Genomic DNA, 57,671 nt, shown 5'->3' with positions numbered 1-57,671 from the left:
CTCTAAAAATAGCAATGTTTTTTTTATCTTCAAAAACATATTTATCCTTTAAAAAAACAAAATGTCTATTTTTATCTAACTTCATAATTATATTATTATAGTTATTATTGCAAATAGGTCTATCTTTGCAAATTGAAGCTTCTTTTAAAATATAAGAAATATCACCAAAAGCTTTAATCCATAAAAAATCATCATTAAAATATTTACTAATTGTATAAGCATCATAAGCCAATGAGGTTTTCTTAAAAGGGAATTTTCCTATTTTTTCAGCAGCTTGTGATAATGTAATATGCTTTGCTCTATCAAAATTTAGTTTATTGTAATAATTTATTCTCTTTTTTACACACTCCTTTTTTTCTGTGTTCAGTAATAAGATATCAGAAAAAATATTTTTTAACTTACTCTGAAATAAAATTCTTGGAATAAAAGCTCCGCCTATGCCTTTTACATTCATCATAAATCTAGAATCTGCCATCTTTTTCTTTCTTTATATGCAAAAATAATGTAAATTTTAACACAAGATTTCATTTACAAGACTTAAAATTTATCTTATTTAAAAACAAAAATGCTAAAATCACAAAAATCACATACTTACTAGGTAAAACAATGAAAATACAAGAATTTATTTTAAACTTTATTTTTAAAGTTTCAAATCAACCTGTTAATTTAAAAGATTTATTAGAAGCAAATGCCTTGTTAAATGAAGGTATGATGATAGATCCTGCGAAATTAAATTTTAAATTTAAGGTATTTAATTCTTATCTTATATATACCCTTTTTTGTATAGCCATTTTAGTTCCTATGCTTATCATCAGCCATTATTTTTTAACAATTATTGATTTTCATATTAGCATCTTGAGTGCTATTTTTGTTACCGCTTGTGTTTTTGTTGGCTATGATATTTTTAAAATTTATACTAGAAAAGTAATAAGCAAAAGATTATTGAAAAAAGCCTGGACTTTACATTTTCCATATTTTGCTTATGAAAAATATTCAAAAATAGCAGAAAATATTTATAACCAAGCCATTAAAGAAGAAATTCCAAAAAATCAACTTGAACAATATGTTTTGGAGAAAATCATTCAAACACAAGATTAATCTAAAAAGTCTAAAACTTGATTTTGAAAATACAATGCTTCAAGCTGTCTTTGAAGTTCTTTGTTTTCTTCATCTAAAACTAATTCTTGCGATCTTAAATCTGCTATTTCTCTACTTACATAATAAATTTGATTTCTAATATAAATTTGTGGGAAAAATATCAATAAAGCAAATGCTATCATCAAACCTGCGTATAATAAATTTTTAGGGGTTAAATTTTTATTTTCCTCACTTACTATGCTATCTAAAAGTTCGTATTTATCTTCTTGATTATATTCTTGGTTTTCTTCAAGCCTTACTTTTTCTTCTAAAATTTTTTGCTCTTGCTTAGCTAATTTTTCTTTTTCTTTTAATTCTTCTTGAGCTTTTTTTATTTTTTCTTGTTCGATTTTTTTTTGCTCTTTTAATTCTTGTTTGAGTTTGACTTTTTCTTTTCTTTTTTCTTTTAAATCTTGAAATTTTGAAGCGACAAAGACATTACTTTGAGTAAGAATTTTAGATATTTGAATAGAATCTTTTTTTTCTTGTTGTATTTTTTCTACTTTTTTTACTTCCTGCAAAGTTTTAACATTTTTAGATGACTTAAGATTTTTATCATTTTTTTTATCAAATTTTTCTTTTTGCTTTTTGAAAAAATTGAGTTGTAATTTAAAAGGCTTTTTTTCTTCTAATTTAACATTTATCAAATCTTCTTTTAAATAAATAGCGGATTGTTTTTTAGGTTTTTCTTTATATTCTTCATCAAAGTCTGTAAATTTAGGTCTTTTTTTACGCTGTATTCTATTTTTTAATATGCGATCGCTTTCATTGAAATTGTGCTCATACTCTTCATAAGGTCTACCTTCTTTAATAGCCCTAGAATATTTCAACATTTTTTCGCGTATATTTTGTTTTTCTTTTAAAAAATCATCTTCAATCATTATTTACCTAAAATAAAAAATTCTCATTTTTGCACAACTTGATCTACTATTATAGCTTATTTCTTCTTTGGAGGCACTTATAGCTTTTTTACTTAAAATTTTACCAAGACTATGTCCTTTACCGCATTCGCATTTTATAGCTCTTTCATCACAAATGCAGTCTTTTTCCCATCTTTTAAAAGTATTTTTTACTATTCTATCCTCTAAAGAATGAAAGCTAATAATAGCTAATTTACAATCTTTTAATTTTGCTTTTTCTATATTTTCAAGTAAGGATTTTAACTCACCAAGTTCATTATTTACTTCTATACGCAAAGCTTGAAATACGAGCAAAACTAAAGATACATTGCGTCCTTTTAACTTAGCATTTCCTATAATTTGACTTAATTCTTTTGCACTTGTAATCTCTTTTTGACTTCTTGCATTGATAATTTTTTGAGCAAGCATTGAAGCAACCGGCGTCAGATCTCCATAGTCTTTAAAAATTCGTTCTAAAGCTTCCTTGTTGTAAGAATTTACTACTTCTTTAGCACTTAAAGGATTATTTTGATCCATTCTCATATCTAAAAAATCAGAATTTAGTGAAAAACCCCTATCATTTTTATCAAGCTGCAAAGAAGATACACCAATATCGGCTAAAATTCCTCTTATGTTTTGCGTTGAAATTTGAGTTAAAATATCTTTAAAACCTATATGATTAAAACTTATTCTATCTTGAAAATTTTTTAAAAACTCTTTGGAAAAACTTAAAGCCTCTAAATCTTTATCGCAAGCAATTAATCTTAATTTTTCATGAGCTTGCAATAATGCTTTAGAATGCCCTCCATAACCCAAAGTACAATCTAAAAAATCTCCGCTATCAAAATCATCAAAAGTATTTAAAACTTCTTGTAATAAAACAGGAATATGTGGACTTTGCAAAATATACCTTTTAATATTTTTTAGTATAATACCTTAGCTAAGTTTAAAACAAGGTTTTTAATGAATAAAGAAAATATTATTTCCCAAATTCAAATTCTATCCTCATCAATGTTTAAAAAAAATTTTTTTGGAATTTGCCATGGTTCTGTTTCAGCAAAACTTTCACAAGGCTCATTTATTATCAACAAAAGCAATGCTTTTTTGAATCAATTAGATGAAAAAAATTTAAGTATCTTAAAATTTGCAAAAGATTATAGCTGGGATGAAGCAAGCAGCGATAGTGAAATACATAAAAGCATATATGAAAATATACCTGAAGCTAAATTCGTATGTTTTGCTTATCCAGCTTATACCTTATCCATGAGTTTAAATCATGATTTCATAACACCTCAAGATTATTTTGGAGAAATTTTTTTAGAAGAAATTCGAGTTTACAATCCTAAAAGTTATGAGGATTGGGATGATAGATCACAAACTGAAATTTATCGTTATATGTTAGAACAAAAACAAAATTTTGTCGTTGTGAAAGGATATGGAATATTTGCTTATGGAAGAACAAGCTATGAACTTGGAAAAATAATAGATTTAATCGAAAATTCTTGTAAAATTATCCATTTAGCAGAGACAAATTTATCATAAAATCATAAAATTAATTTTTTATTAATCACAAATTACCTATAATTTATGGTTTAATTTAATTAATTATGGATTGGGGTAAAAATGCTCACTTGGATGCAGCATCATAAAAAATATTTAGTTATTACTATTTGGATTAGTGTTATTGCTTTTGTTGGAGCAGGTTTTGTTGGCTGGGGAAGTTATGATTTTAACACCGATAGATCAAATTCTGTTGCAAAAGTAGGCGATGAAAAAATAAGCTATGATGAATTTAATCTAAAATATTCTCAATTATTTAACTACTACTCACAATTAAACAATGGCAATTATACACAAGAACAAGCACAAAAAGATGGCTTAGATACTCAAGCTATCAATGAACTTATACAAGAAAAACTTCTGCTTTCTTATGCCAAAACTTTAGGTTTAAATGTAAGCGAAGAAGAAATTGCTTATGATTTAGCGCATCAAAAAATCTTTCATAATGCTTCAGGTGTTTTTGATAAAGATTTATATTATAATTTACTTGCAAGAAACAACTATACACCAAAAGCTTATGAAAAAATTATCCATGATGAATTATTGCTTAAAAAAATCAATGCTATTTTAAATTTACAAATCAAACAAAATGAGCTTGATATGTTTGGTGCAAGTTTTTTAATGCAAGATAATTTAAAAATTCAAATAATAAAACTTGATAATAAAAATATTCCTATTGATGAAAAAGAACTAAAACAAACTTGGGAAAAAAACAAAAACCTATATAAAACACAAAAAAGCTATGAGCTTGCAACTTATTTTTTAGATCCTAATACAATCACAGTTGTTGATAAAGAAATTCAAGCTTACTATGAAGAAAATAAAAACGACTATAAAGATTTTGCAGGAAAAATTCTAAGCTTAGAACAAAGCAAAGATAAAGTTATAAAAGATTTAAAACTTTCCAAACTTAAACTTAAAGCTAATGAAAGCTATGTTGCTTTGAGAAAAAACGAGCTTAGTTTTGACAAAAACATCACAATAAGCGATGCTGATATTTATTACCCTTTAGAAAACATACAAAAAGCTAAAGAAAATGATTTTATTAAGCCTTTTAAATTTGAAAATGGCTATATGGTCGCAAAACTTATAAAAATAAATCCTATACAGACTATGACTTTTGAGCAAGCCAAAAATGAAGTGAGCAAACTTTACATCAGAGAAAAAACTAAAACTTTATTAGAAGAAAAAGCAAAGCTTGCCCTAAATAATTTCCAAGGCATAGATATAGGAACTTATAGTCGCGACTCAAGTAAAGGAGCAAAAGTAGGTGAAATGATAAATGATGCCGAATTTAGTGAGTTTTTAATGCATGTATTTGACTCAAATAAAGCTAAATCTTATGTTTTATTTGATGATAAAGCAATAGTTTATGAAATTACAAAGCAAACTCTAGAAAACAAAGATAAAGAAGAAATTTATAAATTTATCATAGAACAAAGCGCCAAACAAACTAAACAAGCTTTACTTAAGGAAGAATTATTAAAAAAACTTATAGAATTATATCCAATCCAACGCTATTATAAAGGAAATACAAATTGAATATTTTAGGAATTGATTTAGGCTCAATACAAACTTGTGCTATTTTGGCACAAAAAAGCGAAGAAGGACTTAAAATCATTGGTTTTGGAAAATCAAAATCAAATGGTATAAAAAAAGGAGCAATTACCAATATAGAGCTTGCTTCAAAATCTATAGAAGAGGCAGTAGCCGATGCACAAATGATGTCAGGTGTGCATTATGATAAAGTAATTGTATCTATTTCAGGTGCTTATGCAAAAAGTGTAGACAGTATAGGTGTAGTTAATATACCAAATCATGAAATAGGTATTAAAGAAATTCACAGAGCAGTAAGCACAGCAAAACATACCGCAAATATACCTAGTGGATATGAAATCATTCATGTATTGCCTTATAATTTTAAAGTAAATGATCTTGAGCATGTAGAAGATCCTTTGGGAATGAGTGGAAATCGTCTTGAAGTTTCTACACATATTGTAATCTCGCAAGAAGTGCATATTAAAAATCTAAAAAAAGCAGTTGAGCTTGCTGATCTTAGAGTAGATAATATCGTTCTTTCAGGATATGCTTCTTCTATCGCATGCTTTGATGATAGTGAAAAAGAATTAGGTGCTATTTTAATCGATATGGGTGGAGCAGTTTGCGATATGGTCATTCATGCGGGTAATTCTATACGATATAATGAATGCTTACAAATTGGTTCAGTAAATATCACTAATGATTTATCCATAGCTTTGCATACCCCACCAAAAGAAGCAGAAAAACTAAAATTAAATTATGCATCTTTAGCACAAAATGAAAACTCAATTATACAAATTCCATATATGGGTGATGAAAAAAGAAAAAATGAAGTTTCAGTAGAAGTTATATCTAATGTTATTTATGCAAGAATTGAAGAAACTATTATTATTTTGGCTAAAATGCTAAGTGATAATGCTTGTGCAAATCAAGCAGGAGCAGGCATAGTATTAACAGGTGGAATGACAAAATTTGCAGGACTTGACAAACTTGCTTCAGCTTATTTTGATAATAAAGCTGTTAGAATAGCGACCGCAAAAAAAGATACTATGGATGGCTTTAAAGAAATTTTTGAAGATGCAGAAAATAGCTGCGCTATAGGTCTTTGTTTATATGGTGGTGGACATTTTACTCCTTATGAATTAGATTCTAATGAAAAACTAAGATACAAAGGAGAGCCTGAATTTATCAACAAACAGATAAAACAAAATCTCACCATAGAAGAACATGAAGAAGAAAATAAAAATTTTGAAGAAATTTTTCAAGAACAGAGAGATTTTGAAGATGAAAAAACAGAATTAACAAAAGTTGAAACCAAAAAAGATAAAAAATCAAGTTTTATGCATAATTTTTGGAATAAATTAATAAACCAGTTCTAATAGGAGATACAATGAGCGAATATCTAGTAGAAGAAATGCAACACGCAAAAGGTGCAAAAATAAAAGTCATAGGCTGCGGTGGCGGTGGCGGTAATATGATAGATCATATGGTAAATATGGGCTTACATGATCTTGATCTTATCTCGGCAAATACTGATGCACAAGCTATAGCAAAATCTTTAGCAAAAACTAGAATTCAACTAGGTGAGAAAAAAACTAAAGGTTTAGGTGCTGGAATGCAACCAGAAATTGGAGCAGAAAGTGCAAGAGAAAGCTTTGAAGAAGTAAAAGCAGCTTTAAGTCAAAGTGATATAGTATTCATTTCAGCAGGACTTGGTGGTGGAACTGGTACAGGTGCAGCTCCTGTTGTAGCACAAGCTGCTAAAGAAGTAGGCGCATTAACTGTTTCGGTTGTAACTATGCCTTTTGCTTTTGAAGGAAAACAAAGAAAAAAATTAGCTGAAGCTGGCTTGGCTGAATTAAAAAAAGAAAGTGATTCTATCATTGTAATCCAAAATGAAAAACTTCTTAGCATACTTCCAAAAAAAGCAGGTATAAAAGAAGCATTCAAACTAGTTGATGATATCTTAGCTAGAGCTGTTAGAGGTATGGTGTCTATTCTTTTAGAAGATGGCGATATCAATGTTGACTTTGCAGATGTTAGAACTGTTATGAGCCATAGAGGTTTAGCTTTAATGGGTGTGGGTCATGGAGAAGGTGAAAATGCTATCATGGACGCATTATCAAGCGCTATAGAATCTCCATTGTTAGATGGTATGACTATGAAAGGTGTTAAGGGCGTGATTATCCATTATAAAATTGGACCTGAATGCTCATTGATAGAAATTTCACAAGCTACTCAAAGCATTAGCGATATAGCAGATGAAAATGCAAAAGTAATCTTTGGCGCAACTACTGATGAAAGCATGGGCGATCGTGTTGAAGTAACTATCATTGCTACAGGTTTTGAAGATAAAGCTGAAATAGAAAGTGCTAAAGAACAAGAAGAAAGTAAAAAAAATAGCTATATGAATTTGCGCAAAGCTAGCGGTGGGTTTGATGAGGAAGTGATTTCTCAACTTGATGTTCCTGCTTTCTTGCGTCGTCAAATGGATTAATTAGTAAGTAAAAATCCTTATATGAATTCTTCATTATTATGTGATTTTTACGAACTAAGTATGGCTTATGCTTATTTTAAACAAAATATGCATAAGCAGATTGTTTATTTTGAAGTTTTTTTTAGAAAAGCTCCTGATAGTGCTTCTTATGCTATTTTTTGTGGATTAGAACAAATCATAAATCATATTAATCATTTTTCTTTCTCTAAAGATGACATAGATTTTTTGAAAAATACTAAAAAATTTGATGATGATTTTGTAAACTACCTTTCAACTTTAAAATTTAGTGGAGATATACTAAGTGTTAAAGAAGGTGAATGTATTTTTGCTAATACACCTTTAATGATCATCAAAGCACCTATAATAGAAGCTTTATTATTAGAAACTTTCATACTTTTAACTCTAAATCATCAATGTCTAATTGCCACTAAAGCTAACAGAATTGCTCAAATTGCAAAAGAAAAATTACTCTTAGAATTTGGCTCTCGCAGAGCCCATGGAGAAAGCGCAGCTTTAAATGGTGCTAGAGCTGCTTTTATAGGTGGTTTTCATGCAAGTGCTTGTACTTTAGCTGGGAAAAAATTTAATATTCCTATTAGCGGAACTATGTCTCATGCTTGGGTACAAATGTTTGATGATGAGCTAAGTGCTTTTAGAGCATATTGTCAAATTTATAAAGATAATATAAGTCTTTTGATTGATACATATGATTATAAAAAAGGTATTGAAAATGCTATTTTAGTTTTTAATGAGTTAAATGCGCAAGATTCTATGCAAAATTATTCCATCCGTATTGATTCAGGAGATTTGCTGAAAATCTCTAAATATATTAGAAAAAAACTAGATCTTGCTAACTTAACAAAATGCAAAATCATAGCTAGCAATGCCTTAGATGAGTTCATCATAGAAAAATTACTAAAAAACAAAGCTCCAATCGATGCTTTTGGTATTGGAGAAAAGCTTATTACTTCAGCAAGCTCGCCTATTTTTGGAGCTGTTTATAAGCTTGTTGCATTAGAAAAAAACAATCAAATCATCCCTAAAATAAAAATCAGCGCAAGCTCAAGCAAAACAACCTTGCCACATTTTAAAAAACTCATAAGGTATTATAAAAACAATAAAGCAAGTTTTGATATTTTATATACACATGATGAGAGTATCAAAAATTATCAAGGTTATACATATAAAAATTTACATGAGCTTGTTTTTAAAGATGGAAAATTAATCTATGGGCTTCCTAACTTGAAAAATATTCAAGAGTATCATAAAAAAAGTGTTGATAGTTTGGATTTTAAACTAAAAAAACTTCAAAATCCAAGTATTTATAAAGTAAAAATTTCTAAAAAATTACAAAATATGCAAAAAACTTACTTAGAAAAAAATTAATCTTTTTCTCTAAGTTTTACTTCATCTTCTACTTCAAGTAAAAATCTATCAACAAGCTCATCTTCTTTTAATTTTGCCACCACTTCACCATGTCTTATAACTAAACCTTGATTTTTTCCAAAAGCAATAGCCACATCAGCACCTTTAGCCTCACCCAAGGCATTTACAACACAACCCATAACACTTATATTTAATGGTTCTTTTATATGTTTAGTTTTTTCTTCTACTATCTTAATCGCTTTAATCAAATCACTTTGAATTCTTCCACAAGTTGGGCATGAGATGATATTTACTCCACTCTTTTGCACTCCACTATCTTGTAAAATAGCCCTTGCTACCTTAATCTCTTCTTCAAGTTCCCCTGTCATAGAAACTCTCATTGTATCGCCTATACCTTTTAAAAGCAAATTTCCTAAAGCAATCGAACTTTTAACCGTACTATGAAATTTAGTTCCTGCTTCAGTAACCCCTAAATGAAACGGATAATCACAAAGTGGTCTTAGAGCTTCATAAGCTTTTATGGTATTTTGCACATCTGAAGTTTTCATAGAAATTTTAATGTCAAAAAAGTCTAAATCTTCTAGTAATTTTATATTATATAAAGCGCTCTCAAGCATAGCCTCTATATTATAACCATATTTATCGCTAAATTGCTTTTCTATAGAGCCATGATTTACCCCTATTCTAATAGGAATTTTTCTTTGTTTACAAGCTTGCACCACTTCTTTTATATTTTCTTTTGAGCCTATATTTCCCGGATTAATTCTCACCCCATCGATAAATTCAGCACAAAAAACTGCTAGCTTATGATTAAAATGTATATCCACTATTAAAGGCAAGGGACTTTTTGCTTTGATTTCTTTTAAAGCTCTTGCATCTGCCATGTCCAAACAAGCTAAACGCACTATATTTGCACCGGCAAAATAAAGCCTATTAAGTTGCTCTAAACAACCTTCAATATCTCTTGTTTTAGTAAAAAGCATGGATTGCACAGAAATAGGTGCATCACCACCTATTAAAACATCACCTACTTTTATTTGTCTTGTTTTATATCTTGTCATTAAAATCACTCTAAAAATATTTTTATATAATTTTAATAATTTAATCTAAAAATATCAAGGATTTAATATGAAAAATTTACTTAATTTTTTATCAGCTCATTTAGATAGCAAAAAAGCAAATTTTTTATTAAATTCACTCAAAACCAATCAAGATTATTTTTTTCAAAAATTTATACTAGATAATATAAATCATATTACAGCTTGGCTTAATAGTGACGATTTTAAACAATATGAAAATAAGACTTATCCACCATTAGTAAATCCAAAAAATATCGATATAGAACCTAGTGATTATTGCACAAAACTTGCTTGGAAACTAAACATACCTCTAGAAAATGCTAAATTTATCTATATTTCCCCTCATGGTGTTGGCGCTGCTGCTTTTTTAACACTACTCAATGAAGCATGCAATGTTTATTGCTCTGCTTCTTGGGTATCTCCAAACAACGGATATTACAGATATAATTTAAATTTTAAATCACTTCTTCAATACTCTCAAACAGCTATTAATATATCCGAGACAAATATTTTAAATTTGGATAAATATTTAAATTTAATTAGTTGTGATATACCTATACTAATTCAAACACGAGATCCCATATCTTTATTAAAACATTCATATGGAAGAGATTGGAGTAAAGTTCAAAGAAACTATAATCAAAATTTTAACTTAAATTTTAACTACCAAGAATATATTAATTTTTTAAAACCAAACAAAACTTACATGAAAGATGATTTTGAAAATTTACTAGAAAATACTTTTATAATGCATACTCTACTTAATAAAATTAACACAAACAATATTACTTATATAGATATGTGCGATTTAAACGAAAAGAAAGCTTATAATACTTTTATTAACTTGGCAGATAAATTTGATTTTACCCCCCCCCCATAATGATGAAAATCTTTTTAAAAGAAAAGAATTTAGAGGTTATATAAGATATTTGCTTCCTTTAATTTTTCAAGTAGATTATGAAATAAAATTAATTATTAATAGATATCATATAAGCAACGAACAAATAAATATTTTTTCCTACATTAGCAATAATGATCTTAAAAATAACATTGGCATTTATATCGATAAAAATAAAATATCTAAATTTTTAAATCATAAAAATTATGCAAGAATCAAACAATATTTATCCAATTTTTTAGATGCAATCAAAGAAATTGTTGACTACACAGAAACAAATCTTATGAAAGAAGATGAAGTATTAGACTATCTCAAGAAAAACAAAACAGCAAGGCTAAAACTCAAAGATATATTAGATAAAGAACTGATACATATTAAAAATTTCCGCCCTGATATTGTGAAATCATGGAAATATTACCAAGAATTTGAAAAATTCTTTAACTAAAATCAACCGGATCTATATCACAAGTAATATTTTTAAAATTTAAAGCAAAATGCTCAAACTTTACAAGCTCTTGGTGAGTATTAGCACGCAATAATACATAAAAACGCCATTTTTTATTTAGCATTTCAATACCACAAGCACCATGGCCTACTAATTGCACTTGTTTTAATTCTTGAACTTTATTAGCTATAAATTCACATAAATTTAAAGCTTTGTTTTTATCCTCATCTTCAATAATTAGCCTTAAAAGTCTTTTAAATGGAGGGTAAAGCTCACTTCTAGAATTTAATTCATCTTTTAAAAAGCTATCATAATCTTGTATATATTTTTCAAAAAAAGATCTATTCTTAGTTTGTAAAAGCACCCTACCCTCACCCTTACGACCTGCACGACCTGCTACTTGCATAGCAAGAGCCAAAGTCTCTTCTAAAGCTTTAAAATTAGGTCTAAATAAATACTCATCAAGCCCCAAAATCACACTCAAATCCACATTATGATAATCATGCCCTTTAGCAAGCATAGAAGTGCCTACTAAAATATCAATTTTTTCTTGGTTAAAATCTTTTAAAATCATATCAAGCTTTTTTACACTGCTAATCTCATCACTATCAAATCTTTTTATGATAGGATTAAACTCGGCTAATTCTTTTTCTAAAAGCTCACAAAGCTCTGCTGTGCCCATTTTTTTAGCTTCAAGCATAACTCCATTGCAGGTTGGACAAGTTTGATCAATTTCTTTAGTAAAATTGCAATAATGACATTTTAATGCATTTTTATTTTTATGCAAACTCAAAGCAATAGAACAAAAAGGACATTTAATGGTATTAGCGCATTCTTTGCATAAAATTTGTCTAAAATTTGCCCTTGTAGGTAAAAATACCACAGCTTGCTTTTTATTTCTTAAACTAATTTTTAATTCTAAAAGTAATTTTGACGAGACACTAAGCTCGCTCTCATCATATAAAAACTGCTTTTTGCTTTCAAAAAAGGTTCCTTTAAGTCTAAAACAAGGATGTTTATAATAACTTACAACACTTGGAGTAGCCGAACCTAAAAGAACTTTTATATGCATTTTTTTTGCTACAAATAAAGCCAAATCTCTTGCATTGATTTTTGGATTATTAGAAGCTTTATAAGAATTATCATGCTCTTCATCAATAATAATCAAACCCAAATTCTTAAAAGGTAAAAACAAAGCCGATCTAGCTCCCACCACTAAAAGAGCTTTTGAATTTGTTAAATCTTGCAAGTATTCTTGCTTTTTTTTCTTAGTAATTTTAGAATGCCACAAGAAAAAATGCTCGCCAAAATACACTTTTAATCTTTTTTGCATTTGCGGAGTTAGAGCGATTTCTGGCATTAAAAGCAAAACTTGCTTTCCTTGCTCTAGATATTCTTTTATCAAGCTAATATAAATTTCAGTTTTACCACTTCCTGTATCGCCAAATAATAAACTAGTTTGTTTAGTTTTTATAAATTCCAAAGCCTCTTGCTGGTTTTTACTTAAACTAGGTGCTTTTTCTATATGAATTTTTTCATTTTTATACTCTTTAATGCTTTCAAACATACCCAAAACAAAAGCTATTTTACTAGCATAATAATAAGCAATAAATTGAGCAAGTTCGTATTGGTATTGCGTTAGTTTAAAACCTATTTTTTCTTTTATAGCTTGGGTTTTAAAATCAGGCTTTGAACATTTTTGTAAAATTATAGCTTTGAGATTTTTTTTCCTCGCAAGATCAACTATCACTTCATCTAAAATTTCAATTTCTTCTTCACTTTCATAAATTAAGGTATCTAAATAATATCCTTTTATAGCAAGTTGATAAAAATTCAAAACCCATAATCCTTACAATTTAAACTCACACATTCTAAAAAAACTTTTTCACTATTATAAGAAAAATCTATGTAATTTTTAGCATTTATAAAAAATCTATATTGGGTACTTGCTATTTTCATCCATGATTTTTTACTTGAAACAATTGGCTTATCTAATACACTATATGAACAATGATTTGTTTTTTTGTAATTTTGCAAACTATCACAAAAAAATAATTTTTGATTTTCACTATTTATCAAAGCTTCATCTAAAATGGCTGGAAAATCCTTACTTTCTTTAAATAAAAACTGATTTTTGAGTAAAGCCAAAGAAGCATTGATGAGCTCTACCTCACTTTTTGCTTGGATAAGTTTAGCATCATTTTTTCCAAAAGAAAAATACGGATAAGCAATTGTGCTAAGAATAGCAATAATCATCATACAAAAAATAAGCTCTACTAAAGTAAAAGCTTTTTTTACTTGCATTTATTGTATTTCTTCATCGATAGTGTTTATAAGTTTGTTGAGTTCTTTTTTTAAGATATAATTTTCATAGCTAAGTTTTACAAAAGCATTAATGAAATTTGCAAGTTCTATCTTACCTGTGCCTCCAGAAATTAAAGCAATCTCATCTTCAAGATGATTTGCAAATTCATTACTGCATGTTACAACAAAGTCTTTCGCATAGACATTGATTGTAACTTTTCTTTGATTATTGTTTGCCAAGAACTGCCTCTATTTTTTTGATCACATCTTCACTTTCAATATTTTTATTTTTAAGCTCTTCTTCCAAACGCGCAATTTGATTGTTTTTAGCTTCATTTTGTGCTTTTACGCTTACTAATTCATTTCTTAAATTTTCATTTATTTCACATACTTCATTATATTTAGCCAAAAGCTCATTTACTTTATCTGTCATTGTGTTGATTATTCTTTCATCATACATAATTTTTTGCCTTTATTGATTTTATATTTTAGAGTATTTTAAACACATATTGTAACAAAAAAAAATTTAATTTTGCATAGCTTTTTGTTTTAAAATTTAAATTTTTAGAAAAAATTTTGTGTAAAATTAGTAAAAATACAAGTTAGGAAAAATTATGTTTGAACTTACTAGCGAATTTAAGCCAAGTCCTGATCAAAAGCAAGCTATTGATGGTATAGTAAAAAGCATTAAAGCAGGCAATAAATACCAAACCTTGCTAGGTGTTACAGGTAGTGGAAAAACTTTCACTATGGCAAATATCATTAAAAACTTAAACATGCCTACTCTTATCATGAGCCACAATAAAAGCTTATGCGCGCAACTTTATAGTGAATTTAAAGGCTTTTTTGCAAATAATCATGTGGAGTATTTTATAAGCTATTATGATTATTATCAACCCGAGGCTTATATACCAAGAACCGATGTTTTTATAGAAAAAGACAGCTCTACTAATGAAGACTTAGAAAGATTAAGACTAAGCGCAAGTGCTTCGCTTTTAAGTTATGATGATGTTATTTGCATAGCTAGTGTTTCAGCAAATTATGGTTTGGGAAATCCAAGTGAGTATGTGGGTATGGTTTTGATTTTAGAGCTTAATATGCAAATAAATCAAAAAGAACTTTTAAAAAAACTTGTAGATATGGGTTATAAACGCAATGATAATTTCTTTGACAGAGCTGATTTTAGAGTCAATGGAGATATAGTAGATATATATCCAGCTTATTATGAGGATGAAGCTATTAGACTTGAATTTTTTGGCGATGAACTTGAGGCGATGTATTATTATAATATCTTAGAAAATAAAAAAGGTAAAGACTTAAAAAAATTTATACTTTATCCAACTAGTCAATTTAGCGTAGGTGAAGCTAGACTTAAAGAGGCTATAAAAGGTATAAAAGCTGAATTAAATAAACGCCTTGCTTATTTTGAAAATGAAAATAAACTCGTAGAAGCACAAAGACTAAAACAAAGGGTAGAATTTGACCTTGAAATGCTTCAAAGTACTGGCATGTGCAAAGGAGTTGAAAATTATGCCTTGCATTTAACAGGGCTTAAGAGCGGCGATACACCTTATACGCTTTTTGATTATTTTGCCATTAAAAATCAAGATTTTTTAGTCATTGTAGATGAATCTCATGTATCTTTACCACAATTTCGCGGAATGTTTGCAGGGGATAGAAGCAGAAAGCAAACTTTGGTTGATTATGGTTTTCGCTTGCCAAGTGCCTTAGATAATAGACCTTTGATGTTTGATGAATTTATTAATAAAAATTGTAAATTTTTATTTGTTTCAGCCACACCTGCACCTTTAGAACTAGAATTAAGCAAAGAAAATATTTTTTATCAAATCATGCGTCCAACAGGGCTTTTAGATCCTAAAATAGAAATCAAAGATAGTGAAAATCAAGTAGAAATTTTATACGATGAAGCTAAAAAAGTTATAGAGCGTAATGAAAGAGTTTTAATAACCGTTTTAACTAAAAAAATGGCTGAAGAGCTTAGTAAATACTACTTGGAACTTGGCTTAAAAGTAAAATACATGCACTCAGAAATTGATGCAATTGAGCGCAATGAAATCATCCGTGGCTTAAGAAGTGGCGCTTTTGATATTTTAATCGGGATTAATCTTTTAAGAGAAGGACTTGATTTACCTGAAGTTTCGCTTATAGCGATTATGGATGCAGACAAGGAAGGCTTTTTAAGAAGCACCACCGCACTCATTCAAACGATGGGACGCGCGGCTAGAAATGTCAATGGAAAAGTATTACTTTTTGCTAAAAAAATCACAAAATCTATGCAAGAAGCTATCGATACTACCAATGAAAGAAGAACCCTACAAGAAGCTTATAATAAAAAGTACAACATCACACCAACCTCAGTAAAAAGAAACATAGAAGAAAGTTTAAAACATGAGCTTGAACAAGGAGAAATTTATCGTAAAGGCAAAGAACTTGAAAAAATGCCTGCGAAAGAACGCGCTAAAATAGTAAAAGAATTAAGAAAACAAATGCTAGAAGCAGCTAAAAATCTTGAGTTTGAGAAAGCGGCAATGCTTAGAGATGAAATTAATAAATTAAGAACTTTATAATCCCTTAAATAAGGGATTATTTATTTGCTCTTTCTATATACTCTCCACGCACAGTATCAACGCGGATTACTTCCCCTTCTAATACATGGAAAGGAATTTGCACTACTGCGCCTGTTTCTAAAGTAGCTGGTTTTTTGTTTGAGCCTTGAGTATCACCTTTAAAATTTGGTGCTGTTTCAATAATTTTAAGTTCCATTACTTGAGGTACTTCCACACCAATTGCTTTTCCATTGTGAAATAAAACATCTACCATGGTTCCATCAAGCATCCATTTTTTAGCTTCACCCACATCTTCATCGCTAATTGCAACTTGCTCATAAGTTTGGGTATCCATAAATTGACAATTTTCACCATCATCGTATAGATATTGCATTTGTTTTTCTTCTAAATTTGGAGATTCACATTTATCCCCTGCATGGAAAGTTTTTTCCAAAACCTTACCATCGATAAAAGATTTAATTTTAATACGAACAAAAGCAGGACCTTTTCCTGGTTTTACATGTTGATATTCTACGATTTTAAAAGGAATACCATCAATTTCTATTTTTAAACCTTTTTTTAAATCTCCCATTCCATAAGAAGCCATATATTTTCCTTAATTTTAAAATTAAAAAATAATTGTAACAATTAAGGCTTATAAAAAGCCTTAAATTTCTGCATATTCTGCAAAAATACAAGCATCAATAGCTCTTAATTCCTCAAGCAAAGCTTTTGAAATTTTTGTATCAAGCAAAATTACAGCCAAAGCTTTTCCAAAGCCATTTCTACCAAGTCTAAAATCAGCTATATTGACATTATTTTTGGCTAAAATTCCGCTAACATTAGCAATAACTCCTGGTATGTCATTATTGTTTAAAATTATCATTTTCCCTTTTGGTTTAAAATCTACATCAAAACCATTTAACTCTACTATCCTTTGTTCATTTTCACCAAAAATAGTCCCTGAGATAGAAAGGTTAGAATTATCTGTAATTACTTTTATAGTGATTTTATTACTATAACCACTACTTGGTAGAATACAAGAAGAAAGTTCTACGCCCTTATCTTTAGCTACAAAATGTGCGTTAATATAATTAATATTCTCACCTAAAATTCCTCTTAAAACACTCACTGTTGCAAAAGTTAGTAAAGACTCATTATACTCGCTAATTTGTCCTTCGCTCTCAAGTTTAATAGCCTTAATAGGAGTTTTATCAAGCTGAGCAGCCAAAAAGCCCATTTTGGAAATAAGCTCAATATAAGGTGCTACAAAACTTGGTAAATCTTCAGTTTTAATCGGTAAATTTAAAGCATTAGGATAAGAAATTCCTCTTGCAGCATTTAAAGCTTGCTCGCATGCTTGGATAGCGATATTTTCTTGACTTTCTAAAGTGTTTGCACCAAGATGAGAAGTAACAGAAACATTTTCAAAGTCTAAAAATGGATGATTAGTTGCCGGTTCTTTATTAAACACATCAATACCAAGCCAAGCTATTTTACCACTTTTTAAACCTTCACACAATGCATCTTCATTATAAAGACCACCTCTGGCACAATTTATCAATCTTACCCCATCTTTCATTTTAGAAATTTCTTCAAAAGAAATCATATCTGTTGTTTCTTTTGTTTTTGGCGTATGTATGGTAATAAAATCACTTTGAGTTAAGATTACATCTAAAGAATTCACACACTCTATACCCAAATCAGTCATTTTAGAAGCTACCACATAAGGATCATAAGCTATAACTTTCATACCAAAAGCTTTTGCACATACAGCCACTCTTGAACCTATATTACCAAAACCTATAACTCCTAAAGTTTTATTCATAAGTTCAACACCATACCACTTTTCTCTTTCCCATTTTCTTTGTATTTTTAAAAAATTATGAGCATTTACAAAAGATCTTGCAGAGCATAATAAATGATTCATAGTAAGCTCAACTGCTGCTATGGTATTAGCCGTTGGTACATTCATTACTATAATGCCTTTTTTAGAGCATTCATCTATATCAACATTATCAACCCCAACGCCTGCTCTAACTAAAGCTTTTAAATTAGAACATGCATTGATAAATTTCAAATCCACATCCGTTGAACTTCTAGTAATAGCAACATCTACATCATTTAATTTTGTTAAAAGTTTATCTTTAGGCAAATGCGCTGCTTCGATAAGCTCAACATCATCAGCTTTTCTTAAAAGTTCTACGCCTTTGTCTAATATCGCATCACATACAATAATTTTTTTCATAACCAAACCTCCTTTAATTTTGCATTTATGTTGTAAATTTTTAATTTGTCGATCAGTGTATTTAATACTTTTTCATTATTTGTATCTAAATAAATTGCCACTTCATCTTTACTCTGTGTTAAAGTGTATTTGATAAAAAAAGAATGCAGAGTTTGCTTTAAACAAAACATAGAATAAACATCATTTTTATTTACATCGAGCATATAAAATTTTTGTTTTGGCTTTACTACAGAATCATCCATATTAAAACTCATATAAAATTCATTTGCTGCTGGAGAAAAATCATTGATTTTAATATTTGAAAGTTCATCTTGCCAAGTTTGTGGTAACTCTTTTTTTATTTCATCAAAAGAATATTTAACATTTTGTGAGATAGGTAAATTCCCAATATCTACATATCTCACCATAAAAATAAAAGCAATAAATAAAATTAGGCTTAAAAAACCTAAAATACCATAAAGGGTATATTTTTTCATTTTTTATTATAAAAGTTGATCTTTGATAATATCACCTAAAGTTACTTTGTCATTATCATTGATTTCATTTAATGCTTCTCTTTCTTTCATTCTTGCAAGGCTTTTTACGCTTAAACGAATTCTATTTTTCTTTTCATCAATGAAAACAATCAAAGCTTCTATTGTATCACCTACTTTTAAACTTGAAAAATCAATATTTCCCAAATCCTCTTTATGAATAAGCGCATCAACGCCTTCTTCAAGCTCTACAAAAACTCCAAAATCTTTAATATCTCTGATTTTACCAGAAATAACATCATTTACTTGGTGTTTTTGAGCATAAACTTGAACAGGACTTTTTTGTAATTCTTTAGTGCTTAAAGAAATTTTTTGATTTTCTTTATCTAGTTTAATGATTTTAACTTCTACAACATCACCAACTTTATACATATCTTTACATTTATCACTTCTATTCCAAGAAGCATCTTCATTATGCAATAAACCTTCTAAATTAGCAATTTTTATAAAGGCGCCAAAATTAGTCACGGAGGTAACGCTGCCTTTTAGCACATCACCTACTTTATATGATTTTAAAAACTCATCAAAAGGTTTTGCTAATAAATTTTTTAAAGAAACTCTAAGTCTTCTTTCTTTAGCATTAATTTCAATCACTTCCACATCAAGCTCTTGACCTTCGTTAATATAGTCTTTTGGATTTTTAGCATTTTTATCCCAAGAAATTTCACTTATATGTAAAAATCCTTCTATATCATTTCCTAAATCTACAAAAGCACCATATGGTTCTATATTTGAAACCGTAACTTTAATAGTATCACCAACTTCTAAACCATCTTTAATTTCATCCCAAGGATCAGGCATGGCAAGTTTTATAGATAAAGAAAGATGTTTTTTATCTTTATCATATTTAATCACTTTTACAGGAACTTTATCACCTTCATTATACAACGAACTGGGATTTACTGGTCCTTTATAAGAAATTTCGCTATAATGAACTAAACCATCAACACCACCTACATCAACAAACATACCGTAAGTAGTGATTTTTTTAACAACACCTTCTATAATTTCTTCTTGATTTAATACATTTGAAATAATTTCTTTGCGTTTTTTTCTTTCCTCATCTACTATTTTTTTTCTAGAAACTACTATACTCTGAGCTTCTTTATCTATTTTTATAATTTTAACTTTAAAAGTTTTATTGATAATATTATTTGAATCTTTAAAACTGCTTTGTGATTTTGGTAGGAAAAACTCCACTCCATTTTCATCCACAGCTACAAAGCCACCTCTATTTTTACCAATGATTTTTACATCAAATATACTTTCATCATCTTTATAATTGTTAATAAATTCTTTAACTTTTTGTTTTCTTAAAGCTTTTTTATGAGAAAGTAAAGATCTGCCACCGCGAGAACCTACTATAGCAACTTCTAATGTATCACCTTCTTTGAAGATAAATTCGCCTTTTTCGTTTTGAATTTCTTCTGCTACTAAAATACCTTCTGATTTTTGTCCTACATTTACAAATACCTCATCGCCTTTAATCGCGACAATTATACCTTGTGTAGTTGCCTCCTCATCAGACTTAAAAGATTCTTCAAGCATTTGCTCAAAATCTTCTTCTATGATAATATCCTCTAGTCTGTTTTGAACTTTTTTGTTCACCTCGCTCATTGTGGTCCTTTGTTTTAAATTTTAATTGTTGATTATAGTATTGTTTTCTTTAAACTTAGTTAATTTTGGCGTATTCTTTGATTTTTTCCAAAACCAAATCAATCACCCAATCAGGTGTAGAAGCACCCGCACTAATGCCACATTTTTCTTTACCGCTAAACCATTCTTTCTGAATTTCTTTTTCATTTTCGATTAAATAACTATCTTCACAATAGTTTTTTGCTATCAAAAAAAGCTGTTTAGTATTGGCTGAGTTCTTCCCTCCAACTATTATCATTACATCACTTTTTTTAGCAAGTTCATTGATTGCTTCTTGATTTTTAAAAGTCGCATCACATATTGTATTAAAAACACGCACTTCCTTAACCCTAAGCATTAAAAAATTTACAATTTCCATAAATTTTTCTATCTTTTTTGTAGTTTGTGATACTACTGCAATTTTAGAAGGCAATTTAATATCAAGCAATTCTTTTTCATCAAGCACTACATAAGCTTTAGTACTTACATAACTTCTAACCCCTTTTACTTCAGGATGATTTTCATCCCCAAAAATAACAACTTCATAACCTTCATTGCTCATTTGTTCACAAATTTTTTGAGGTTTAGTCACAAAAGGACATGTAGCATCAAAAATTTCTATATCCTTTTGCTTTAATTTTTCTAAATCTTGCTTTGTAATACCATGGGTTCTAATAATGGCTTTTTTTTCTGCGTTTAATTCATTGATATCATTTAATGTTTTAACATTATAATTTTTCCAAAGTCTTGTGATTTCTTCATTATTATGAATTAAAGGTCCTATAGTAACTGCATCTTTAATCTGCTCGGCTTTTTTAATAGCTCTTTTTACTCCAAAACAAAATCCATAACTTTTTGCTAATTCAATCTCCAATCTTAGCTCCTATTTGCTTTAAAATCTCAATAAAATTTGGAAAAGAAGTTTTGATGCATTCACTATCATCTACTTCCATTCCACATCTTAAACCTAAAATTAAAAAACTCATCGCAATTCTATGATCTCCAAAGCTTTCTATTTTAGCATTTTTAACTTCGCCGCCTTCTACTTCAAAGCCATCTTCAAATTCTTTTACTTTTATGCCACATTTTTGCAAATTTAATACAATTGATTTGATTCTATCACTTTCTTTTACGCGCAATTCTTTAGCATTTTTTATAATGCTTTTTCCTTTTGCACAAGCAAAAGCTATAGCCAAAGCTGGAATTTCATCAATCAACCATGCGATATTTTCACTCACATTTACCGCCTTTAAAGGTGTACTTTCAACACAAATTTCTCCAATACTTTCAAAATCTTCATTAGTAATATTATAAGTGATCTTTGCACCCATTTTTTCTAAAATTTTAAAGGCTTCAATGCGTGTTTTATTTAACAAAACATTTTTTAAGACTACTTTTGAATGAGGTAAAATACAAGCAGCTAAGGCAAAGTAAAAGGCTGATGATGGATCATTTGGTACACATACTTCAAATGCTTTTAATTTTTCTTTTAAAGGATTGATTTTGATAAAAGTTTTATCCTCATTTAAATACTCAATGCAAGCTCCCATTTTATTAAGCATAATCTCACTATGATCTCTTGAAAGCTCAACTTCTTTAAAATAACTTTCTTTTTTGGCAAATAAAGCTGCTAAAATTAAAGCTGATTTTACTTGAGCTGAAGCAATATTACTACTAAAGTCAAAACCATCTAACTTAGCCCCTTGTATACAAATAGGCGCTAAATTTGCGTTAGCTCTTCCAAAAATCTTAGCTCCTAAACTCATCAAAGGCCCACTCACTCGCTTCATTGGCCTAGCATTTAAATAACAATCTCCACTAAGAACAAAAAATTCATCTTCAATAGCACTTAAAAAACCTATTAAAAGTCTCATAGCTGTACCTGAATTTCCACAATCTAAAACGCAATTTGGAGATTTTATATATTTTGGAGCTTTAATATAAATTAATCCATCAATTTCTTCAACTTCAGCTCCTAAAGCTTGAATGATTGCTAAAGTATGTAAAGTGTCTTGTGCTTTTAGATAATTTTTAATCTTACAAGTTCCTTGAGTAAGCAAAGAAAAAATAGCAAAGCGATGAGATATAGACTTATCAGAAGCTATATCTTCAAGCTCTACTTTAAAAGAATCAATAGGACTTATCTTCATCGAAGCTTTAAACCATGCTCATCATCTAAAGCTTTGATGATTTTATCAATATATTCAAGGATAATATTATCTTCTAAGGTTTTTTCAAAATCTCTAAATACCAAATTAATAGTCAAGCTATAAAAATCGCCTAAATTTTCATCTGTATATAAATCTACCACTCTAAAGCTTTCTAATCTTTCGATATTTAATTTAGCAATAGTGTGTTTGATTTTTTCATATTCAAAACCCTTAGGTATTACTATACTTAAATCCCTGCTCATAGATGGAAATTTAGAATATGCTTTAGCGGTTTTAAAGTCTTGTTTTAAGCCTTCCAAATCAAGCTCGCAAATATAAGTTTTAACCAAATCCCTTTCATTTTCTATACTTAAATGCGCTCTACCTACAAAACCTATACGCTTGCCATTTTTATATACATTTGCTTGTTCATATGGACTTAAAAATGCATATTCTGATTTTTGTAAACTAAAATCACCTATAATGCTTTTTAATTCTGCTAAAAAGGTATAAAAATCTACCAAAACAGGTTTGGCCTTATTTGTGATTTTAGCTTCTTCTTTATAGCCACTAAAGATCATTGCAAATTTAGCATGCTCGTTTGAAAACTCATCAAAAACACTACCACACTCAAAAAGCTTGATTTTCTTTTTTGAATTTCTTAGATTAAAGCTTACTGCATTTAAAAGATGATTTATCAAAGTACTTCTTAAAGTATTAAGTTCGTTAGTAATAGGATTAATGAGTTTGTTTTTAATACATTTAAATCCTAGCTGACTTAATTCTTCTTCATTATCCAAAACATAATGCACACTTTCAAAATATCCATTGTTGCTTGCTTTTAATCTTAAATTTTTAAGCTCTTGATAATCAAAATATACTTGATTTAAACGATTTTTTTCTCTAAATTCTAAAGCTTTTGATGGGATATTATCAATACCGATAATTCTTACTATTTCTTCACTAATATCAGCTATATTTACTATATCACTACGGTGAAGTGGAATTTTAATATTAAATTGTTCATCATTTACCACACTTATTTCAAAGCCTAGTTTTCTAAGAATTTTGACTAAATTATTTTTATCTATAGGCATACCAATGATTTTATCAACCTCTGCACCAAAAATCCCAATAATATTTGCTTCATTTTCTTTAAAAACTTGTTGGCTTCCTGAAAAAACACTCATTGCACTAATTTTTAAGCACTCATTAAATAAATACTCCATTCCCAAAGAAAGCTTAGGCTCACTGCCTCTTAAAGAACGATATATAGTATCATTTTTCTTTTTATAAAAGGCTATTGCATTTGCTATAGTTTGAGGATGAGTATAGCTTGCTTCTATAATGATGATTTTACTCTCATCATTAATTTTAAATTTATCTTCTTGCTCTATACCTGCTAAAGCAATCAACTCATCTTTATAATAAACCCCATACTCTCCATGCTCTTGAGTTTTAATCTCTAAAACAATCTTTTCATCAATTTGACAATCTTGACAAAGCTTATGAAAATCATAAGCACAAAAAATCACTCCACTTGCATGAGTTGCGTAAGTTAAAAGATTTTCTATGTTGTTATTTTTATATGCTTCAATCAAAGCAAGACGAATTTGTATCGTGATATTTAACTTAAATTCTTCTTTAATCTCTAGTGCCTTATAAGCAAAAAATCCTTCAACATCACTTTGATTTTTAACACTTAGTATTCTTCCTATACCTACGCTATTTTCACCTTCTTTTAAAGGATTTAATTCTTTTAAATTTAAATCAAGTGCTGCACTTAAATCTCTAGCAACACCATATAAACTCAAGCAATCCCCGCGATTTGGAGTAAGTTCTATTTCAATTAATTCATCATTAAACAAATCATATTCATTAAGAGCTTTTCCTAAAACTAACTCTCCCATACTTTCATCTAAAACCATAATGCCTTCATTACTTTTTCCAAAACCAAGCTCACTAGAAGAGCAAATCATACCCATAGATTCAACCCCTCTAAGTTTGGCAGGTTTTATCTCAAGTCCGCTAGGAAGCACTGCACCTACTAAAGATACGGCTACAAATTGATCTTTATCAACATTTTTTGCACCGCAAACAATTTGTAAAATTTCATTCCCAACATCTACTTTACAAATATTCAATTTATCTGAATTTTCATGTTTAACTTTTTCTAAAACCTTACCTATTACAACTTTTTGGGGAGCTTTAACACTTTTGAAACTATCAACCTCTAATCCTATGGAATTTAAAGTATTTACTATAGTTTGTGTTGATATTTCACTTAAATCAATCCATTCATTTAACCAATTTCTACTAATAATCATCTAAATTGCTCCAATAATCTTAAATCACCTTCAAACATAGAACGCAAATCAGGAATTTTATGTAAAAGCATAGCAAAACGCTCCACACCCAAACCAAAAGCATAACCACTTACATTTTTATAACCAACAAATTTATAAACATTAGGGTCAACAACGCCACATCCTAAAACTTCAAGCCATCCTGTTTGCTTACAAACCCTACATCCACAACCTTTACAAAACACACAAGAAATATCTACTTCAGCAGATGGCTCTGTAAAAGGAAAAAAGCTTGGTCTAAAACGCACTTTTACATCGCCAAACATATGTTTTAAAAAATGCTCTAGCATATCTTTTAAATTTGCAAAATTTACCTTATCGCCTTCTTCTACCACAAGTCCTTCTACTTGATGAAACATAGGCGTATGAGTAATATCAAAATCTCTTCTAAAAACTGCACCTGGTGCTATCATTCTAATAGGTGGTTTTTGAGATAGCATAGTTCTAATTTGCACTGGAGAAGTTTGAGATCTAAGCAAGGTTTTATCTTCAAAATAAAAAGTATCTTGCATATCTCTTGCAGGATGATTTTGTGGTAAATTCAATGCTTCAAAATTATGAAAATCATCCTCGATCAAAGGCCCTTTTTCTATACTGAAATTTAAAGCTGTAAAATATTCTATGATTTTATCCATAGTTTGCATGATTGGGTGCAAAGCACCTGCATTTGAAGTTTCATCAAAAAAGCTAAAATCTTGCACATCTTGTTTCATTTTTTCATTTAAAGCTTTTTCTTCTAATTCTTTTAATTTTATTTGATAAGCCTCATTAAATTCATCTCTTGTTTTATTTAAACCATTGGCAAATTCTTTTTTTTCTTCACCTTGCAAATCTTTTAACTTTGCAAATTCTAAAGTCAAAATACCCTTTTTTCCTAAAACACTTACTTTTATATTTTCAAGCTCTGCTAAAGTATTTACAGAAGCAATTTTTTCTATCATATCTTGCAATTTTAGCTCCAACTAAATTTTTTTTAAACATTCTAATGTAAAATTATTTAAAATTAGCAAAAATAATAAAAAAAGGACTACTAAATGAGAGAAAAAACCGTATTTGAACTAATCGTAGAAGGAAAAATCCCTGCTAATAAAGTTTTAGAAAGTGAAAAATTTTTAGCTTTTCATGATATCAATCCTAAAGCACCTATTCATATTTTAATCATTCCAAAAGAACATTTTGAAAACTTTCAAGAATTAAGACCTGAATTAATGAGCGAAATGACACAATTTATCCAAGAACTAGCTACTCTTTTAGGGCTTGATAAAAGTGGGTATAGATTAATCACAAATTGTGGAAAAAATAGCGGACAAGAAGTTTTTCATTTACATTTTCATATGTTAGGTGGATTTGAGCTTCCAAAAAATAAAGAAACCCAAATCAACCCTCAATCTTTATTCTAAAAAGAGCTAACTCTTTTTAGATAGTAGGACCAGCTAGTTTAAATTCTGCTCCTTCTTTTACATCTTCATAGCGTTTGAAATTTTCTATAAACATTTTTGCAAGCTTTAATTTAGTTTCTTCATAAGCTTTTTTATCCTCCCAAGTATTAACAGGGTTTAACAACTTACTTTCTACACCCGCTAATTCTTTTGGAACTGCAAGATTAAATAAATCATAGTTTTCAAACTCACAATTTTGTATGCTACCATCTAAAATCGCATTAATGCAAGCTCTAGTAGCTTTAATGCTCATTCTTTTACCTACACCATAAGCTCCACCGCTCCAACCGGTATTTACCAAATAAACATTTACATTATGCTTGCTGATTTTTTCGCCCAAAAGTTTTGCATAAACAGTTGGGTGTAATGGCAAAAACACTTCTCCAAAACAAGCTGAAAAAGTCGCAACAGGTTCGGTAATGCCTCTTTCAGTACCTGCTACTTTAGCAGTATAACCACTTAGAAAATAATACATTGCTTGTTCTTTACTAAGCTTACTAACCGGAGGTAAAACACCAAAAGCATCCGCTGAAAGGAAAATGATATTACTAGGATGACCTGCACTAAGGCTTGGCTCGTGATTTAAAATATGCTCTATCGGATAAGAAACTCTAGTATTTTCAGTTTTAGAACCATCATTGAAATCAACGCTTAAATCATCTTTTAAAACTACATTTTCTAAAAGTGCATTTTGCTTTATAGCTCCATAAATTTCTGGTTCACTTTGAGGATCAAGGTTAATACATTTTGCATAACAACCTCCTTCAAAATTAAACACACCCTCATCATCCCAACCATGCTCATCATCGCCTATTAATTTTCTTTTTGGATCAGTTGAAAGAGTAGTTTTACCTGTACCACTAAGCCCAAAGAAAAGCACTACATCACCTTTTTCTCCAACATTAGCACTACAATGCATAGAAAGTTTATTTTCTAGTGGAAGCCAATAATTCATCATAGAAAAAATTCCTTTTTTCATCTCTCCACCATACCAAGTTCCACCAATTACTGCTATATTTTTTTCTATGTTAAAAATGACAAAAACCTCTGAATTTAAACCATCTTTTTTATAATCTTCATTAATACATTTGCAAGCATTATACACCACAAAATCAGGTTTAAACTCACTAAGTTCTTCTTCTTTTGGACGAATAAACATATTTTTTACAAAATGTGCTTGCCATGCAATTTGAGTTACAAAACGCACAGCCTTACGACTTTTTAACGAAGCTCCACAATATGCATCTTGGATATAAATATCACTATTACTAAGTTGTTTTTTAGCTTTTGCTAAAAGCTTTTCAAATAATTCCTCACTAATAGGCTGATTAATCTTACCCCAAGCAATGTATTTTTGCGAAGGATCTTGTTTTACAAAATATTTATCTTTAGGACTTCTTCCAGTAAAAATTCCTGTATCTACACTAAAGGTACCATTTTTAGTACATACACCTTCATTATTGTTTTTTTCGTGCTTTAAAAGCTCATCATAACTAAGATTGTGAAAAACTTGTCCGATATTTTCTAAGCCTAAATTTTCTAAACCTTTCATCTTTACCTCCTTATTTATAAGTCATTAAAGCTTGACCTTCACTTACGCTCTCACCAGCATTTACTAAAAGTTCTGCAATTTCTCCATCTTTACTTGCACTAATCTCAATTTCCATTTTCATAGCTTCAAGTACAGCTACAACTTGACCTGCCTTTACACTATCATTTTCTTTAACTAAAATTTTAAATACATTTGCATTCATACTTGCAACAATAGCATTATCACTTACTTGAGTTTTTGCAACTTTTGCATTATCTGCACTTACTTTTACAGCACTTTTAACATTAACATCTCTATCAAAACCTGCACTTACTTCTACATGGTATTTGTTACCATTAACTGAAACGGTAAATTGATTTTCATCAATAAGACTTGATTTTAATTTGCTATTTTTTCTAACATTAACCTTAGCTTCGCCTTTTAAAAAAGCTATGCCTTTTTCTTTGCAAGCTGCAACGATAAAAATATTTTCTTCACTTGTTTCTAAATTTTCTTTTTCTAATAAGTTTTTAATATAAGCTATACTTTTGCTCTCATCAGCATCAGCAATATCTGTGGCTAATTTTGTAGTTGGTTCTAGTTTTAATTGCTCGCTTGCAAGCTTAATTACTTCAGGATCTGGAGCAACGGGAGTTTTTCCAAAATATCCTAAAACCATTTTTCCATATCCATCTGCAATTTTTTTCCAAGGACCAAACATTACATTATTAAAAGCTTGCTGGAAATAAAACTGCGATACAGGAGTAACAGAAGTACCATAACCACCTTTTTCTACTACTTCTTGCATAGCTTTTATAACTTGAGGAAATTTATCTAAAATATTATTATCTCTCATCATTTGTGTATTAGCAGTTAGTGCTCCACCCGGCATAGGTGAAAAAGGTATTAAAGGATTCACCGCTGTTGCTTCAGGTGGTAGAAAATAATCTTTTAAACAATCTTTTAACACTTCTTCGTATTTTAAAATTTTTTCTTCATCTAAACCAAGATCAAAATTGCTTCCTTTTAGAGCATGAAGCATTGTTAAAATATCAGGTTGAGAAGTACCGCCACTAACAGGAGCTGCAGCTAAATCTATACCATCAACACCTGCTTCTAAAGCCGCTAAATAGCATGCTATGCTTACCCCTGCGGTTTCATGCGTATGTAATCTTATATGCATATTTTCAGGCAAGTTTTTTCTAGCCATTTTAATAACTTCATAAATTTTATTTGGATTTGAAGTTCCACTTGCGTCTTTAAAACAAATACTATCAAAAGGAATTTGTGCTTGTAGGATTTCTTTTAAAATTCTTTCATAAAAAGGTACATCATGCGCACCTTTACATTTTGGAGGTAAATCCATTAAAGTAATGGTAATTTCATGTTTTAAGCCATGTTTAACTATACATTCTCCACTAAATTTTAAATTATTTACATCATTTAATGCATCAAAATTTCTTATTGTAGTTGTGCCGTGTTTTGCAAACATTTTTGCATGCAAGTCAATAATTTCTTTACTACCTGTATCAAGTGCTACGGTATTAACCCCTCTTGCAAGAGTTTGTAAATTTGCATCTTTTCCAACGATGGCTCTAAATTTATCCATCATTTCAAAGGCATTTTCGTTTAAATAAAAAAATAGGCTTTGAAACCTAGCTCCACCGCCAAATTCAAAATGTTTAATGTCTGCTTCTTTAGCTGCTTCTAGGGCAGGAAAAAAGTCATTCATTAAAACTCTAGCACCATAAACAGATTGAAAACCATCCCTAAATGTGGTATCCATCACATCAATTAACTTTTTAGCCATAATTTTTCCTTATTTTTACATCTTTGCAATTATAACTCTACTTTCTTAAAAAATAAATTTATAAAATTTGATTTAACATAATGATAATAATCGCAATAGGTGCAAGAAATCTAAGTAAAAAATACCATACTTCAAAAATACTTCTACTCATAAACTTAGAAAATAAATTGTAAATTTTTATTTTTTCCACAAAAAATCCTACGAAAATAGCACTTGCAATAGCTCCAAGTGGGAGCATAAAATTAGAAGTTAATTTATCTAAAATATCAAAAAAACTTAAACCAAAAAAACTAAAGCTAGCCCCATAATTAGCACTAAAAGATAAAATACAACTCATTCCCAAAAGAAAAACTACAAAGCCTATAAAAACCAAAGCTTTTTTTCTTGAAATTTTATATTCATTTACAAGATAAAAAGTAAAAGGTTCTATCATAGAAACTGCTGAAGTAATCCCTGCAAAAAATAAAGCTAAGAAAAAATAAAAAGCTAAAAAATGTCCAAAGATAGCACCTAAGTTGGAAAATAAAGTCGTTAAAGATATAAATACAAGCCCAGCTCCTTCTGCAGGATTAGCATTAAATTTAAATATAAAAGTAAATACAATAAGTCCCATCATCAAACCTATACTGATATTTAAAAGCACAATTATGGCCGAACTTGTAATTAAATTTGTATCGTCTTTTAAAGAGGCTGCATAAGTGGTAATACAACCTATACCTAAACATAAAGTAAAAAAAGCAAGACCTAAAGCTGTTAAAACAGAGTTTAAACTAAGCTTGGTAAAATCAGGATAAAACAAATAAACAAAAGCTTCCTTAAAACCATCTTGAAAAAAACAATATACTAGCATTAAAACAAGCATAATAAACAAACTTGGCATAATCCAAACATTAAGTTTTTCTATACCGCTTTTAACCCCTCTTGAAACAACAAACAAGGTAAGAAAAAAAGCAATTAAAAAATACAAACTACTTTCTAAAATACTATTTTGTATTAAATTTCCAAATAAAGCTCCTGCTTCTTGAGTATTGCTAGGTAGATAATAAATCGAAGTTATCATGTATTTTAAAACCCAACCCATAATAACAAGATAAAAAGATAATACAAAAATTCCACCGAGCATAAAAAATCCAGCAAATTTCCATTTTTGAGCATATTTAGTTGCTAAGCTTTTATAAGCATTTACAGGATCACTCTGACTTAATCTTCCCATAGCAATTTCAGCCAAAAATACACAAAATCCTATACTAATAGTCAAAAGCAAATACAAAAGCACAAAAGCAAAACCACCATTTTGGCCTACTAAGGTTGGAAATTTCCAAGCATTTCCAAGCCCTATAGCTCCACCTGCTACTGCTAATACAAAACCTATTTTAGAAAATTTATCATTCATTTTAACACCTTAGAAAAAAAGCTGTCTAGCCATGATTAAAATAACCGCTAATGGAGAAATGTATCTTAAAAAGATATACCAAATTTCAAAATATATCCCACGCATAAATGGGTAAAATAAAGTTTGTAAAGCTTCTTTTTTAAGCACAAAACCCACAAAAAATGCTGTAATTAAAGCAGAAATTGGCATTAGCAAATTTTGTATGAAAAAGTCTAAAATATCAAAAAAACTTTTCCCAAAGAAATTTAAACTTGGTGCGCTTACATGATAAAAAGAAAGTATAGATAAACTTCCAAGAAAATAAACAATCATACCCACAAAAACCAAAGCTTTTTTTCTTGAAATTTGATAACGATTTATAAGATAAAAAGTAAAAGGTTCTATCATAGAAATAGCCGAAGTAATCCCTGCAAAAAATAAAGCTATAAAAAAGGCTATGGCTAAAACATTTCCCAAAAATCCTAACTTTGCAAAAAGCGTTGTTAATGATATAAATATAAGTCCTGGACCTTGTTGAGTAGGATCGGCTCCGAATTCAAATATAAAAGTAAATACAATAAGTCCCATCATCAAACCAATGATAGTATTAATAATGATAATATTTAAAGCACTGCTTATAAAATTTGTTTTATCAGGCAAGCTTGCTGCATAAGTTAAAATCACACATACACCCAAAGACATACTAAAAAATGCAAGCCCTAGTGCATCTAATATAGAATTAACACTTAATTTTGAAAAATCAGGTACAAATAAAAACTCACTTGCTTTAGAAAAACCATCCATACTAAAAGAATATCCAAGCATTAAAATAAGTAGTATAAATAAGCTTGGCATCATCCAAACATTGAGTTTTTCTATACCACTTTTAACACCTTTTGATACTACATAAAAAATTACTATAAACACAAAAGTAAAACATATAAATTGAGATAAAACATCATTAGAAAGTAAATTTCCAAAAATAGCGCCTGCTTCATTTGTATCTTTAGGTAATTCAAAAAACCCAAAATAAGCATATTTTACTATCCAACCTATAACAACACTATAAAAAGACACTAGAATAATAGCACCAAGCATAAAAAATCCCGCAAATGACCATGCCTTTTTATTTTTTGGCGCTAAAGTATAATAAGCATTTACAGGATCTTTTTCACTAAGTTTTCCTATGCTAAGTTCAGCCAAAAATATCACAAAAGCCACACCCAAGGTTAAAAGTAAATATACCACCACAAAAGCTGAACCACCATTGTTACCCACTAAAGTTGGAAATTTCCAAGCATTTCCAAGTCCAACAGCTGAACCTGCTACCGCTAATACAAAGCCTATTTTAGAAAATTTTTCATTCATCTTTTAACCTTAAAAAAATAATTGTTTTGCCATGATTAAAATCACAGCTAAAGGCGAGATATATCTTACAAAAAAATACCAACACTCAAAGTATTTACCCCTCATATAAGGATAAAATAAAGTTTGTAAAGCTTCTTTTTTAAGCACAAAACCTACAAAGATTGCACCAAATAATCCACCTAAAGGCATCATTAAATTTGAAGCAATAAAATCTAATATATCAAAAAAACTTTTTCCAAAAAATTCTAAAGAATCTTTACTCCACTCAATTCCTGATAAAATACACAAACTTCCCAAAAAATACACAATGAAAGCTATAAAAATCAAAGCTTTTTTTCTTGTAAAATTATAAGAATTGATTAAATAAAAGGTTAAAGGTTCTATCATGGAAACTGCTGAAGTAATCCCTGCAAAAAACAAAGCTATAAAAAAAGCCACAGCTAAAATATTTCCCAAAGGTAAAAAGCCAATTGGGTCAATATTTGAAAACAAACTCATCAAAGATACAAAAATCAAACCTGGACCTTGTTGAGCTGGATCTCCATTAAATTCAAATATGAAAGTAAATACAATAAGTCCCATCATAATACCAATAATAATATTAATAATGATAATGTTAATAGTGCTTGTAATAAAATTTGTTTTATCAGATAAACTTGCAGAATAAGTTATAATTGAACCCACTCCAATAGATAAAGAAAAACAAGCAAGTCCCAATGCACTTAAAAATGCTCCTACACTAAGCTTAGAAAAGTCCGGAGAAAATAAAAACTCACTTGCTTTAGAAAAACCATCCATACTAAAAGAATATCCAAGCATTAAAATAAGTAGTATAAATAAGCTTGGCATCATCCAAACATTGAGTTTTTCTATGCCACTTTTAACACCTTTTGATACTACATAAAAAATTACTATAAACACAAAAGTAAAACATATAAATTGAGATAAAACATCATTAGAAAGTAAATTTCCAAAAATAGCGCCACTTTCTTCTATACTTTTTGGTAAAGGAAAAAACCCAAAATAAGCATACTTAACAATCCATCCTATTATCACGCTATAAAAAGAAACAATCAAAATAGCACCTATTAAAGAAAAACCAACTATAGACCAAGCTCTTTTATGTTTTGGAGCTAAAGTATAATAGGCATTTACAGGATCTTTTTCACTAAGTTTTCCTATGCTAAGTTCAGCCAAAAATATTACAAACCCTACCCCCAAAGTCAAAAGCAAATATAAAAGTACAAAAGCTGAACCTCCATTTTGTCCTACCAAAGTTGGAAATTTCCAAGCATTTCCAAGTCCAACAGCTGAACCTGCTACCGCTAATACAAAGCCTATTTTAGAAAATTTTTCATTCATAAAGATAACCTTAAATTTATAAAACTATAAAAATTTTTAATGTAGCTAAAAAAAACTTTAATTTATTTTAAAATATATAATATTAATTTAAATTTCAATAATTTTAAAGTTATATTTGTATATAATTTCGCTTTTATAAATCACGAGTAGGGATACGCAAGCCGAAAGGATTTAAATTTTTACAAGGAAAAACTATGAAAAAAATCGTATTTTTAATGCTAGCTTTAAGCGGTTTTGCATTTGCAGCTGAAGGTTCTATGAATCAATGGTTAGCTTCTTTTTCTATCTTAGCAGCAGGTTTAGGACTTGGTGTTGCAGCTTTAGGTGGAGCTATCGGTATGGGTAATACTACAGCAGCAACTATAGCAGGTACTGCTAGAAACCCTGGTCTTGGTGGTAAATTAATGACTACTATGTTTATTGCTTTAGCGATGATTGAAGCTCAAGTTATTTATGCGCTTGTTATTGCTCTTATCGCTCTTTATGCTAATCCATTCCAAGCATTAGTAGCAGCTTAAAATTTCAAAGCCCTCTTGTGGGGCTTATGCGGTTATGGTGGAATTGGTAGACACGCCATCTTGAGGGGGTGGTGCGCTCAGCGTGTGCGAGTTCAAATCTCGCTAACCGCACCATTTTTATTTTTTAAGGATTATCAAAACAAAATGACTTTCTATATTTTAGTCAGTGCAATAGCTTTTTTAATTCTTTTTTTTGCCATAAAAAAATATACTCTAAAACTAGATGAACAAGCCTTACTTGAACCTATTAAAAATGATATTTATCCTGAATTTTGTGATCTGATTAATGAAGAGATAAGAAATATAAAAAATAATCTTTTACAAAATACCTTTACACTCCAAGATGAAAATTATAAAAATGAATTTTTAGAAAATTTAAGCAATATGAGTAGAAAACTTAATCATATCCAAACAATGAATTTAAGTAAAAGAAATAATGCTTTGTGGGAAGAAACACTTTTTGGATTTTTAAAAGAGCTTGAAGAACTTAACAAACAATATCTAAATGACAATGAGAAAATTAACGATGAAATAAGAAATTCTCTCCAAGAAAAATTTTATAATTTAACAAAAAGCTAATATAAACAAATTATTTATTTTAAAAAGCACTATATAATTCCGAATTATTTTATAAAGGGGTTTTATGTTTATCAACAAGAAAAAAATTAATGAACAAATTACTCAATTAGAGCAATCTAATCAAGCTTTTCAAGATATACTTAATGCTATTAGCAAAACTATGGCCATGATAGAATTTCAAACAGATGGAACTATTATTAATGCTAATGAAAATTTTCTAAAAACTATGAATTATTCTTTAAATGAAATCAAAGGTAAACATCATAGTATGTTTTGTTTACCAGAGGTTGTAAAGTCACAACGCTATGTTGATTTTTGGAGAGATTTGAAAAGTGGTATATCAAGAAATGGACTTTTTAGACGCATTGCAAAAGGCGGGAAAGATATTTATCTTGAAGCCAATTATCTTCCTATTTTAAACCAAAACAATGAAGTGTATAAGGTTATTAAATTTGCAAATGACATTACTCAAAGAAACTATGAAATGCTTGATCTAAAAAACACCATAGATGCCGCTAATCGTTCTATGGCTATTATTGAATTTAATCCTTATGGAGAGATTTTAAATGCTAATGAAAACTTCACTCAAACCATGGGTTATTCACTAAGTGAAATCAAAGGAAAACACCATAGTATGTTCTGCGAGGAAAAATTTAGAAATTCCAAAGAATATACAATTTTTTGGGAAGAGCTAAGAAGTGGTAAATTTCAATCAGGAAAATTCATACGCTTTGGTAAAAACAACAAACTAATCCATTTAGAAGCAAGTTATAATCCTATCAAAAATGATGATGGAGAAATTTACAAAGTTATTAAATTTGCAACAGATATTACCGAACAAGTTGTAAGAGATGAGGAAAAATTAAAGCTCATTAGTGAATTAGCTGAACAAAATGACAATCTCACTCAAGAGGGCGATAGTGTTATAGAAAATACGGTTCAAAATATTCAAGGCATTGCTGATATGATGAACAATAGTAGTAATCTCGTATCATCATTAAATGAGCAATCAGAAGAAATTAAAAATATTATTCAAACCATTAGCGATATAGCTGATCAAACCAATCTTTTAGCTCTAAATGCAGCTATTGAGGCAGCGCGTGCAGGTGAGCATGGTAGAGGTTTTGCTGTTGTTGCTGATGAAGTTAGAAATCTAGCTGAAAGAACTGGACATTCAGTAAATGAAATCACTACTACCATTAATTCTATCAGAAATGTAACAGCTGAAGTTGTACAAAGCATTAAAGATGGCTTAAGTGGCGTAAATCAAAGCGTGGATTTAGCCAAAGAAGCTAGAGAATGTATGGAAAAAATTAGAAATAGTTCAGCTCAAGTAGCTCAAGCTATGCAAGATAAATAAAAGTTTTTAGCTTAAAGGCTAAAAACTTTTCCTGCTATAAAACTTTTTTCTACCTTACCTTGCAAGATATCATTTGCATATAAACCTTCTCCATTAAAAGAAAGTTTTTCATCAAATACAACTAAATCAGCATCAAAACCAAGTTCTATTTTACCTTTATTTAATCCTAAAAATTGCGCTTGATTATAGCTTGTAAAATCACATAATTCTTTCCAAGTTAAGATACCTTCTTTTACTAAATATGTAAAACATAAACTCATATATATAGCTATGGCATTAACTCCAAAACCTGCTTCATCAAAAGCCAAATCTTTTTTAGTGTTAGGAGTATGCAAAGAACTTAAGAAAGTAATTTTCTTATCTTGAAGCAACTTTTTAAGATTTGTTACTTCATCTTTTGTTCTTAATGGAGGTAAAATTTTTGCTTGAGTGTTAAAATTTTCACAAGTACTTTCATCTTTGATTAAATGATGGATTGAAATTTCACTATATTGATCATGCAATAATTCAAATGATCTTGCAATTGCTAAAGAGCTAAAACAAGCTTTATTTTTATAAAATTCCACTAATTCTTTCATTTTTGCCACTTCACTAGTTTCAGCTATATTACTAATTCCTATAAGTCCTAATTCAAAACTTATTTGTCCATCGTTCATCACTCCATGATCATCAAAACTCTCATCAAAACACTTTAAAAATACAGGGGTTGATTTCATATTGGCATATTGCATACATTGTCTTAAATAATTTGCTCCTAAAGTACTTGAAAGCTCTAAGCCTTTTGCGCCCATATCAATTAAGGTAGCAATATTTTTTAATTTTTCTGTTTTATCTAATACATTAATAGTAGGTAAAACATTAATATCTAAAGATTTTAATTTATCAAAATAAAGCGCATAGCCTTGAGTATTAGCTTCTAAACTATCTTTTAAAACAATAGTCCCTACCCCACCTTTTAAGCATGCTTTTTCAAGATCATATAATTTATCTATACTAAATTCATTATCAAGCAAACTAACATTTAAATCAATAAACGAGGGAAGTAAAGTTTTGCCTTCTATATCAACAATATACTCATCATCATTTAAATCATTAGCAATTTGAGTAATTTTCCCATCTTCTATTTTAAGATCAAGCTTTTGCTCGCCATAAATTTTTGCATTTTTGATGATCATGATATTTCCTCCTTTGATGACATCAAATCTTTTAAAGATTCCCAAGCATTCTTACCCTCTAGCATTAAGACTACTTCGTTAACAATCGGGGTATAAATTTGAAATTGTTTCGATAAAGAATGTATAGCATAAGCAGTTTGCACTCCTTCAGCTACCTCGCCAAGTTCCATTAAAATATCTTTTATATTTTTGTCACTAGCCAAATTCAAACCTACTCTATAATTTCTTGATAAGTTACTTGAAGCTGTTAAAAATAAATCTCCAGCTCCACTAAGCCCTAAAAATGTTTCTTCTTTAGCATTAAAAAATTGTCCAAAGCGGTGCATTTCCACCAAGCCTCTTGAAACTAAAGAAGCTCTTGCATTATTGCCTAAATTTAAACCATCGCAAACTCCGCTTGCAATTGCTAAAACATTCTTATATGCACCACAAATTTCAGCGCCTTTAACATCAGAACTTGTATAGGTTTTAATATAATTTGGAAAAAAACTTGCAAATTGATTACAAAGCTCTTGATTTTTACCACTAACAACCAAAGCACAAGGTTTTTTTTCTAAAACTTCACTTGCAAAAGAAGGACCACTTAAAAAACAAAGTCTATCACTACTTATGAACTCACTAAAAACCTCATCCATAAATTTTAAACTTTTATAATCAATACCCTTAGAAGCTACAAGAATTTTTTGATTTAAATCTTTAAAATTATTTGCAAGCCATTCATGCATTCCTTGAGCATATAAAGCAAAAACTAAATATTCGTATTCTAAAGCTTCTTTGGTACTAACAAAATAAGAAAGATCTTTTTCGTGAAAAGAAGTTATTACGCATTCATTTTTAACGCTCAATGCATCATATAAAGCACTTCCCCATTTTCCTGCACCAACAACTGCTATTTTCATATTTAACCAAGTTTTGCTTTTAAAATTTCATTTACCTTAGCAGGATTAAATGCACCCTTACCTGCTTTCATTGCCTGACCGACAAAGAAACCAAAAAGTTTATCTTTACCACTTTTATATTCAACTACTTTATCTTCATTATTTGCTAAAATTTCATCAATAATCTTTTCAATAGCACCATCATCACTTACTTGTTTTAAACCAAGTTTTTCAATAGCATCATCAATTTCAACTTCTGTATTTTCAAATACATAAGCTAAAATATCCTTACCTGCTTTAGCGCTAATAACACCTTCTTCTATACGTTTGATCAAAACAGCTAATTTTTCTTGTTTTATAGGTGAGTTTTCTATAGTCAATTCGCCTTTTAGAAGCCCCATTAACTCTGTCGTAAGCCAAGTAAAACAAAGTTTTGGATTTAATTTTTGATTAATTAGATACTCAAAATATCTACAAAGCTCTAATGAAGAAACAATCACTTCACTATCACTTTCTTTAATGCCCAATTCACTCACAAATCTAGCTTTTTTCTCATCAGGAAGTTCAGGTATATCTTGATTTAGCATTTCATCATCTAAAATTACAGGTAAAAGATCAGGATCAGGGAAATATCTATATTCAGCAGAATCTTCCTTACCTCTCATACTTCTAGTAACTAAATTAACCGTATCAAATAATCTTGTTTCTTGCACAACTTCTTGATCGTATTTTCCATCTTCCCAAGCTTCACTTTGGCGTTTTACTTCATACTCAATCGCCTTTTGAATAAAACGGAATGAATTTAAATTTTTAATCTCCACTCTAGTATAAAGCTTATCATCACCTTTAGGACGAATACTAACATTAGCATCACATCTAAAACTACCTTCTTGCATATTTGCATCTGAAATATCTAAAAATCTTATAATAGAATGTAATTTTTTCAAATAAGCCACTGCTTCATCGGAACTTCTAAGTTCAGGTTCACTGACAATTTCAAGCAAAGGCGTGCCTGCTCTATTTAAATCTACTTTTGAAAAATTACTCTCATGTATATTTTTTCCTGCATCTTCTTCTAAATGAGCCCTAGTGATACCTATGCGTTTATTTTCTCCATTTACATTGATAAATAACTCACCATTTTCCACTATAGGAATATCAAATTGCGAAATTTGATAAGCTTTTGGTAAATCAGGATAAAAATAATTTTTTCTATTAAAAATACTTTTTTTATTTATAGTTGCATTAACTGCTTTTCCAAATGCTATAGCTTTTTTTACCGCTTCTTGATTTAATACAGGTAAAGCACCTGGTAAAGCTAAACATGTTGGGCATACATTAGTATTTGATTTTTCTCCAAAAGAAGTCGCACATGAGCAAAAGATTTTTGTTTTTGTATTTAATTGTGCATGAACTTCAAGTCCTATAACAACTTCAAACATTAAAATTTTCCTTAGAATTTTTTGTTTATTCTAGCGTTTTTTATTTCAAAAAGAGTTTAAAAAAGAATAAAAGAAGAAGATTAAAAAAGAAAAAAGCAAAAAATATTTTTTGCTTTTTAAAAATTAATGATGCTCATCAACTACAGTTGCACCTGCTAAATAAACATAAGTTAAAATCATAAAAATAAAAGATTGTAAAAATGCCATAAAAGTTAAAAGCATATAAGCAGGTAATGGCGCAACCCAAGGCACAAGAGCTAAAATAACTGCTAAGAATAAATCATCTCCCTTGATATTACCAAATAAACGGAAAGATAAAGAAATAACTCTTGAAAAATGAGAAACCACTTCTATAGGAAACATCAAAGGTGCTAGAATTTTCACAGGTCCCATGAAATGTGCAAAATACTTAAAAAATCCTTGAGTTCTAATACCTTCAAAATGATAATACACAAATACTATAATAGCCAAAGAAGCACTAAAATTTAAACTTGCTGTTGGAGCTTCAAAACCAGGGATGATTCCTATAATATTACTAAAAAATACCATAAAACCTATAGTTGCAACTAAAGGTAAATATTTTCTAGCAGCTTCATCACTACCCATAGTATCCCTACCCATGCTTAAAATGCCTTCCATATAAGCTTCAGCCAAATTCTGACTACCTCTTGGGACAATTTGCATAGATCTTGTAGCAAGTTTTGCTAAAATCAAAGAAATCACAACCACTATACCCAAATGAAAAAAGTATGCAAAAGTGTGGCTAGAATCTATAAAAGAACTAAATAAAAATAAATCTTTCATTAAAAATCCTTAGCAGAATAAATATTTCAAAGCTAATATTATAAAAAAAAATTGCTTATATTTTAATGAAAATTCATTTTATTAGCACAAAAATATCCACCCAAAATTACACCTGTAAAACCACCTCCAGGAAATATAAAAGCATTAGCAAAATATAAATTTTCTATACTTTTACTTTTATAATGCAATCTATATTTAACCCCTTCTTGATCTTGAGAAAATCCATAAATTGTACCCTCATAAGCTTTAGTATATCTTTGTATAGTTTTTGGCGTGGCTAATTCTTGATGGATTAAGTGTGAACTTAAATTTGGAAAAATCTCATCTAGTCTTTGCACTATGGCTTTTAATACTTCTTCTTTTTTAACTTTATAATCTTGCTTATTTAAATCCCACTCTTGATAATTTGAACTAAAAGCTACAACACCTATATATTTATCGCCAGCTAAGCCACTATCAACCTTAGAATAATTCACAAAAGCCATAGGTCTTTGTTTAATATCTAGTTTTAAAATATTAGTGTTTTCATATGAACTATTTAAAAAATCATCTTCAAATATAAAATTACAATAATCCATATTTTCATAAATTTTAGAAATATCTTTATCATAAATAAAATAAGCGCTCACTAAAGAACAAGCACGCTTTTTAGATTCTATTGCTTTGATTTCTTGGGTTAAATTTAACTCTTTAAGCAAGTCTTTATATACGATTAAAGGATCGCAATTTGCGATGATATTTTGCGCATGGATGGTATGTTTTTGATTATTTTGAATGTATTCTACTCCATAAGCTTTTTGTTCTTTTGTGAGTATTTTAACAACTTCAGCCTTAGCTAAAACCTGCCCTTGATTTTCTTTGATAACCTCAGCCAAAGCATCACTTAAAGCTTGCGAGCCACCTTTAATATACACCCCACCATCATAATAATGCTTTTGAGCAATGCCATGAAAACTGAAAATAAATTCTTTACTATCATGATGATAATAACTCATATTTGCATTTAAAATCTTTTTTAGCTTATCATTTTTAATATAAGCATTTAAAACATCATAAACTTTTTTATTAAACAATCTATTTTTAATAAATATCCAAGCAGTGTCAAAAGGAAACAACAATAACTCACTTAATTTTAAATCCCAAGGAAATCTTCGAATAGCATAAGCTTGCGTTTTTATAGCTTTAAAATATTTATCTATACCTTTGCACTCTTGCGGAAATTCTTTTTTCAAAACTTCTTTTACTTTTTCTATACCATGAGGTAAAGTTAGATTATAATTTTTACTTTTAATACTCCATGCACTTGGTAAAGGTAAAATTTGAATTTTATTCTTTATACCAAGCTTATCAAAAACCAAATGCTTCATATCAGTTTTTGCTTCACCTAGGTCCATCTCATGAAGTCCCGCATCAATCAAAGCGCCTTTTCTTTTAAAACAAGTAGCACAACCACCAATTAAAGAATGCTGTTCTAAAACTAAAACCCTTTTTCCATTTTTAGCTAAAAAAGCGCCTGCACTTAAGCCTCCAAGACCTGAACCTATAATGATTACATCAAATTTTACATCCATTCTAAAACCTCACGCAATTCTTTAGCTACAAAACATTTTAAGCCAAGTTCCTCCATAGGTTTTACAGGTACTATGGCATTTTTAAATTTTTGCATTTTAGCTTCTTTTAAACGCACATCAAGTGAAAATACTTCTTTGATTTCACCATTTAAACTAAGCTCACCCACAAAAACACTATCTTTACTCAAAGGGCGGTTTTTAAAACTTGAAATAATTGCTGCAACCACCGCTAAATCTGCTGCAGTTTCACTAATTTTTACCCCACCACTTACATTAATAAAAACATCATAATGCCCCAAGGGAATTTCAAGCTTTCTCTCTAGTAAAGCTATAAGCATATCTAAACGATTTTTTTCATAGCCTGTTGCACTACGCTTTGGATAAGCACTCTCACAAACTAAGGCTTGAATTTCTAGCACTAAAGCTCTGCTTCCTTCCATCACTACACTCAAAGCGCTACCACTTACTGCCTTACCACGCGTAAAAAATCTATTAGCTATATCTTTAGCACTAATCAAGCCTTTGGAAGTCATTTCAAAAATACCAACTTCGGAAATATTTCCAAAACGATTTTTAAAGCCTCTTAAAATTCTTATTTCTTTATTGGCATCGCCTTCAAAATAAAGCACTACATCTACCATATGCTCTAAAATTCTAGGTCCAGCTATAGCTCCATCTTTAGTAATATGACCTATAATAAAAGTGCTAATATTATTGGCCTTAGAATAGCGCATTAATTCAAAAGTAATTTCTCTAACTTGAGTGATACTACCTGCTGCTGAAGTAATTTTATTAGAATATAAAGTTTGAATAGAATCAATAATTAAAATTTCATAATCTTTTTTAGAAAGCTCACTTAAAATATCTTCTAAGCAAAGTTCAGTAAGTAAAAATAAATTCTCACAATTTGCATTTAAACGATCCGCACGCAGTTTGATTTGAGATTTACTCTCCTCGCCACTTACATAAAGCACTTTTTTACCACTTTTAGCCAAATTCGAAGCAATTTTTAATAAAAGTGTGGATTTTCCAACCCCAGGTGAACCCCCAATTAACACTAAAGAGCCTACAACAAGCCCACCACCTAAAACTAAATCAAGCTCATTATCATCAGTGCTAATGCGTGTGAAATTTTCTGCTATAACATCATTTATACATACTGCAGAACTTGGAGTATTTGAGAGTGAATTTAACTCTTTTAAAACCTTAATTTGTTCTTGCTTTAGCTCAACAAAACTATCCCAAGAACCACATTCAGGACATTTGCCTAGCCATTTACTTTGTTGATTTCCACAAGCTTGACATTCAAATAAAATGTGTTTTTTAGCCATAAATATTACCTAAATTTTTAAAAAGATTATATATTTTATTTTTAAATATTATCTAGTTGTCTTTTTCGAATCTCATCTTTTAACGGATCTAAATGTTTATTTATCTCATCTTTTGCCATTTTTATATTTGCTATTAAAATTTCAAATAAAAATATATGATCTTTTACCCAAGCTATATTCTTATCAAACCATTCTTCATTAGTCCTTGGATTAATCACATAAATTCTTGCTAAATTAAATTCAAATTGCTGCAAAAAAGGTCTAATAAATTCATATAAAAAAGTTTTACAATACTCATCAAGCTTAGTTTTATAAAAATCTAAATTTTTTATACTTTGGATAATCAAACTCTTCTTATCTTCAAATACCTCCAAAGATTGAATTTTATTTTCTACTTGAATCAAATTTTCAAAATAAAGTTCAAATTCCTTAACAAATCTATCGCAAAACTCTAAATTATCATTAATTACTTTATAACTTTGCAATAACAAATCATCTTGAGCATTCTTATCTATTGGCGATGGTTTTTCAAAAGGCTTTGTTAAATTTTCATCTAAAAATTCTTCACAACACTCTTTAAATGGTTTTTCTATAGTGCCTTCTATCCTAGCTCCACCTTCTGTGGCATTATAAAATTTAAAACCTTTTTTATTAGCTATATAATTTTGTATAGTAAATCTGAATGTATTCCACATAATTCTAGTTTTAATTTGTTTTTTTCCACCATAAGATACAACACAAAGCTCAGTATTTTCTTTAACAAATTTTTCACCATAAAAATAATCTTTAGCATGCGAACTACCATCTTCACCATATGCCAAATCTTGACCTATAAAAATAATATTTTCATGATTAAAATCACACGCTAATTGTAAGGCATTATAAGCAACAGTTCCTCCTGATGGAGATTTTCCAAAATCAAATAAATCAATTTTATCAAAAAATATAGTAGGATATGGGATTAACAAAAATTTTCTATCAGTGTTTTCTAAATATTTAATTGCCAAAGGATGGACTAAAGTCAATAAAATAAATACTATATTATCATCTATATTTTTATAGTTTTGTTGTATTAGATTTGAAGCTAACTTGGTTCTTTCACTTGCTAATACAAAATCAGGTTTAATATCGTTTTTTGCTAAAATAGAATAAGCGCTATCAACGCAAAATATGCTAAATTTATCTTGATATTGTTTTAGTAAAGGAAGTTGCTTGCTTAAAGATGGACCTGCGGCAACAACGATAGCTGATTTAACTTTTTTATTTTGCATAAGCCATAAATTTTTCAAGGGAGGATTTTTTATCATATTTGGTAAATTATAAATATATTGCACCAAACCTTGCAAAGAATCTTTAATATCATTACCTTGATGCAAAATAATAATTTTTAAAATTTCTGAAATTTTTTTGTTTAATTCGAGAATGTTATTTTCAAATTTTTCATAGTACTCATTATGTATGTGCATATCATATATTCTTAAAAAATTGTAAAAAGGTTTCATATAAAGTAAATACTCTAAATCTTGATTTGAAATTTCACTATTTAAAATGATTATTTTTCGCTCTTTTAATTCGTTCGAAAAATCTAAAACACTAAACACACTATATAACAATTCTAAATCATCTTCAAAAACAACTATATGTTTTAAATTTGGATTATTCAGTAGGCATTTATACAAAACACCACTACCAAAACCATAAAAATATAAAACAGGATATAGTAGATATTTATTTTGATATAAAGCAATGGTTTCTTCTAAATATTTTTTTGGGTTTTTATATAAATATTCTCCATTTTGATTTATCCAATTTAGCTGATCTACCCCCCCCCTATTATCCATCACCCAAGTGCTACTGTGTTTTTGCTTTAATTTTTCCATCAAGTAAGGATTATTTAGTGCGGATAAATTTTTTAAAAAAAAGCTCATTTATACATCGGTTCCAATATAGCTTCTAAGTAGTCTTTAATACTAAATTCACATAAATCTTGCATTTTTTCCCCTACTCCTACATATAAAATAGGAAGTTCAAGCTCTCTTGCTATGCTAAATAAAGCTCCACCTTTGGCAGTTCCATCAAGTTTTGTAATAATCACTCCATCAAGTTTTACTAAATCATTAAAAGCTTTTGCCTGCAAAATTCCTGCCACACCTTGAGTGCCATCAAGTACAAGGATTTTTCTATGAGGAGCTCCTTGCATAGCTTTATCACTTATGCGGACAATTTTTTCAAGCTCATTAGCAAGATTTTTTTGATTTTGCAAGCGTCCTGCTGTATCTAAAATAACCCTATCATAGTTTTTTGCCAAAGCTTTAGAAATAGCATCATAAGCAACTGCCGAAGGATCATGTCCTTGTGAAGTAGCTATGATATCTATATTTAATTTTTGTGCCCATAATTTTAACTGCTCTATGGCTCCTGCTCTAAAAGTATCACAAGCCCCAAGTATAACTTTTTCACCATTTTCTTTATGCAAATGTGCCATTTTAGCAATGCTTGTGGTCTTACCTACCCCATTTACACCTAAAATCAAATCCACAAAAGGCTTAGCATTAGCAAGTTCTGGCTTATCATAAATAAAATAAGTCCCCATGACACGCTCTAAATCAGCCTTTTTAACCTCATCACTTGGAGGAAGATAGTAAATAATCTCTTCAACTATCTCATACGCCACATCAGCTTCTAAAAGCATTTCTTCAAGCAAATCTTTAGTAATGATTTTATTTGAAGCCTTAACTAAATGAATACTTTCTAAGGTTTTTTTCAAACCATTTTTTAAAAATCCAAACATTACATTATCGCTTTTTGTATATCTATATCTAACATTTCTTCAGGAATTAAACCTAAATACTCTTTAACTTTTTCGCCCTTTGCATTAAATAAAACCATTGTTGGAATAGAGCTGATATTTAAAACTTTAGAAAAAATAAAACTATTCTCTCCTAAAACCGAAGAAAAATTCATCTTTTCTTTTTGTATAAACTCCAATAATTCTTGTTTTTTATCTTCTTCTAAAAAAAGCGCTATGACTTCAAATCTATCTTGATATTTTTTATTTAAATTATTTAAATGTGGAATTTCAGCTTTGCATGGCTCACACCAACTTGTAAAAAATACAAACAACTTAGCTTTTGCTGTATCATCAAAATTAAATTCTTGTTCATGGTATTTCACATACATTTTTCTACCATCTAAAAATTTCAAAGTAAAATCAGTATTTTCACTTTGACTTAAACTTGCATTATCAGTATTTTCATTACTAGAATTTTCTTTATCACTTGAGCATGAAGTAAAAAAAATCATAGCAAAAATTGCTAAAAAAATTTTAAATTTCAAGTCATATCCTTATGATTTTTTAAGCTTAAAAGTATAACATAAAAAGTTAAAAAACCAAGGAAAGCTTTGATAAAAAATGACTTTAGAATAAAACAGAAATTTAAAATGAAATCGAAACTAAAATTTCAATACAAAAGAGATTTTTTAGTTTTTCAAGAAGTAAATAAAATTTTAAAATCTTGTAAAAATTACAAAAATATCCTTATATATATTCCTTTAAAATATGAAATTAATCTTTATAAATTCAGACATTTTTTAACAAAAAAATACCGAATTTTTGTTCCATTTATGCAAGATAAAAGTTTAAAGGTAGTAAAATTAAGGTTAGCTCTTGATAAAAAGAGTTTTGGGGTATATGAACCAAAAGATTCTTTTTTGCAAACTCGTATAGATGTTGCAATCATCCCTGTTATAGGAGTAGATGCAAAATTAGGAAGAGTTGGTCATGGCCAAGGATTTTACGATAGGTTTTTTGAAAATATTTCTTATAAAAAACCTTTAGTTATTTTCACACAAATGATGGATGCAAAATCTCATCAAATTTTTAGTCAAGACCATGATATAAAAGGAAATTTTTATATAAACCCTTATAAAAAATATTTTAGGAAAGTTAAAAACAATGATAGAAATATTAGTCGCATTAATAGCCGTTTTCATAGGCGGAGGGATTGGATATATAGTCGCCAAAAAGATTAATGATGCAAATTTCAATATCTTTTTAGAGCAAGCAAAAGCAAAAGCAAAAGCCATTGAATATGAAGCTGAGCTAACACTTAAAGATGCTAAAAATTCAGTTGCTGAGGCTGAATTTGCAGCAAAGAAAAAATTTGATGAAAAAATTCAAAAACTACAAAAAGAGCATTCTATTAAGCTAGAAGAACTCAACAAAAAAGAACAAAATCTTCATTATCAAGAAAAACTTCATGAAGAAAACAAAAACAAATTAGCAAAAGAGCAGCAAACTATAAAAGCTTTGCATGAAGAAAATGAAAATTTAAAACAAAGCTACGAAACAAAGTTAAATGATGTTTTAAAAATTCTTGAACATTCAGCTGGTCTCACACAAGAAGAGGCAAAAAGTATAGTCTTACAAAAAGTAGAAGAAACCTCAAGAGCTGAAATTGCTCATATTGTTAGAAAATACGAAGAAGAAGCTAGAAATGAAGCCAAAAGAAAGGCTAATTTTATCTTAGCACAAGCTACTTCAAGATTTGCAGGAGAATTCGCTGCTGAAAGGTTGATCAATGTAGTAAATATCAAAAATGATGAGTTAAAAGGACGCATTATAGGCAAAGAAGGGAGAAATGTTAAAACCTTAGAAATGGTTTTGGGTGTTGATATTATCATAGATGATACGCCTGGAGCAATTATAGTAAGTTGTTTTAATCTTTATAGACGCGCCATTGCTACAAAGGTGATTGAACTTTTAGTTGAAGACGGTAGAATACAACCTGCAAAAATAGAAGAAATTCATGAAAAAGTTTGCAAAGAATTTGAAGATAATATCTTAGAAGAAGGTCAAACTATAGTAATGGATTTAGGACTTAATAATATCCATCCTGAAATTGTTAAATTAATAGGAAAATTAAGATATAGAGCAAGTTATGGACAAAATGCTCTAGCACACTCTTTAGAAGTAGCGCATTTAGCTGGAATCATAGCAGCTGAGTGTGGTGGCGATGAAAAACTAGCAAGAAGAGCTGGAATTTTACACGATATAGGCAAGGCTTTAACGCATGAATTTGAAGGTTCTCATGTAGATTTAGGAGCTGAACTTTGCAAAAGATACAAAGAACATCCTATAGTGATTAATGCAATTTATGCGCACCATGGACATGAAGAGGCTACAAGTATAGAATCAGCTGCAGTTTGTACAGCAGATACACTAAGCGCTGCACGCCCTGGAGCAAGGCGTGAGGTGCTTGAGGCCTTCTTGAAACGAGTTAGCGAACTTGAAGATATAGCAAAAAGTAAAGAAGGGGTTAAAAAAGCTTATGCTATTAATGCTGGTAGAGAAATTAGAGTTATTGTTAATGCAAAATTAGTCAATGATGATGAATCTGTGCTTTTAGCTAAAGAAATAGCTGAAGAAATTCAAGAAAAAGTTCAATACCCTGGTGAAATAAAAGTTAATGTCATCAGAGAGCTTAGAGCTGTTGATTTTGCAAGATAAGGTTTTTCATGCAAGAAATGATTGATAATCTTAGCACTTATGGTTATTTGATTTTATTTTTTTATTCTTTTGGTGGAGGAATGGTGGCCATACTTGCTGCCGGGGTACTTTGTGCAAGTTCAACTAAACTTGATTTGCATTTGTGTATATTTTTAGCCTTTTTGGCTAATACCATAGGTTCAACCCTATTATTTATTCTAGGAAAATATTATAAAAAAGACATAATGCCTTATTTTAAAAATCATAGAAGAAAAATCGCTCTTGCTATGATAAAAATCAAAAAATATGGAGATTTGCTTTTAGTAGTGCAAAAATTTATTTACGGGGTAAAAACTATCATTCCTATAGCAGCAGGCCTTTGCAAATTTAGCTTTGTAAGATTTTTTATCATCAATACCCTAGCTAGTTTAATTTGGGCTATAATACTTGGTTATGCTGGATTTATTTTTGGAAACACCTTAAAGGAGGCTTTTGAAATTTTTTCAAATCATCCTTATATAGCACCTGCCTTTATAATCACTTTAATTTTTATTATATGGTTATACTTATCACGCTTTTCTAAGAAAAAATGAATTTAAAATTCTCTATAAAAGATTCTTATAGAGAATTTTTAATTTTATTATTATGTTTTTTAGCAATTTTTAGCCTAAATCTCATTTATGAGTATAAAAAATACCAAAATTTTAAACTCACAAAACATTTATTGCTTAAAAATAATATCATTATATCTAGCTATCAAAAAACTAATAAAAAAGGTAAAAAATACCAAGTTTTTAAAATTAAAAATTCTGATTTTGTTTTTTACACTACTAGTTTTAAAGATCTAAATTTAAGTAAAAATGATATTATAAATCTTAGGATTATTACTAAAAATATTAACTTTAAAGATTATCTTAGTAAAAATTTTTTCGTGCCAAGTTATGATTTTCATAAAACTAATACTCAAAAAGAAAATATCTTAGTGGAGTATTTTTTAAATCAACATCAAAATGAAAAAATCAAAGAATTTTACGGGGCTTTATTTTTTGCAAAAAATATATCAAGTGAACTTAGAAATGATGTAAATTTTTACAATATCACACATTTAATTGCTATTAGTGGATATCATTTGGGCTTGTTATTTAGCTTTTGCTTTTTGATTTTTGCTCCTTTATATGCCTTTTTTCACAAACGATATTTTCCTTATAGAAGTTTAAAACTTGATATTAGTATTTTTGCTTTCTTGCTTTTAATTTTGTATATATTTTTAATAGACTTTAGCCCTTCTTATATAAGAGCTTTGTGTATGAGTATTTTTGCTTTTTATCTATTTAGTAAAAATATTAAAATTTTGAGTTTTAAATTTTTATTCTTAAGTGTAATTTTATGTATAAGCTTATTTCCAAATTTATTATTTAGCGTTGGCTTTTTATTTTCAAGTTTAGGAATATTTTATATTTATTTATATTTACATCATTTTAAAGATAATTTTTCAAAAAATTATATTCATATTATTTTTATAAATTTTTGGACTTTTTTAGCAATGATGATTCCTGTATTATATTTTTTTCCACTTATTAGTTTTCAACAATTTTTAGGTATACCTCTAAGCATATTATTTGCTTTATTTTACCCTATAAGTTTATTACTGCATTTATTATCTTATGGAGATGTATTAGATGAAATATTATTAGCATTATTTGATTTTAAATTAAATAGTATATTGTTACACATACCATTAGAAATTTATCTTATTTATATATTTTTATCCTTCATGGCTATTTTTCATCGTTATTTAGCTCTTTTTGTAATTTCTCTTGGTTTTATTCCCTTTATTTTCTTGATTTAAAATCAAATAAACCCTTAAACCCAAAAGATAAATAATCCAAGAAATATAAATCCACAAAAAGAAAAACAATATCACAGAAAAAGAACCATATACATTTAAATAAGTTTTATTATATACAGCATAATATACAAAAATCATCTTAGAAATATACCAAATCACAGAAGCACCAAAAGAACTAATAAGCAAAGTTTTTAAATCACCTTTTTTACTCACTGAACTTGAATAAGATGTAAAAAACAAAGCCCATATAATCACATAAGGTAAAATCTCAAAAAAATTTAAAGCAATATTAAAATCATCTAAGGTTTTTTGTATAAAACCTGAAATGTAAAAACTCACTCCAAGTCCAAGTGGAGTTAATGTTGCCAAAGTCCAATAAGAACTTATACTATGCCAAAGACTTTTAGAGTCTTCTTCCAAAAGCTTATTAATAACATAATCATAACCTGAAAAAAATGCTAAAGAAGTCAAAGCCATAGCTAAAAGACCAATTAAACCAAGATTGACACTATTTTTTAAAAAAGTGTTAATATATTGTGTTATTAATTCTTGTTGAGTTGGGATTAAAAAAGTAAAAATTAAATTTTTAATTCTTTCTTGATACATTTCAAAACTTGGAATTTGAGTAAAAACCCAAAAACATAAAAATAAAAGCGGTATTAAAGATAAAATAGTATAAAAACTCAAAGCTGCAGCATAATTTAAAATTTCTTTATCTCTTATGCTTAAAAGAATTTTTATGAAGTTTTTAAAATTCATCAAAGTCCCATTTTAAAAGGATTAAGTATATTATTTGGATCAAATGCTTTTTTGATATTTCTCATCAAGTCCATTTCAGCTTCGCTAAAAGCAAGCTTCATAAAAGGAGCTTTTGAAATGCCTATACCATGCTCCCCACTTAAGGTTCCACCCAAAGAAACTGTAAGCTTAAACACCTCTTCTACAGCTTCGTAACCTTTTTTAACCAGCTCAGGATTATTTTTATCACTTACCATTACATTAGTATGTACATTACCATCGCCAGTATGACCAAAACAAGGGATTTTAAAACCATATTTTTTAGAAATTTCAGCTATGCCTTTTAAAAGATCAGGTAGTTTTGAACGCGGCACTGTAATATCTTCATTAAGCTTTAAATTTCCATACATTGCTATACTTTGAGAGCAGTTTCTTCTAGCAAACCAAATATTGGCTGCTTCTTGCTCATCTTTTGCTATTTTAAACTCTCTTACGCCAGATTCATAAAAACTCTCTTGCAAAATTTTTAAATCTGCTTCAATAGCCTCTTCTACATTGCCATCTACATCAGCGATTAAAATCGCACCCGCATCCATAGGTAAGCCTTTTTGGAATTTTTGTTCTAATGCTTGTATGCTTAATTGATCTAAAAATTCCATAGATACAGGAGTCACACCTTTAGCTAAAGTTTTATAAACTGCATTCATTGCTTCATCAATGCTGTTAAAAATCCCCATAGCTGTCTTTTTAAACTTTGGCAAAGCTACTAGTTTTAAAGTAATCTCACTAAGCACAGCCAAAGATCCCTCACTTGCTATTAAAATTCCAGCTAGATTATAACCCGCTACATCTTTTATAGTTTTTTTACCTACTCTAATGATTTCTCCATTAGGTAAAACAGCTCTTAAAGCCATTACATAATCTTTAGTTATACCATACTTAGCAGCTCTCATACCTCCTGCATTTTCGCTTACATTCCCCCCTAAAGAAGAATACTCCATACTAGCAGGATCAGGTGGATAAAATAAACCATATTCTTTTGCTTTTTCTTGTAAAGCCATATTTATCACACCAGGCTGCACTACTGCAACTAAATTTTCAAGATCAATTTCTAAAATTTTATTCATATGTTTTTCAAAGCTTAACACTACTCCACCATTAATAGCTAAGCTTCCACCGGTAAATCCACTACCTGAGCCCCTAGGAATAACGATGATTTTATTTTCATTACAATATTTTAAAATTTGACTAATATCATTTTCATCTCTTGGAAAAAGCACTCCATCAGGTAAATAATGCTTTTTAGTAGCATCATAACTATACGCTCTTTTGTGGATAGGATCAAAATGAGCATTTTCAACCCCTAAAAGATCTTGAAAAAATTTTTGATGGATTTCTTGCATTATTTTTCTCTAGTTAAGCTAATTAATTTTTCATAATATACATAATAATTTCCAATTGCTTCATCATTTAAGCTAAAAATATCGCTTTTATAACCTGTAATTCTTGAATAAAATGGAATTTGCAAACTTTGAGCTTGAGGTATGTTAAATTCTTCTATCTTGCCAAAATCTTGACAATCAACTATCTCAGCTTTATTTTCTAAAGCTACCACTAAAAGCCCAACAGCATTTTTTGAACAAAAAGATCTAAAATCTGATCTTCTTGGAGTTTGGCGGTATTCTTGTATCATATGAGCACCAAATAAATCAGGGTGTAAAAAATAAAGTCCATTTAATTTTTGAGCTATAAAATCATACACATTTTTATCAGGAGCTATAATCAAGGCTCTATCATATAAATAATTTAAAACTATTTTATCGCCTACTTGTGGCAATACATTTGGTAAAGGCATAGCATCTTGAGCTAGCATATCAAAAACTTTAAATTGTAATTTAACTAAGCCATTTTCACGCCCTATCACACTAGCTCTTGCAATAATTGATTTTTGTGTATCAATTTCATGCACAACTATACCACTTGAGTGCAATAAAATTCTAGGATCATCTTTTATATAACCATAAATATCATCTACTTTTTCAAGTTTTGTTTGTATTAAATCAAAATTTTTAGCTTGCAAAAATGCTAAAAAACAACAAAGCATTAAAATAATTCTTGACAACTGATACTCCTTAAAAAAGTGTAAAAATTAAATTATATTGTATTTTCCTTACAAAATTGTAAGAAAAATTAAGTAAAATACAAATTTATGTTTAAATTTTAGAAGGCTTTAAAATACCATGAAAAAAATTTTCATATCTTTACTTATATCGATAAAACTTTTTGCTATTTCAAGTGTTGAAGAACTTTCTTGGGAGAATGGCAAAACTTTACTTGATTTTTTACAAGATCACTCCATACCTTTAAATTTATACTATAATCTTGATGCTGAAGATAAAGAACTAAGTGCAGAAATTGCAAGTGGTATTAAATACCAAATGTTAAAAGATGATCAAGGAGAATTAGAACAGGTTTTAATCCCAATCAGTGATGATTTACAAATTCATATTTACAAAAACACTGAAAATAAATTCGTATTAAGTTTTACTCCAATTTCTTATACCAAAGAAAAAAGAACTATTCGCGTAGCTATTAACAATTCAGCTTATCAAGATGTTTATGATGAAAGTGGTAGCGTAACCTTAGCAAGAGCTATGGTAAGAGCTTTTAAAAATAGTGTTAATTTTAAAAATGTTAGAAAAGGCGATAGTGTAATATTAATTTATGAGCAAAAAAGAAGACTAGGAAGACTTTTTGGCGATATTAATATCCAAGCAGCTTTAGCTAATATTAGAGGTAAAGAATATTCTGTATTTTTATATAAAGATTCTTATTATAATGCTCAAGGAAAAGAGCTTGAAAATTTCTTTTTAACTAAACCTGTCAAATATACAAGGATTTCAGATCGTTTTACTAGAGCAAGATACCATCCTATATTAAAACGCTATAGAGCACACCTAGGTATTGACTATGCAGCTCCAACGGGTACTCCAGTTAAAAGTGCAGGAGATGGAACGATTAGCTTTGTTGGGACAAAAGGTGGTTATGGTAAGGTTGTACAAGTAAAACACATGTCAGGCTATATGACTTTATATGCTCATCTTAGTCGCTTTGCAAAAATCAAACGCGGACAAAAAGTTAAGCAAGGACAAGTGATTGCTTATGTAGGCTCTACTGGTATGAGCACTGGACCACATTTGCATTTTGGACTTTATCTAAATAATAAAGCAATTAATCCTGAAACTATAGTTAAAATTCCAAAATCAAGCTTAAGTGGAAAAAACAAAGAAGAATTTTTAAAAATGGCAAAAGAGTATGAAAACCGCTTGCAAAGCATTGATGAGAATTATAAAAATCCACCAAAAGAACAAAATATAGAAAATTCTATGGAGCTTTGAGATGATGAATGATTTTTTAGAAGCACAAGAACTTTTAAAAAATACTTTCAAAGATCAAAGTACCTATGAAATCAATGAAGCCTTAAAAACTATTAAAAGGCATAATGAAGAGCTTTATTTAAAAACTCTTAAATCTTTTGATACTTACACACTTGCAAATGTAGCTACTATAACGCCTGAACATATCTTAGAAGATATTTTAGAAAACTTAAGCATTATAAAGATTGCAAAAGCAGTAGAAGAGCTTGAAAGTGATGATGCAACAGACTTAATTAAGCGTTTTGAAGAGCTAAATCCACAAAAAACTTTAGCTATTTTAAACCGCTTAAGTTCAGAAGACAAAGAAGAAATTTTACGCCTTAAAAATTATGATGAAAATACCGCTGGTGCTTATATGCAAACAGAAATTTTCACAGCCTCTATTAATGAAAGTATAGAAAAGGCCATTAAAAGATATAGAATTTTAAAGCATTCAGGACAAGTAGATCAAATTTTTCAAGTTTATATCATAGATAAACAAGGAAAACTTTGCAATGCTATCAACCTAAGCGATCTCTTACTTTGGGATTTTAAACTAAGTTTTGCAGATATTATTAAAAACAACAATGAAAAATATAAATGTTATAGCATTAAAGATCATGAAGATATACAAAAGGCTATTGATATAGTAGAAGATTATGATTTAAGTGTTTTGGCTGTTATAAATGATGATGGAGTGCTTTTGGGTAGAATTACTTATGATGATATTCATGATTTAATCCAAGAAAATGCAACAGAGCAAATTTATAATTTAGCCGGAGTTGATGCAGATGTTGAAGAAGAAAGTGCTTTTAAAGCAGCTAAAGCAAGAGCTTTTTGGCTCATGATTAATCTTACAACTTCATTAATTTCAGCTAATATCATCAGTCTTTTTTCAGGTGAAATAGAACAACTTGTAGCTCTAGCAGTACTTATGCCTATTGTAGCTTCCATGGGAGGTAACACAGGCTCACAAGCCTTAGCGGTAACAGTTAGAAAACTCTCACTCAATGAAGTAGAATTTAAAGATGCTAAAAAAGTTATATTAAGAGAGAGTGGAATTTCTTTATTAAATGGGCTTATATTTGCTAGCGTTATGAGTATTATAGCTTTTATATGGTTTAAAACAGCCCTTTTAGGACTTGTTATAGCTTTGTCAATGCTAATCAATCTAGCCTTAGCCGGTTTTGTAGGCTCTTTTGTGCCATTAACTTTGAAAAAATTTAAAATTGATCCTGCGGTAGGTTCAAGTGTTGTGATTACTGCAATTACTGATGGTTTGGGTTTTTTCAGCTTTTTACTTTTAGCTAAGATGATTTTATTATAAAAAGGAAAATTGTGTCAAGCATTATATATAAAAAACAAAACATAAAACTCACAGGAAATCAACTACAAATTGGCGATAATGCTCCAAAAGTGACTTTAAAAACTAAAAATCTTGCCTCAGTAGAAATAGCACCACCTGGAAAAACTCAAATTTTACTAACTTTTCCTAGCTTAGACACTCAAGTATGTTCCAAACAAGCTAAAGAAACTAACAAAAGATTGGCATCTATAAAAAACATTGAAGTGATTGTTATTAGCATGGACTTACCTTTTGCTATGGATCGTTTTTGTGCGACTGAAGGAATTGATAATATCATAGTTGCAAGTGATTTTGCCTTTAAAGATTTTGGCACTAATTATGGAGTATTAATACATGATAGTATATTTGCAGGATTATTGGCAAGATCAGCTTTTATAGTTAAAGATGAAAAAATAATATACAAACAGCTCGTAAAAGAGCTGATGGGAAAAATTGATTTTAAAGATTTAGAGCTTTTTATACAAAACGATTATCGCTATTCTTTAAATTAACCTTCAAAATTGGTAACTATAAAATCTTCTTTCGGAGCTTCAATAAAGCACGATTTTTCTTTTAAGAAAAGCAAATCCACATGCCCTACAGGACCATTTCTATTTTTACCTATAATAAGCTCAGCTTTTTCTTGCACAGGATTTGGCATAAATTTTCTCTCATAAGTTTTGCCTTCATTTTTGGCTTTATTTTCTCTTTCTTTTTCTTCTTGTTCTCTATAAACCTCATCTCTATATACAAACAAAATCGTATCTGCATCTTGTTCTATGGCGCCACTCTCTCTTAAATCACTAAGCATAGGACGCTTATTTGCCCTACTTTCTAATGAACGATTAAGCTGTGAGAGTGCCACTACTGGCATATTTAATTCTCTTGCTAAAAGCTTTAAACCTCTTGAAATTTCACTCACTTGTAAATGCCTATCATTAAAAGCTGAGTTACTCATCATAAGGCCGATGTAATCAACTACGCAAAGCTCAATACTCTCATCTTGAGCCTTGATTTTGCGTAAAATTGAACGAATGTCTGCTATGCTAGCA

General features: G+C 29.3%; 54 protein-coding genes and 1 tRNA gene (2 of these 55 cut by a window edge). 21 read left to right on the top strand and 34 right to left on the bottom strand.

What is annotated here, in order from left to right; all coding sequences use genetic code 11:
* On the bottom strand, positions 1–475 hold the 5' end (the start) of the coding sequence (locus L8W69_RS03185) for a glycosyl transferase family 90 (protein ID WP_263666432.1). 500 nt of this gene lie to the left of the window's left edge; the window shows 475 of its 975 coding nt (coding positions 1–475); it begins with the start codon at positions 473–475; its stop codon lies off the left edge, out of view.
* A gap of 131 nt (positions 476–606) precedes the next feature.
* Between L8W69_RS03185 and L8W69_RS03180 the strand changes: the two genes are divergently transcribed.
* Entirely contained in the window at positions 607–1,098 is a 492-nt protein-coding gene (locus L8W69_RS03180) for a hypothetical protein (protein ID WP_133319905.1), read from the top strand.
* Here the strand turns inward: L8W69_RS03180 and L8W69_RS03175 are convergent.
* Positions 1,095–2,018 carry a hypothetical protein gene (locus L8W69_RS03175; RefSeq protein ID WP_263662652.1) on the bottom strand — a complete coding sequence of 308 codons (924 nt, stop codon included), beginning with the start codon at positions 2,016–2,018 and terminating at the stop codon, positions 1,095–1,097. The two genes, L8W69_RS03180 and L8W69_RS03175, sit on opposite strands and share 4 nt — an antisense overlap.
* Before the next feature lie 3 nt (positions 2,019–2,021).
* On the bottom strand, positions 2,022–2,939 hold the full coding sequence (rsmH, locus tag L8W69_RS03170) for a 16S rRNA (cytosine(1402)-N(4))-methyltransferase RsmH (RefSeq protein ID WP_263666431.1): 918 nt from the start codon (positions 2,937–2,939) through the stop codon (positions 2,022–2,024).
* Between the two features lie 60 nt (positions 2,940–2,999).
* On the opposite strand from rsmH, the gene L8W69_RS03165 reads away from it, so the two are divergent.
* The 5 genes from L8W69_RS03165 to L8W69_RS03145 all read left to right on the top strand — a co-directional run bounded on the left by L8W69_RS03165 (position 3,000) and on the right by L8W69_RS03145 (position 9,018).
* Positions 3,000–3,578: a class II aldolase and adducin N-terminal domain-containing protein gene (locus L8W69_RS03165; protein ID WP_263659740.1), complete on the top strand. Its 579-nt coding sequence runs from the start codon at positions 3,000–3,002 to the stop codon at positions 3,576–3,578.
* A gap of 81 nt (positions 3,579–3,659) precedes the next feature.
* Positions 3,660–5,138, top strand: a complete 1,479-nt coding sequence (locus L8W69_RS03160; protein WP_263666430.1) for a peptidylprolyl isomerase — start codon at positions 3,660–3,662, stop codon at positions 5,136–5,138.
* On the top strand, positions 5,135–6,514 hold the full coding sequence (gene ftsA / locus L8W69_RS03155) for a cell division protein FtsA (RefSeq protein WP_220566695.1): 1,380 nt from the start codon (positions 5,135–5,137) through the stop codon (positions 6,512–6,514). The genes L8W69_RS03160 and ftsA overlap by 4 nt, the downstream gene beginning before the upstream one ends.
* Positions 6,515–6,525: 11 nt before the next feature.
* A complete protein-coding gene (gene ftsZ, locus L8W69_RS03150) occupies positions 6,526–7,632 on the top strand; it encodes a cell division protein FtsZ (protein ID WP_039626779.1) in 1,107 nt (368 codons plus the stop codon).
* 21 nt (positions 7,633–7,653) lie between these two features.
* Positions 7,654–9,018 carry a nicotinate phosphoribosyltransferase gene (locus L8W69_RS03145; RefSeq protein WP_263666429.1) on the top strand — a complete coding sequence of 455 codons (1,365 nt, stop codon included), beginning with the start codon at positions 7,654–7,656 and terminating at the stop codon, positions 9,016–9,018.
* Here L8W69_RS03145 and ispG read toward each other — a convergent pair.
* Positions 9,015–10,079 (bottom strand): flavodoxin-dependent (E)-4-hydroxy-3-methylbut-2-enyl-diphosphate synthase, encoded by a 1,065-nt coding sequence (gene ispG, locus L8W69_RS03140; RefSeq protein WP_250322407.1) that lies wholly within the window; start codon positions 10,077–10,079, stop codon positions 9,015–9,017. The two genes, L8W69_RS03145 and ispG, sit on opposite strands and share 4 nt — an antisense overlap.
* 67 nt (positions 10,080–10,146) lie before the next feature.
* Here ispG and L8W69_RS03135 point away from each other — a divergent pair, with 67 nt between their 5' ends.
* A complete protein-coding gene (locus tag L8W69_RS03135; protein ID WP_263666428.1) occupies positions 10,147–10,977 on the top strand; it encodes a hypothetical protein in 831 nt (276 codons plus the stop codon).
* Positions 10,955–11,440 (top strand): DUF2972 domain-containing protein, encoded by a 486-nt coding sequence (locus L8W69_RS03130; RefSeq protein ID WP_263665448.1) that lies wholly within the window; start codon positions 10,955–10,957, stop codon positions 11,438–11,440. Before L8W69_RS03135 ends, L8W69_RS03130 begins: the two co-directional genes overlap by 23 nt.
* Here L8W69_RS03130 and L8W69_RS03125 read toward each other — a convergent pair.
* Genes L8W69_RS03125 through L8W69_RS03110 form a run of 4 tightly spaced genes read right to left on the bottom strand, consistent with a single transcriptional unit; the run spans position 11,433 to position 14,204 of the window.
* The gene (locus L8W69_RS03125) at positions 11,433–13,277 is read right to left on the bottom strand and encodes a primosomal protein N' (protein WP_263666427.1); all 1,845 of its coding nucleotides are present in this window, start codon (positions 13,275–13,277) and stop codon (positions 11,433–11,435) included. The two genes, L8W69_RS03130 and L8W69_RS03125, sit on opposite strands and share 8 nt — an antisense overlap.
* The gene (locus L8W69_RS03120; RefSeq protein WP_263666426.1) at positions 13,274–13,744 is read right to left on the bottom strand and encodes a type II secretion system protein; all 471 of its coding nucleotides are present in this window, start codon (positions 13,742–13,744) and stop codon (positions 13,274–13,276) included. The genes L8W69_RS03125 and L8W69_RS03120 overlap by 4 nt, the downstream gene beginning before the upstream one ends.
* Positions 13,745–13,984 (bottom strand): hypothetical protein, encoded by a 240-nt coding sequence (locus L8W69_RS03115; RefSeq protein WP_133319896.1) that lies wholly within the window; start codon positions 13,982–13,984, stop codon positions 13,745–13,747.
* Entirely contained in the window at positions 13,971–14,204 is a 234-nt protein-coding gene (locus L8W69_RS03110; RefSeq protein ID WP_012661890.1) for a hypothetical protein, read from the bottom strand. Before L8W69_RS03110 ends, L8W69_RS03115 begins: the two co-directional genes overlap by 14 nt.
* Positions 14,205–14,358: 154 nt before the next feature.
* Between L8W69_RS03110 and uvrB the strand changes: the two genes are divergently transcribed.
* Positions 14,359–16,332, top strand: a complete 1,974-nt coding sequence (gene uvrB / locus L8W69_RS03105) for an excinuclease ABC subunit UvrB (RefSeq protein WP_263666425.1) — start codon at positions 14,359–14,361, stop codon at positions 16,330–16,332.
* 16 nt (positions 16,333–16,348) lie between these two features.
* Here uvrB and efp read toward each other — a convergent pair whose 3' ends face one another.
* From efp to pheS, 8 genes are read right to left on the bottom strand one after another with little or no spacing between them, the layout of a single operon-like run.
* Positions 16,349–16,918, bottom strand: a complete 570-nt coding sequence (gene efp, locus L8W69_RS03100; RefSeq protein ID WP_039618934.1) for an elongation factor P — start codon at positions 16,916–16,918, stop codon at positions 16,349–16,351.
* A 60-nt stretch (positions 16,919–16,978) separates the two neighbouring features.
* Positions 16,979–18,559 carry a phosphoglycerate dehydrogenase gene (serA, locus tag L8W69_RS03095; RefSeq protein ID WP_263666424.1) on the bottom strand — a complete coding sequence of 527 codons (1,581 nt, stop codon included), beginning with the start codon at positions 18,557–18,559 and terminating at the stop codon, positions 16,979–16,981.
* Complete coding sequence (locus L8W69_RS03090; protein ID WP_263666423.1) at positions 18,556–19,035, bottom strand: hypothetical protein; 480 nt, start codon at positions 19,033–19,035, stop codon at positions 18,556–18,558. The genes serA and L8W69_RS03090 overlap by 4 nt, the downstream gene beginning before the upstream one ends.
* Positions 19,036–19,041: 6 nt before the next feature.
* Positions 19,042–20,709, bottom strand: coding sequence for a 30S ribosomal protein S1 (locus L8W69_RS03085; protein ID WP_220566688.1), 1,668 nt, complete (start codon positions 20,707–20,709; stop codon positions 19,042–19,044).
* Positions 20,710–20,764: 55 nt separating this feature from the next.
* Positions 20,765–21,601, bottom strand: coding sequence for a 4-hydroxy-3-methylbut-2-enyl diphosphate reductase (locus L8W69_RS03080; RefSeq protein WP_263666422.1), 837 nt, complete (start codon positions 21,599–21,601; stop codon positions 20,765–20,767).
* Positions 21,591–22,877, bottom strand: coding sequence for a 3-phosphoshikimate 1-carboxyvinyltransferase (aroA, locus tag L8W69_RS03075; protein ID WP_263666421.1), 1,287 nt, complete (start codon positions 22,875–22,877; stop codon positions 21,591–21,593). The genes L8W69_RS03080 and aroA overlap by 11 nt, the downstream gene beginning before the upstream one ends.
* Positions 22,874–25,204: a phenylalanine--tRNA ligase subunit beta gene (pheT, locus tag L8W69_RS03070; protein ID WP_263666420.1), complete on the bottom strand. Its 2,331-nt coding sequence runs from the start codon at positions 25,202–25,204 to the stop codon at positions 22,874–22,876. Before pheT ends, aroA begins: the two co-directional genes overlap by 4 nt.
* On the bottom strand, positions 25,201–26,193 hold the full coding sequence (pheS, locus tag L8W69_RS03065) for a phenylalanine--tRNA ligase subunit alpha (protein ID WP_087699975.1): 993 nt from the start codon (positions 26,191–26,193) through the stop codon (positions 25,201–25,203). Before pheS ends, pheT begins: the two co-directional genes overlap by 4 nt.
* Before the next feature lie 84 nt (positions 26,194–26,277).
* Here pheS and L8W69_RS03060 point away from each other — a divergent pair, with 84 nt between their 5' ends.
* On the top strand, positions 26,278–26,643 hold the full coding sequence (locus tag L8W69_RS03060) for a histidine triad nucleotide-binding protein (RefSeq protein ID WP_220566684.1): 366 nt from the start codon (positions 26,278–26,280) through the stop codon (positions 26,641–26,643).
* Between the two features lie 16 nt (positions 26,644–26,659).
* Here L8W69_RS03060 and pckA read toward each other — a convergent pair whose 3' ends face one another.
* The 5 genes from pckA to L8W69_RS03035 are packed head-to-tail and all read right to left on the bottom strand — an operon-like array spanning position 26,660 to position 34,125.
* On the bottom strand, positions 26,660–28,234 hold the full coding sequence (gene pckA, locus L8W69_RS03055; protein WP_263666419.1) for a phosphoenolpyruvate carboxykinase (ATP): 1,575 nt from the start codon (positions 28,232–28,234) through the stop codon (positions 26,660–26,662).
* Between the two features lie 10 nt (positions 28,235–28,244).
* The gene (locus tag L8W69_RS03050; protein ID WP_263666418.1) at positions 28,245–30,023 is read right to left on the bottom strand and encodes a biotin/lipoyl-containing protein; all 1,779 of its coding nucleotides are present in this window, start codon (positions 30,021–30,023) and stop codon (positions 28,245–28,247) included.
* Positions 30,024–30,081: 58 nt separating this feature from the next.
* A complete protein-coding gene (locus L8W69_RS03045; protein WP_263666417.1) occupies positions 30,082–31,416 on the bottom strand; it encodes a sodium-dependent transporter in 1,335 nt (444 codons plus the stop codon).
* A 9-nt stretch (positions 31,417–31,425) separates the two neighbouring features.
* The gene (locus L8W69_RS03040) at positions 31,426–32,763 is read right to left on the bottom strand and encodes a sodium-dependent transporter (protein WP_263666416.1); all 1,338 of its coding nucleotides are present in this window, start codon (positions 32,761–32,763) and stop codon (positions 31,426–31,428) included.
* A gap of 9 nt (positions 32,764–32,772) precedes the next feature.
* Positions 32,773–34,125, bottom strand: a complete 1,353-nt coding sequence (locus L8W69_RS03035) for a sodium-dependent transporter (protein ID WP_258108779.1) — start codon at positions 34,123–34,125, stop codon at positions 32,773–32,775.
* A gap of 194 nt (positions 34,126–34,319) precedes the next feature.
* Here L8W69_RS03035 and L8W69_RS03030 point away from each other — a divergent pair, with 194 nt between their 5' ends.
* The 4 genes from L8W69_RS03030 to L8W69_RS03015 all read left to right on the top strand — a co-directional run bounded on the left by L8W69_RS03030 (position 34,320) and on the right by L8W69_RS03015 (position 36,582).
* Positions 34,320–34,643 (top strand): F0F1 ATP synthase subunit C, encoded by a 324-nt coding sequence (locus tag L8W69_RS03030; protein ID WP_263666415.1) that lies wholly within the window; start codon positions 34,320–34,322, stop codon positions 34,641–34,643.
* Positions 34,644–34,671: 28 nt separating this feature from the next.
* Positions 34,672–34,757, top strand: a tRNA-Leu gene (locus L8W69_RS03025).
* 30 nt (positions 34,758–34,787) lie between these two features.
* Positions 34,788–35,222 (top strand): hypothetical protein, encoded by a 435-nt coding sequence (locus tag L8W69_RS03020; protein WP_263666414.1) that lies wholly within the window; start codon positions 34,788–34,790, stop codon positions 35,220–35,222.
* Between the two features lie 64 nt (positions 35,223–35,286).
* Entirely contained in the window at positions 35,287–36,582 is a 1,296-nt protein-coding gene (locus L8W69_RS03015; protein WP_220566680.1) for a methyl-accepting chemotaxis protein, read from the top strand.
* Positions 36,583–36,593: 11 nt separating this feature from the next.
* On the opposite strand, the gene L8W69_RS03010 is transcribed toward L8W69_RS03015, so the two are convergent.
* From L8W69_RS03010 to L8W69_RS02970, 9 genes are all read right to left on the bottom strand, one after another.
* Positions 36,594–37,757 (bottom strand): metal-dependent hydrolase, encoded by a 1,164-nt coding sequence (locus tag L8W69_RS03010; protein WP_263666413.1) that lies wholly within the window; start codon positions 37,755–37,757, stop codon positions 36,594–36,596.
* Positions 37,754–38,656 (bottom strand): NAD(P)H-dependent glycerol-3-phosphate dehydrogenase, encoded by a 903-nt coding sequence (locus L8W69_RS03005; protein ID WP_263666412.1) that lies wholly within the window; start codon positions 38,654–38,656, stop codon positions 37,754–37,756. Before L8W69_RS03005 ends, L8W69_RS03010 begins: the two co-directional genes overlap by 4 nt.
* Positions 38,657–38,658: 2 nt before the next feature.
* Positions 38,659–40,077, bottom strand: coding sequence for an Asp-tRNA(Asn)/Glu-tRNA(Gln) amidotransferase subunit GatB (gene gatB / locus L8W69_RS03000; protein WP_263666411.1), 1,419 nt, complete (start codon positions 40,075–40,077; stop codon positions 38,659–38,661).
* A gap of 123 nt (positions 40,078–40,200) precedes the next feature.
* Positions 40,201–40,881, bottom strand: coding sequence for a F0F1 ATP synthase subunit A (locus tag L8W69_RS02995; RefSeq protein WP_133319696.1), 681 nt, complete (start codon positions 40,879–40,881; stop codon positions 40,201–40,203).
* Between the two features lie 62 nt (positions 40,882–40,943).
* Positions 40,944–42,452: a phytoene desaturase family protein gene (locus tag L8W69_RS02990; protein ID WP_263666410.1), complete on the bottom strand. Its 1,509-nt coding sequence runs from the start codon at positions 42,450–42,452 to the stop codon at positions 40,944–40,946.
* Positions 42,443–43,783 (bottom strand): DNA repair protein RadA, encoded by a 1,341-nt coding sequence (radA, locus tag L8W69_RS02985; RefSeq protein ID WP_258108000.1) that lies wholly within the window; start codon positions 43,781–43,783, stop codon positions 42,443–42,445. The genes L8W69_RS02990 and radA overlap by 10 nt, the downstream gene beginning before the upstream one ends.
* A 41-nt stretch (positions 43,784–43,824) precedes the next feature.
* Positions 43,825–45,711 (bottom strand): motility associated factor glycosyltransferase family protein, encoded by a 1,887-nt coding sequence (locus L8W69_RS02980; RefSeq protein ID WP_263666409.1) that lies wholly within the window; start codon positions 45,709–45,711, stop codon positions 43,825–43,827.
* Positions 45,708–46,574 carry a signal recognition particle-docking protein FtsY gene (ftsY, locus tag L8W69_RS02975; protein ID WP_263659762.1) on the bottom strand — a complete coding sequence of 289 codons (867 nt, stop codon included), beginning with the start codon at positions 46,572–46,574 and terminating at the stop codon, positions 45,708–45,710. Before ftsY ends, L8W69_RS02980 begins: the two co-directional genes overlap by 4 nt.
* Positions 46,574–47,119 (bottom strand): TlpA family protein disulfide reductase, encoded by a 546-nt coding sequence (locus tag L8W69_RS02970; RefSeq protein WP_133319700.1) that lies wholly within the window; start codon positions 47,117–47,119, stop codon positions 46,574–46,576. The genes ftsY and L8W69_RS02970 overlap by 1 nt, the downstream gene beginning before the upstream one ends.
* Positions 47,120–47,185: 66 nt before the next feature.
* On the opposite strand from L8W69_RS02970, the gene L8W69_RS02965 reads away from it, so the two are divergent.
* Genes L8W69_RS02965 through L8W69_RS02950 form a run of 4 tightly spaced genes read left to right on the top strand, consistent with a single transcriptional unit; the run spans position 47,186 to position 51,120 of the window.
* Positions 47,186–47,815, top strand: coding sequence for a 5-formyltetrahydrofolate cyclo-ligase (locus tag L8W69_RS02965; RefSeq protein ID WP_263661216.1), 630 nt, complete (start codon positions 47,186–47,188; stop codon positions 47,813–47,815).
* The gene (gene rny / locus L8W69_RS02960) at positions 47,739–49,292 is read left to right on the top strand and encodes a ribonuclease Y (protein ID WP_263660211.1); all 1,554 of its coding nucleotides are present in this window, start codon (positions 47,739–47,741) and stop codon (positions 49,290–49,292) included. Before L8W69_RS02965 ends, rny begins: the two co-directional genes overlap by 77 nt.
* 8 nt (positions 49,293–49,300) lie before the next feature.
* The gene (locus L8W69_RS02955) at positions 49,301–49,864 is read left to right on the top strand and encodes a DedA family protein (protein ID WP_133319703.1); all 564 of its coding nucleotides are present in this window, start codon (positions 49,301–49,303) and stop codon (positions 49,862–49,864) included.
* Entirely contained in the window at positions 49,861–51,120 is a 1,260-nt protein-coding gene (locus L8W69_RS02950; protein ID WP_263666408.1) for a ComEC/Rec2 family competence protein, read from the top strand. Before L8W69_RS02955 ends, L8W69_RS02950 begins: the two co-directional genes overlap by 4 nt.
* Here L8W69_RS02950 and L8W69_RS02945 read toward each other — a convergent pair.
* The 3 genes from L8W69_RS02945 to L8W69_RS02935 are packed head-to-tail and all read right to left on the bottom strand — an operon-like array spanning position 51,067 to position 53,971.
* Positions 51,067–51,879, bottom strand: a complete 813-nt coding sequence (locus L8W69_RS02945; RefSeq protein ID WP_133319705.1) for a YihY/virulence factor BrkB family protein — start codon at positions 51,877–51,879, stop codon at positions 51,067–51,069. The two genes, L8W69_RS02950 and L8W69_RS02945, sit on opposite strands and share 54 nt — an antisense overlap.
* The gene (locus tag L8W69_RS02940; RefSeq protein WP_263666407.1) at positions 51,879–53,261 is read right to left on the bottom strand and encodes an FAD-linked oxidase C-terminal domain-containing protein; all 1,383 of its coding nucleotides are present in this window, start codon (positions 53,259–53,261) and stop codon (positions 51,879–51,881) included. Before L8W69_RS02940 ends, L8W69_RS02945 begins: the two co-directional genes overlap by 1 nt.
* Positions 53,261–53,971, bottom strand: coding sequence for a plasminogen-binding N-terminal domain-containing protein (locus tag L8W69_RS02935; RefSeq protein WP_412175223.1), 711 nt, complete (start codon positions 53,969–53,971; stop codon positions 53,261–53,263). Before L8W69_RS02935 ends, L8W69_RS02940 begins: the two co-directional genes overlap by 1 nt.
* Positions 53,972–54,098: 127 nt before the next feature.
* On the opposite strand from L8W69_RS02935, the gene L8W69_RS02930 reads away from it, so the two are divergent.
* Genes L8W69_RS02930 through tpx form a run of 3 tightly spaced genes read left to right on the top strand, consistent with a single transcriptional unit; the run spans position 54,099 to position 57,131 of the window.
* A complete protein-coding gene (locus L8W69_RS02930) occupies positions 54,099–55,256 on the top strand; it encodes a M23 family metallopeptidase (RefSeq protein ID WP_263666406.1) in 1,158 nt (385 codons plus the stop codon).
* 1 nt (position 55,257) lies between these two features.
* On the top strand, positions 55,258–56,601 hold the full coding sequence (gene mgtE, locus L8W69_RS02925) for a magnesium transporter (protein WP_263666405.1): 1,344 nt from the start codon (positions 55,258–55,260) through the stop codon (positions 56,599–56,601).
* Positions 56,602–56,612: 11 nt separating this feature from the next.
* On the top strand, positions 56,613–57,131 hold the full coding sequence (tpx, locus tag L8W69_RS02920; RefSeq protein WP_263661219.1) for a thiol peroxidase: 519 nt from the start codon (positions 56,613–56,615) through the stop codon (positions 57,129–57,131).
* Here the strand turns inward: tpx and L8W69_RS02915 are convergent.
* A protein-coding gene (locus tag L8W69_RS02915; RefSeq protein WP_257938844.1) for a replicative DNA helicase crosses the window boundary here: on the bottom strand, positions 57,128–57,671 show its 3' portion. The gene runs 842 nt beyond the window's last position; only the last 544 of its 1,386 coding nucleotides appear in the window; its start codon lies beyond the right edge, outside the window; its stop codon occupies positions 57,128–57,130. The genes tpx and L8W69_RS02915 overlap by 4 nt on opposite strands.

Source organism: Campylobacter sp. CNRCH_2016_3089, from assembly GCF_025772505.1.
Classification (GTDB): domain Bacteria; phylum Campylobacterota; class Campylobacteria; order Campylobacterales; family Campylobacteraceae; genus Campylobacter_D; species Campylobacter_D lari_D.
This window is presented reverse-complemented; position numbering and strand designations above follow the sequence as displayed.

Coding starts and splice junctions, on each gene's coding strand:
- L8W69_RS03045 (WP_263666417.1), bottom strand. CDS start 31,416: ATGAATGATAAATTTTCTAAAATAGGTTTTGTATTAGCAGTAGCAGGT.
- serA (WP_263666424.1), bottom strand. CDS start 18,559: ATGAAAAAAATTATTGTATGTGATGCGATATTAGACAAAGGCGTAGAA.
- mgtE (WP_263666405.1), top strand. CDS start 55,258: ATGATGAATGATTTTTTAGAAGCACAAGAACTTTTAAAAAATACTTTC.
- uvrB (WP_263666425.1), top strand. CDS start 14,359: ATGTTTGAACTTACTAGCGAATTTAAGCCAAGTCCTGATCAAAAGCAA.
- L8W69_RS02955 (WP_133319703.1), top strand. CDS start 49,301: ATGCAAGAAATGATTGATAATCTTAGCACTTATGGTTATTTGATTTTA.
- radA (WP_258108000.1), bottom strand. CDS start 43,783: ATGGCTAAAAAACACATTTTATTTGAATGTCAAGCTTGTGGAAATCAA.
- rny (WP_263660211.1), top strand. CDS start 47,739: ATGATAGAAATATTAGTCGCATTAATAGCCGTTTTCATAGGCGGAGGG.
- L8W69_RS03110 (WP_012661890.1), bottom strand. CDS start 14,204: ATGTATGATGAAAGAATAATCAACACAATGACAGATAAAGTAAATGAG.
- L8W69_RS03135 (WP_263666428.1), top strand. CDS start 10,147: ATGAAAAATTTACTTAATTTTTTATCAGCTCATTTAGATAGCAAAAAA.
- L8W69_RS03020 (WP_263666414.1), top strand. CDS start 34,788: ATGACTTTCTATATTTTAGTCAGTGCAATAGCTTTTTTAATTCTTTTT.
- L8W69_RS03160 (WP_263666430.1), top strand. CDS start 3,660: ATGCTCACTTGGATGCAGCATCATAAAAAATATTTAGTTATTACTATT.
- pckA (WP_263666419.1), bottom strand. CDS start 28,234: ATGAAAGGTTTAGAAAATTTAGGCTTAGAAAATATCGGACAAGTTTTT.
- L8W69_RS03120 (WP_263666426.1), bottom strand. CDS start 13,744: ATGCAAGTAAAAAAAGCTTTTACTTTAGTAGAGCTTATTTTTTGTATG.
- L8W69_RS03035 (WP_258108779.1), bottom strand. CDS start 34,125: ATGAATGAAAAATTTTCTAAAATAGGCTTTGTATTAGCGGTAGCAGGT.
- L8W69_RS02940 (WP_263666407.1), bottom strand. CDS start 53,261: ATGCAAGAAATCCATCAAAAATTTTTTCAAGATCTTTTAGGGGTTGAA.
- L8W69_RS03010 (WP_263666413.1), bottom strand. CDS start 37,757: ATGATCATCAAAAATGCAAAAATTTATGGCGAGCAAAAGCTTGATCTT.
- L8W69_RS03090 (WP_263666423.1), bottom strand. CDS start 19,035: ATGAAAAAATATACCCTTTATGGTATTTTAGGTTTTTTAAGCCTAATT.
- L8W69_RS03165 (WP_263659740.1), top strand. CDS start 3,000: ATGAATAAAGAAAATATTATTTCCCAAATTCAAATTCTATCCTCATCA.
- L8W69_RS03015 (WP_220566680.1), top strand. CDS start 35,287: ATGTTTATCAACAAGAAAAAAATTAATGAACAAATTACTCAATTAGAG.
- aroA (WP_263666421.1), bottom strand. CDS start 22,877: ATGAAGATAAGTCCTATTGATTCTTTTAAAGTAGAGCTTGAAGATATA.
- L8W69_RS02930 (WP_263666406.1), top strand. CDS start 54,099: ATGAAAAAAATTTTCATATCTTTACTTATATCGATAAAACTTTTTGCT.
- L8W69_RS03030 (WP_263666415.1), top strand. CDS start 34,320: ATGAAAAAAATCGTATTTTTAATGCTAGCTTTAAGCGGTTTTGCATTT.
- gatB (WP_263666411.1), bottom strand. CDS start 40,077: ATGTTTGAAGTTGTTATAGGACTTGAAGTTCATGCACAATTAAATACA.
- L8W69_RS03180 (WP_133319905.1), top strand. CDS start 607: ATGAAAATACAAGAATTTATTTTAAACTTTATTTTTAAAGTTTCAAAT.
- L8W69_RS03060 (WP_220566684.1), top strand. CDS start 26,278: ATGAGAGAAAAAACCGTATTTGAACTAATCGTAGAAGGAAAAATCCCT.
- L8W69_RS02980 (WP_263666409.1), bottom strand. CDS start 45,711: ATGAGCTTTTTTTTAAAAAATTTATCCGCACTAAATAATCCTTACTTG.
- L8W69_RS02945 (WP_133319705.1), bottom strand. CDS start 51,879: ATGAATTTTAAAAACTTCATAAAAATTCTTTTAAGCATAAGAGATAAA.
- L8W69_RS03040 (WP_263666416.1), bottom strand. CDS start 32,763: ATGAATGAAAAATTTTCTAAAATAGGCTTTGTATTAGCGGTAGCAGGT.
- L8W69_RS03005 (WP_263666412.1), bottom strand. CDS start 38,656: ATGAAAATAGCAGTTGTTGGTGCAGGAAAATGGGGAAGTGCTTTATAT.
- ftsZ (WP_039626779.1), top strand. CDS start 6,526: ATGAGCGAATATCTAGTAGAAGAAATGCAACACGCAAAAGGTGCAAAA.
- L8W69_RS03175 (WP_263662652.1), bottom strand. CDS start 2,018: ATGATTGAAGATGATTTTTTAAAAGAAAAACAAAATATACGCGAAAAA.
- pheT (WP_263666420.1), bottom strand. CDS start 25,204: ATGATTATTAGTAGAAATTGGTTAAATGAATGGATTGATTTAAGTGAA.
- ispG (WP_250322407.1), bottom strand. CDS start 10,079: ATGACAAGATATAAAACAAGACAAATAAAAGTAGGTGATGTTTTAATA.
- L8W69_RS03145 (WP_263666429.1), top strand. CDS start 7,654: ATGAATTCTTCATTATTATGTGATTTTTACGAACTAAGTATGGCTTAT.
- L8W69_RS02990 (WP_263666410.1), bottom strand. CDS start 42,452: ATGGATGTAAAATTTGATGTAATCATTATAGGTTCAGGTCTTGGAGGC.
- L8W69_RS03085 (WP_220566688.1), bottom strand. CDS start 20,709: ATGAGCGAGGTGAACAAAAAAGTTCAAAACAGACTAGAGGATATTATC.
- efp (WP_039618934.1), bottom strand. CDS start 16,918: ATGGCTTCTTATGGAATGGGAGATTTAAAAAAAGGTTTAAAAATAGAA.
- ftsY (WP_263659762.1), bottom strand. CDS start 46,574: ATGTTTGGATTTTTAAAAAATGGTTTGAAAAAAACCTTAGAAAGTATT.
- L8W69_RS02995 (WP_133319696.1), bottom strand. CDS start 40,881: ATGAAAGATTTATTTTTATTTAGTTCTTTTATAGATTCTAGCCACACT.
- L8W69_RS03050 (WP_263666418.1), bottom strand. CDS start 30,023: ATGGCTAAAAAGTTAATTGATGTGATGGATACCACATTTAGGGATGGT.
- L8W69_RS02950 (WP_263666408.1), top strand. CDS start 49,861: ATGAATTTAAAATTCTCTATAAAAGATTCTTATAGAGAATTTTTAATT.